We start from the raw sequence: 57,671 nt of genomic DNA, 5'->3' as shown, positions 1-57,671 counted from the left end.
GATCTTGCCGAGCATGAGCTCGTAGATGGTCGGCACGTCATGCGCGGGAACGCCGAGGCCGGCTGAGAGCGCACCCTGCGGATCGAAGTCAACCGCGAGCACGCGCCTCCCGTAGCGAGCGAGGGCCGCCCCGACGTTGATGGTCGTCGTGGTCTTGCCAACCCCGCCCTTCTGGTTGCACATCGCGATGATGCGCGCGGGGCCGTGCGACGAAAGCTTTGGCGGGGGTGCAAACAGCTGCTCCGGACGGCCTGTTGGTCCGAGCTTTGCCTGCGCCATGGGTGCCATTCCTTTCGTGGGTGTGATGACTCTATCCTACCGGGCCAAACCCTGGCTTTCCCTTGGCTCGCGGGTGAGCGAGCGCATAGTGCTCTTTGAGGGTCTCGGGGGTGACCCTCGTATAAATCTGGGTGGTCGTGACCGACGAGTGCCCGAGCAGTTCCTGCACCGTTCGCACGTCGGCTCCGCCCTGCAACAGGTGCGTCGCAAACGAGTGCCGCAGAGTGTGCGGCGAGATGTCAGCGTCGAGCTCGGCCCGCTTCGCCGCGGCCTGAATCGACAGCCAAATGCTTTGCCGCGAGAAGCGCGCGCCGCGGGCCCCAACGAAGAGCGCCGGAGTGCCCGTTCCACGTGCAACGAACGTGGGGCGTGCCCGCACGAGGTAGGCGGCGAGCGCCTTGCCTGCGTACGAGCCGTACGGCACGAGCCGCTGTTTGTTGCCCTTACCGGTCACCCGCAGGAAGCCGCCCTGCGCAAGGCCTTGGTCCGGGTCATGCCAGGCATCTGAGGCGCCCGGAGCACCCAGGAGGTCGTCGACGTCGAGGGCCACGATCTCGCTCACCCTCGCACCGCTCGCGTACATGAGCTCGCAGAGCGCTCGATCACGCAGCTGCGCGGGCTGCTCACCCTCGGTTGCCGCGAGCAGCCGTTCGACCTCGTCAATCGTGAGCGCGCTCGGCAGGCTGTCGCGCACCTTGGGGGTGCGCACGTTGCCACCCGCGTAGCGCTCGACAAGCCCCTCATCGAAGAGAAAGCGGTGTAGCGAGCGCACGGTCGAGAGGCGGCGCGTGACGGTCGCGGGCGTCGGCGGCTTTGCTGCGGATCCTTCCGCCGCTCCCCCGCCCGAAGCACCCGGCGTTTGCAGCCAAGAGACATAGCGGCCGAGCATCTCGGGGGTCACCTCATCGAGGTCGGTCACGCCGATCTCGCCGAGCCAGGTCCCGTAGCTAAGGAGGTCTTGCTCGTATGCCTTCAGGGTGTTGGCCGAGAGCCCGCGCTCGAGAGCGGCGTAGCGCAAGAAGCGCTCGCTGCCCCGCGCGAACTCTACGGCCATACCCTTATGCCGGCTTAGATCAGGCGGCTTGCCTCACGCCGGTCAATCGCAGCACCAATGAGCCCTGAGAAGAGCGGGTGCGGGCGGCTGGGGCGTGACTTGAGCTCGGGGTGAGCCTGCGTTGCCACGTAGTACGGGTGCACATCACTCGGCAGTTCGACGAACTCAACGAGGTTCTTCTCGGGGTTCACACCCGAGACCACGAGGCCCGCTTCGGTGAGCTGAGCGACGTAGTCGTTGTTGACCTCGTAGCGGTGACGGTGACGCTCTTGCACGAGCTTCTCGCCGTAGAGCTCAGCGATCTTCGATCCCTCTGTGAGCTCTGCTTCGTAGAGCCCGAGGCGCATCGTGCCGCCAAGGTCACCCTCGGCGATGATCTCAACCTGATCATCCATCGTGTGGATCACGGGAACGCTCGTTGCCTCGTCAAACTCGGTCGACGAAGCGCCCTCGAGACCAGCGACGTTGCGCGCGTACTCGATGACCATCGTCTGCAGGCCGAGGCAGATGCCGAGGGTTGGAATCCCGTTTTCACGGGCAAACTTGAGCGCGCCAAGCTTTCCGTCGATGCCGCGAATGCCAAACCCGCCCGGCACGCAGACCGCGTGAACCGATCCGAGGTTCTCGCGCGCGCCCTCTGGGGTCTCGCAGTCGTCTGCCTGCACCCAGGTGAAGTTCACCTTGGTCGAGTGCGGGAAACCGCCGGCCGAGAGCGCCGAGGTGAGCGAGAGGTAGGCGTCGGGCAGGTCGATGTACTTGCCGACAATCGCCACGGTCACCTCGCCCACTGGGTTGTGCACAGCGTCGAGCACTGGCTGCCAGCGGGTCCAGTTGACCTCGTCTGCCTTTTCGCTCAGCTGCAGCGCGCTCACGATCGTCTCGTCGAGGCCCTGGTCATTGAGCAGCGATGGCAGGTCGAAGATGCTGGGCACGTCGATCGCGTTGACCACGGCGTTTTCTTCGACGTCGCACATGAGCGCGATCTTGCGCAGGTTGTCATCGGTGACCGGGCGGTCTGAACGAAGCACGAGCGCGTCGGGCTGAATACCGATTGAACGCAGTGCCGCGACCGAGTGCTGGGTCGGCTTCGTCTTCTGCTCGCCCGAGGCGCCCATGAAGGGCACGAGCGAAACGTGCACGAAGAAGACGTTCTTGCGGCCGAGCTCGTGACGAACCTGGCGTGCTGACTCGAGGAATGGCTGCGACTCAATGTCGCCAACCGTGCCGCCGATCTCGGTGATGATGACGTCGGGCTGCGGCGTCTCTTCTGCCTGCAAGCGCATGCGGCGCTTGATCTCGTTGGTGATGTGCGGAATCACCTGGACGGTCTGGCCGAGGTACTCACCGGCACGCTCTTTCGCGATGACGGTCTGGTAAATCTGGCCGGTGGTGACGTTGGCAGCGCGGCTCAGGTTAATGTCGAGAAAACGCTCGTAGTGCCCGATATCGAGGTCGGTCTCGGCGCCGTCGTTGGTGACGAACACCTCGCCGTGCTCGAACGGGTTCATCGTTCCAGGGTCAACGTTCAAGTAAGGGTCGAGCTTCTGCATAACCACGTGCAGACCACGAGCGGTCAGGAGATTACCGAGGCTAGCCGCGGTGAGCCCTTTACCGAGAGAGGAGACGACGCCCCCCGTGACGAATATGTGCTTGGTTACTTTTTGCGCTTCTTCCACGGGCTTCGATTCTATCAGTGTTCGGGGAGGGATACTAGGAACGTTTGGAGGTTAGCGAAATTGTTGACGCGGAACCCACACTTGTTTGATGATCATGAGCACCATCGCGGTCACGGGAATCGCGATGAGCGCGCCCAGAAGACCGAGCAAGGTGCCGCCGGCAATCGCACCAATGACCACGAGCGACCCGGGCACCGAAACGACTCGGTTCATGATGCGCGGGGTCAAGAAGTATGACTCGATCTGCATGTAAATGAGGTAGTAAATACCGATCGAGAGCGCCGTAATGGGCGAGTTAAACAGCGACACGATGACCACCAGAATGGTCGCGAGCACCGAGCCGATGAGCGGGATCAGGGCAACGAAAAAGATCGCGACGGCGAGGAGCCCCGCGAAGGGAACCTTGAAGATGGTCATCGCGATAAACCCGAGCGAGGCGTTGATGAGCGCGAGGATCACCATGCCGTTCACATAGCCACCAATCGACTGGGTCACCTGCTCGGTGATGTCGATGACCTTCGCACGCGAAGAGCGCGGGGTCATCGAGTAGAGCCCCTTCTTCATCGTGCGCAGCGAGGCCAGGAAGTAAAGGCTCAGGATGAGCACGATGAGGGCCGCGGTGATGCCGTTCGCGAGGCCAACGCCGGCCTGCACGAGGCCGCCAGCAAACTGTGTCCAGGTGTCGGGCTTCATGGCGAAGTCTTGGGCGCTCGAGAGCAACCCGTCAAGGTCGAGGTAGTGCCCAAACTTGGCGTTGAGGTCGATAAACCAGTCTTGCTTGTTGATGTTCAAGATGTACTGTGGGCCGTTCTTCACCACGAGCGCGATTTGGTTTGAAATCATCGGCACGACGATCGCGAGAATGCCCGCGACGATCAGCAGGAAGCTCAAGAACACGATCGCGATACCCACTGGGCGTTTCACGTTTCGGCGCTCGAACATGCGCACGATCGGGTCGAGGCCGAGCGCGATAAACAGCGCCGCCACGACGTACACGATCACGCTCGAGATTTGGCCGATTGCCTGGCCGAAGACGATCGCGGTCAGGGCCCCGAGTGTGACCACAAAGCCCACTTTGAAGGGGTTGCGAATACCGAGGTATCGCTTGCTCTGCTGCTCTTCGACGCGGTCTTGCAGCGAGGGCTCAGCCTTCAGTGCGTCACGGTACATCTCCCTCGTGTCAGCGTCGAGCTGCTCGAGGTCAAGGTGTTCTCGGGTTGGGGTTTTTTCCTCCATGCCGAGAGCGTATCACCCCGATTACTCGTTACCGAGCGCCAGCAGTTCGGCAGCGTGGTCGAGCGCGCTCGATGAGTCGCTCATGCCAGAGAGCAGCCGAGCCATCTCGTGCAGTCGCGATTCCCCTTCAAGCGGCCTGCAGCTGCTCTCGGTGAAGCCACCGGCCGAGTCTTTCGTGACTCCCAGGTGGTGATGCGCAAACGCCGCGACCTGCGCAAGGTGCGTCACAACGATCACCTGCGAGGTTTCTGCGAGTCTGCGAAGCCTGCGCCCAATCTCGATCGCGGCTTGGCCGCCGACCCCTGCATCGACCTCGTCGAACACGAACGTGGGCACGGGATCAACCTCGGCGATCGTCACTTCAAGCGCAAGCATGATGCGCGAGAGCTCGCCACCCGACGCCCCCTTGTGAATTGGCCTAAAGTCGCTGCCCTGGTGCGGCGCGAGCATGAGCAGCGCTTCATCCCGGCCGAGCGGCGAGGGCGTTGCCGCTTCAAGTCCTACCTTAACCTCAGCATCGGGCAGGGCGAGCTGTCGAAGCTCCCGAGACACCCGTTCACCGAGGTCACTCGCGGCGGCTTGCCTCAGCGAGGTGAGCTCGGTCGCAAGCTGGTCTTCTTCGCTGCTTAGCCGCTCAAGCTCTTCGCCGAGTTGCTCGATCGTGAGGTCGTCGCTGCCGAGCTCTGCGAGGCGCTCCTCTGCCTCGTCTGCGTAGGCAATAATCTCGCTCATTGATGCGCCATACTTGCGCGCAAGGCCGTGCAGCACTTCGAGCCTCGCCGAGGCCCTCGCGAGCTCCTCTGGCCCTTCTTCGTCAAGACTGTTGCTCAGCGCTCCGAGCTCGCTCGCGGCCTCACCGATCTGCACCTGCACTGACGCGAGCATGGCGTGAATGCGGGCAATCTCAGGGTCGCTCTTTTCGACCTCGAGCGCCTGGAGAGCCTGCCCAAGCAGTGTTGCGAGATCCTGTGCAAAGGGGTCATCGCCCGATGCAGAGAGCGCGAAGCGGGCCGTATCGGCAGCCGTGCGCAAAGCTTCAACATTGCCGAGTCGCTCGATGCGGGCAAGTAGCTCTTCGTCTTCGCCCTCGCGCGGCTCGGCAGCACGAATCTCTTCGAGCTCACCGCGCAAGCGCTCAGCCTCACGCAGCCGCTCGCGCTGGTCGCCGAGCAAGGCTTCACGGCGCTGCTCGCATTCGGCACGCCGCTGGAACACCTTCGAGTGCTCCTCCCGCACGCGAAGCAGCGCCGCACCGCCAAAGCGATCAAGCATGTCGCGCTGAGCCGCGGCCGACTGCAGCCGCAACTGGTCAGACTGGCCGTGCAAGGCAAAAAGGTGAGGGGCAATTCGGGCAAGCGCGGCTGCGGGCGCGGCTGATCCGCCAACGGTTGCGCGGCTGCGTCCCTCGGCGCTCACCGTGCGACCCAAGATCAGCTCTCCATCGGTCACCTCACCGCCAACCTCGTCGACGAGCTCGTGCACCGCCGCGTTCTCGGTACGCACGATGCCCGTAATGCGAGAGCGCTCGGCGCCACGACGCACCATGGCGGCGTCACTTCGCGCACCCATGAGCTGCGTCAGCGCGGCAACCACCATCGTCTTACCTGCGCCGGTCTCGCCGGTGATCGCGGTAAAGCCTGGCTGCAGTGGCAGCACGCTGTGGGCGATAACGCCCAGGTCACGAATCTCTAGTTCTTCAATCACTCGCGATGCCTCCGCTGCCCCCGCCAGCCCTCGACGGGAAGATCGAATTTGCGCACGAGACGCTCGGTAAACACGCCCTGGTCGATGCGCGCGAGCCGCACGGGCTCCTGGGCCCTGCGCACCTCGACGATGCTGCCCTGCGGCAGCGAGTACGTACGGCGACCGTCGCACCACAGGTCAGCGCCACTCACGCTCGCATCGCTAATCTCGACCGTGAGCACCGAATCGGTGCCGACGACGAGCGGCCTGCTAAACAGCGCGTGAGCCGCGATGGGCACGAGCAGCATGGCCTGCACGCTCGGCCACACGACAGGGCCGCCCGCCGAAAAGGCGTAGGCGGTCGAACCGGTCGGCGTCGCGAGCACGACCCCGTCGCACCCAAACGATGAAAGGGGGCGGCCATCGACGCCAATAACGACCTCGATCATGCGGCTCTGTTTTTCAACCGTGGCCTCGTTGACCGCCCAGGTTTTGGCGATGGTCTGACGGCCGAGCGTCGCGGTCACCTCGAGCGTCACGCGCTCTTCGACCGTGTAGCTACGACTCAATACCTTCTCGACGGTGAAGTCGAGATCGTGCCTTTCCATCTCAGCGAGAAAACCCACGTGGCCAAGGTTGACCCCGACAATCGGGCAGCACATGCCGCGCAAGATCTCGGCGGCCCGCAAAATCGTACCGTCGCCGCCCAAGACAATCGCGATCTCGATGTCTTCGGGGCGCACGTCTTCATCGAGCACAGCAACGTTCAAGCCCTGCACGTAGGGCTCAAACTCGGTGAGGCTCTCGCGGGCCATAACCGTGACGACGCCCGCTTCACGCAACATCGCGTCGACCTGCAGCGTCGCATCAATCGCTTCTTGTTTGGCGATGTGTGAAACGAGCAGCATGTGTCGTGCCCCGTTCGGAGTGTTACTCACGAGCGCTCCCTTCACCTAGAACTACTTGAGCCATCATCTCATTGATCACCGACATTTGCGCAGCGGGTTGCGCTCTCAGATGAACGAGAAACTCCCTGTTGCCGTGCGATCCGACAATGGGCGACTCGGTGAGACCAACGACCGAAAGGCCCAACTCGAGCGCACTTTCCAGCACACGCTGCACCGCTGCGTGCTGGAGTTTCGGGTCGGTCACAACGCCATCGCCGATGCCTTCTCGCCCCACCTCAAACTGGGGCTTGATGAGCATCATAATGTCGGCCGACCGTGCTTGCACCGCCGTAAGCGCGGGCAAGACCTGCGTGAGAGAGATGAACGAGAGGTCACCAACGATCAGGTCAGGTGCTCTCTCATCGCCGGTTCCTTCGGCGAGCGTTTCTGCCGTGAGATACCGTGCGTTGCACCCCTCGAACAGGCGCACTCGCTCGTGACCAAGCAACGAAGGATCGAGCTGCCCGTGCCCCACGTCGATCGCGAGCACTGTGTCGATGCCCCGCTCAAGCAGCACCTGCGTGAAACCACCGGTTGAGGCGCCAACGTCGAGCGCAACGCGCCCCTCAACGGGAATGCTAAAGGTGTCGAGGGCACCAATCAGCTTATGTGCCCCTCGGCTCACGTAATGGTCAGTGCCAGTGACGGCCACGCGCTGCCCAGAGCGAACCTGCGCGCCGGTCTTCGTGACGGCTACACCGTTCACGCTCACCTGGCCAGCCGCAACCGCTTTCTGCGCCGCTGTTCGAGAACGCGCGAGGCCGAGCTCCTGCAACGCACGATCTACGCGCTGCGGCGCTCCCTGCCACGTTTCCTGTTGCTCACTCATTCGGTCTCAGAGTCGCTCAGCTGCACCGCCGTAAGCAGTTGCTCGTAGAGGTGCTCAAACGCTCGCGCACGGTCTTCGAGCGGCTGCGCTTCGATGAGTTCGACCTCACTCAGCAGTTCAGAGTCTCGAGATGGCATGTGAAAAGTCTACCGGTCGAGGCTTAATTTCCAGTGATCCTCGAGTAACACTTCGGGCACCTTGAGGCCGTAGATCGCGAGGCCTGAACGCCAAATCGCCCCGCACCCGGCCCTCAACAGGTTCAGCGCGTCGTCGCCCTCAGACACCACGCGCACGATGTGCCCGTCCATGGTCACCCGAGCCGATCCCACACGAACCGTCCCGTTCTTTTCGACCGTCGTTTCGGGGTATGGCTCAAAAAGCCCGTCAAGCGTTGCAAGGATGTAGGTCGGGCGAGCGCCCTGAGGAGTCGCGAGCAACTGCTTCGGGCGGTCAACGCCCGTGAGCACGTGCACCGACTCGATGCCGGCGGCCTCGGCGCCCTGAATGTCAGTGTCGAGCCGGTCACCAATCATGAGAGCGTTACGCGTGCCGAAGCGTTCGAACGAGGTCTCGAAAATCGGCGTCTCTGGCTTACCCGCAAACTCTGGCAGGCGCTGCACCGCGGTGTGAACCGCAGAGACGAGCGTGCCGTTGCCCGGCGCCAAGCCGCGCTCGAGCGGCAAAGTCCAGTCAGTATTGGTCGCGATCCACGGAATCTGCTCGCCGTTCGGGCCCTCTTGCAAAGCGAACGAAGCTTCTGCGAGGTCAGCCCAGCCAAGGTGCGGCGCAAACCCCTGCACCACTGCGTCGGGGGCATCGTCTGCCGAACGCGTGATGCGGTACCCCGCCCGCGTCAGCTCCTCTTCAATGCCATCGCCGCCGATAATCAAAATCGTCGCGGGGGCGGGCACGGTCTGCTGCAGAAGCAGCACAGCGGCCTGAGGCGAGGTTACGACATCATCGGGAGTGGCGCGTAGCCCAAAGTCTCGCAGCTGCTCAGCAACGGTGGCGACGGTTCTGGCCGCGTTGTTCGTCAAGTACCCTACGCGGGTCGTCTCTGCCGCACGGTTCAAGCTCTCAACCGCCCTAGGCACGACGGCAGCACCGCGATACACCACGCCGTCGAGATCGGTGAGAATCAGTTCACGCCCCTCAACGGGAGCGGCAACAAACGTTTTCTTACGCGCAAACAGTGACAAGGTCTACTCCGATACTGGGTCGTGCTTTTCTACCGCAACAGGCTCATTCTCGTCGGCTTCTTCTTCGATCTCGATAATCTCGATCGCGCTATTACCACGGTGGTCTTCAAGCGCGTGCTCCGCTGCGAAAGCGCGCTTCTTCCACTCGAGGGCTTCGTCGGCACGGCCAAGATCCTCAAGCACGACAGCGTATGCCGCGAAGAGCTCTGGGCTCCATGAAAACGCTTTGTTGGGGTTAAGCTGCGGTATCTCAAGCTCGAACAACGCCTGTTGTGTCTGCCCCAGATCGAGCCTCGCCCCACTCATCGCAATCGCAACCTGCACCTGAACATCGTTCGGCAGCTTCTGCACGTCAACCTCGTGGCCAACCTCGATCGCCTTCTCAGGCCGCTCGAGAGCACGCTCGGCGTCGATCATGAGCGCCAGTTGCATATCGCTGCCCGTCAGGCGGCGGTACGTGCGCAATTCGCGGATCGCAGTCGCGTAATCACCGGTGACATAGCTCGTGATTGCGTAGGTCTCGCGCGTCACAGGGATGCGCGAAGCACGGCGCATTGCCGAGATAGCGTGCTGATGTGCCCGCTCTGGATCGTCGTCAATAAAGTATGCGACTGAGGCCAGGTGCTTAGCGACGTACTCTGCGAGCTCTTTGTCGAGCGTTTTCAGCTCGTTGCGAGCCTGCGGGTGAAGGTCTTGGGGTGTAATCTCGCGAGGCACCTCAGGGTCCTGGTGCGCGGTGCGCACGGGCCTGAAATCGTTGCCGTCAGTCTCGGCGAAGCCTCGCTCACGGCCTGTTCCGCCACGGTACTTACGGTCGCGCGGCGCAAACGACCGTTCACGCTCATTGTTGTGCTCACGCTTGGGCCCGCGGTTGTCACCGTCACGACGAGGCTTGAAGTCACCATCACGACGTGGGGGCCGGCCCTCGCCATCACGGCGAGGCTTGAAGTCTCCATCGCGACGAGGCTTGAAGTCTCCATCGCGACGAGGCTTGAAGTCTCCATCGCGACGAGGCTTGAAGTCACCATCACGACGTGGGGGCCGCCCCTCACCGTCGCGACGTGGTTTGTAATCGCCATCACGGCGGGGTTTGAAGTCTCCATCGCGACGAGGCTTGAAGTCGCCATCACGACGTGGAGGCCGGCCTTCACCGTCACGACGGGGCTTGTAATCGCCATCACGGCGAGGCTTGAAGTCGCCATCACGACGAGGAGGCCGACCTTCACCGTCACGGCGAGGCTTGTAGTCTCCATCACGGCGGGGCTGTGAACGTCGTTCTGACGAGCTACGAGAAGCGTCACGACGTGGGTTTGCGCCACTGTCTCGGCGGCCTTCGTGGCCTCCGTCGCGTGGCTTCCGGTTCCGGTCGCCCTCGCGGTCGCGATTATCGTTTGCTTCGGTCATGAAGTTCCTCAACCCTATGAAAATTGTCCTGAAATGCAGAAAGAGGCTGTTTGAGTATGCAGTTCAGACCATCAGTGGTCATCTCTGTCATGATACTCAAACAACCTCTTTCTCTAAAAGAAGTCCGGCGGTGTCCTACTCTCCCACGAGGTCCCCCTCGCAGTACCATCGGCGCAGTCAGCCTTAGCTACCGGGTTCGGAATGTAACCGGGCGTTTCCCTGACGCTATCGCCGCCGTAACACTATTAACCTATCAACACACACCCAACCCAAAACAGGGCTAGTGAATGTGGGCCGCAGGTTGAGAACCACAAAGTGAACGCGAATTCATCGTTACGCAAAATCTTTTGAAACATTATGTTTCCCACCACAAACGGTGAGAAGAAATCAAGTCTTCGGTTTATTAGTACCAGTCAGCTCCACACATTACTATGCTTCCACATCTGGCCTATCAACCCAGTCGTCTACTGGGAACCTCACACCCTAAAGGGCACGGAAATCTCATCTTGAGGCCGGCTTCCCGCTTAGATGCTTTCAGCGGTTATCCATCCCGAACGTAGCTAATCAGCGATGCCCTTGGCAGAACAACTGACACACCAGAGGTTCGTCCAACCCGGTCCTCTCGTACTAGGGTCAGATCCTCTCAAATTTCCAACGCACGCAGCGGATAGGGACCGAACTGTCTCACGACGTTCTAAACCCAGCTCGCGTACCGCTTTAATGGGCGAACAGCCCAACCCTTGGGACCTACTCCAGCCCCAGGATGCGACGAGCCGACATCGAGGTGCCAAACCATGCCGTCGATATGGACTCTTGGGCAAGATCAGCCTGTTATCCCCGAGGTACCTTTTATCCGTTGAGCGACAGCGCTTCCACAAGCCACTGCCGGATCACTAGTCCCGACTTTCGTCCCTGCTCGACCTGTCAGTCTCACAGTCAAGCTCCCTTGTGCACTTACACTCGCCACCTGATTGCCAACCAGGTTGAGGGAACCTTTGGGCGCCTCCGTTACTTTTTAGGAGGCAACCGCCCCAGTTAAACTACCCACCAGGCACTGTCCGAAAACCCGATCAGGGTTCGTCGTTAGATGTTCAATATGACCAGAGTGGTATTTCAACAATGACTCCACGAATACTAGCGTATCCGCTTCACAGTCTCCCACCTATCCTACACAAGCCACACCGAACACCAATACCAAGCTATAGTAAAGGTCACGGGGTCTTTCCGTCCTGCTGCGCGTAACGAGCATCTTTACTCGTAATGCAATTTCGCCGAGTTCATGGTTGAGACAGCTGGGAAGTCGTTACGCCATTCGTGCAGGTCGGAACTTACCCGACAAGGAATTTCGCTACCTTAGGATGGTTATAGTTACCACCGCCGTTTACTGGGGCTTAAATTCAAAGCTTCGCAACCGAAGTTGCTAACCTCTCCTCTTAACCTTCCAGCACCGGGCAGGCGTCAGTCCGTATACATCCAATTGCTTGTTAGCACGGACCTGTGTTTTTAGTAAACAGTCGCTTCCCACTGGTCTCTGCGGCCACCACACCCTTTCCGGAGTAAATCCGTATAAGTGGATGGCCCCCCTTCTCCCGAAGTTACGGGGGCATTTTGCCGAGTTCCTTAACCACGATTCTCTCGATCTCCTTAGTATTCTCTACCTGACCACCTGTGTCGGTTTGGGGTACGGGCAGCTAGAACCTCACGTCGATGCTTTTCTCGGCAGCATAGGATCAGTGACTCGCTCCAAAAAGGAGCTCCCCATCGCATCTCAGCCTTAACGAATGGCGGATTTACCTACCACTCGGCCTACATGCTTAGCCCAGGACAACCATCGCCTGGGATCACCTACCTTCCTGCGTCACACCTGTTAATACGTTAACCACCCGAGTTCGGGTTCGAAGCATCCACAAAGCAAACACCCGAAGGTGAAAGCAAAGCTTCAGTTTTCTTAGCACTACTCGTTAGGTTCTTGTCGGTTCTTCGCCGGTACGGGAATATCAACCCGTTGTCCATCGACTACGCCTGTCGGCCTCGCCTTAGGTCCCGACTTACCCAGGGAAGATTAGCTTGACCCTGGAACCCTTGGTCTTCCGGAGGACGGGTTTCTCACCCGTCTTTCGCTACTCATGCCTGCATTCTCACTCGTGTAGCATCCACGGCTGGATCACTCCGCCGCTTCACTCGCCACACGACGCTCTCCTACCCATCCATACGGCTGGACCACGAAGGCCTACCTGTTATATGAATGACACAATTTCGGTGGTGTGCTTGAGCCCCGTTACATTGTCGGCGCGGAATCACTTGACCAGTGAGCTATTACGCACTCTTTCAAGGGTGGCTGCTTCTAAGCCAACCTCCTGGTTGTCTCAGCAACTCCACATCCTTTTCCACTTAGCACACGCTTTGGGACCTTAATTGGTGTTCTGGGTTGTTTCCCTCTCGACTATGAAGCTTATCCCCCACAGTCTCACTGCTGCGCTCTCACTTACCGGCATTCGGAGTTTAGCTGACGTCAGTAACCTTGTAGGGCCCATCGGCCATCCAGTAGCTCTACCTCCAGTAAGAAACACGCAACGCTGCACCTAAATGCATTTCGGAGAGAACCAGCTATCACGAAGTTTGATTGGCCTTTCACCCCTAACCACAGCTCATCCCCTCAGTTTTCAACCTAAGTGGGTTCGGTCCTCCACGTGTTCTTACACACGCTTCAACCTGGCCATGGATAGATCACTTCGCTTCGGGTCTAGGACATGCGACTGAATCGCCCTATTCAGACTCGCTTTCGCTACGGCTACCCCACACGGGTTAACCTCGCCACATGCCGCTAACTCGCAGGCTCATTCTTCAAAAGGCACGCAGTCACCCCACAAGGAGGCTCCTACGGATTGTAAGCAAACGGTTTCAGGTTCTATTTCACTCCCCTCCCGGGGTACTTTTCACCTTTCCCTCACGGTACTAGTCCGCTATCGGTCATCTGGGAGTATTTAGGCTTATCAGGTGGTCCTGACAGATTCACACGGGATTTCTCGGGCCCCGTGCTACTTGGGATACACACGACGCGGTCAAGCAATTTCGAGTACGGGACTCTCACCCTCTCCGATCAGGCGTTCCAACCTGTTCCTCTATCACTTGAACACTCACGCTGAAGGCTCAGTAGCGCCTTCCCATGCGTCCCACAACCCCTCTGATGCAACGCCTACCAGCTATCACACACCAAAGGTTTAGCCTCATCCGGGTTCGCTCGCCACTACTACCGGAATCACATGTTGTTTTCTCTTCCTGTGGGTACTGAGATGTTTCACTTCCCCACGTTCCCCCCACACACCCTATATATTCAGGTGCGGGTCACCAGGTACGCACGCGCCCTGGCGGGGTTTCCCCATTCGGAAATCCTCGGATCACAGCCCGTTTATCGGCTCCCCGAGGCTTATCGCAGATTACTACGTCCTTCTTCGGCTCCAGATGCCTAGGCATCCACCGTTCGCTCTTAGCAACTTGAAATCACATAAGTAAATTATTAATTAAAAATTATCCAAAAGAATCATTTGAAACCACCCACACAAACGTGTGAGCAGAGTCCAATGATACATAAACAACACACAACCCAAACAAAAGTTCAGATCATCTGTTGTCGATGCTCGCGTCCACTGTGTAGTTCTCAACATACGGTCGATACACACCCCCATGACAACACGTTCATGAAAGCATGCCCGAAAGACCAAACCAACACCCACAAAGAGTGCCGCCTAGGCCTTCAGGACCCAATAGTATGCACCACGACCTGCTTCAACACCCCACACCCTTTCCTACCAGGAACTAAATCCCAATGTACTCGCAGCATGAAACGCATCCACACATCATCATCAAATGTTCCACCCATGAGCACCCAGCAAGAAACATTCGTTCTTGAACCAGGCTTCTCTACATCACAAACGTGATGAGTGCTCCTTAGAAAGGAGGTGATCCAGCCGCACCTTCCGGTACGGCTACCTTGTTACGACTTAGTCCTAATCACCAGTCCCACCTTCGACGACTCCCTCCAAAAGGTTAGGCCATCGGCTTCGGGTGTTACCGACTTTCATGACTTGACGGGCGGTGTGTACAAGGCCCGGGAACGTATTCACCGCAGCGTTGCTGATCTGCGATTACTAGCGACTCCGACTTCATGGGGTCGAGTTGCAGACCCCAATCCGAACTGAGACCGGCTTTTTGGGATTCGCTCCACCTCGCGGTATCGCTGCCCATTGTACCGGCCATTGTAGCATGCGTGAAGCCCAAGACATAAGGGGCATGATGATTTGACGTCATCCCCACCTTCCTCCGTGTTGACCACGGCAGTATCCCATGAGTCCCCGGCATAACCCGCTGGCAACATAGGACGAGGGTTGCGCTCGTTGCCGGACTTAACCGAACATCTCACGACACGAGCTGACGACAACCATGCACCACCTGTAACCGAGTGTCCAAAGAGTCCTGTATCTCTACAGTGTTCTCGGTTATGTCAAGCCTTGGTAAGGTTCTTCGCGTTGCATCGAATTAATCCGCATGCTCCGCCGCTTGTGCGGGCCCCCGTCAATTCCTTTGAGTTTTAGCCTTGCGGCCGTACTCCCCAGGCGGGGAACTTAATGCGTTAGCTACGACACAGAAACCGTGGAATGGTCCCTACATCTAGTTCCCAACGTTTACGGCATGGACTACCAGGGTATCTAATCCTGTTCGCTCCCCATGCTTTCGCTCCTCAGCGTCAGTAGCGGCCCAGAGATCTGCCTTCGCCATCGGTGTTCCTCCTGATATCTGCGCATTCCACCGCTACACCAGGAATTCCAATCTCCCCTACCGCACTCTAGCCTGCCCGTACCCACTGCAGGCCCGAGGTTGAGCCTCGGGTTTTCACAGCAGACGCGACAAGCCGCCTACGAGCTCTTTACGCCCAATAATTCCGGACAACGCTTGCACCCTACGTATTACCGCGGCTGCTGGCACGTAGTTAGCCGGTGCTTTTTCTGTAGGTACCGTCACTTTCGCTTCTTCCCTACTAAAAGAGGTTTACAACCCGAAGGCCGTCATCCCTCACGCGGCGTTGCTGCATCAGGCTTTCGCCCATTGTGCAATATTCCCCACTGCTGCCTCCCGTAGGAGTCTGGGCCGTGTCTCAGTCCCAGTGTGGCCGGTCACCCTCTCAGGCCGGCTACCCGTCGTCGCCTTGGTGAGCCATTACCTCACCAACAAGCTGATAGGCCGCGAGTCCATCCAAAACCGATAAATCTTTCCAACAACGACCATGCGATCATTGCTCATATCCGGTATTAGACGCCATTTCTAGCGCTTATCCCGAAGTTAAGGGCAGGTTACTCACGTGTTACTCACCCGTTCGCCACTCTTCCACCCAGCAAGCTGGGCTTCATCGTTCGACTTGCATGTGTTAAGCACGCCGCCAGCGTTCGTCCTGAGCCAGGATCAAACTCTCCGTAAAAACTGAATGCATACACACACCCGGAATAAGGGCACATGCAGCGAGTTTGATCTGACTAAATAAAAACAAACCGTAGAACCAGAAAAACTGGCTCAAACTGGCCGAAATTATGTTAATCCAAAAAAGGAATCTCTCCAAAAACGGAGGATTACAAAAAATTGGCATTTGACAATTTAGTGCACACTATTGAGTTCTCAAGGACCAAACGTCCGTTCCCACTCCACCGACTTAACCGCCGGTCTCGCAGGGCAACCTGTCTAACTTAGCACGTCCCGTTCCAGCTTGCAAATCGAAGTGAAACGAATTTCAACCAGACCCGCAATTTCAATCTAAGCTCACACCCGGCATCCAAAGACACACTCGAAAGAAACCCGACCAGCAAGAGGCCGGGGCTCCACGTTCACTGTGGAAGTTAACAAAAGATAAATTTAGTCCCAACAACCCCACAACGCAAATCGACACAACACCAACGGCGCGCCCCCACTCAAACAGCCAAAACACAAAAACGCGAAAAGTGACAGTTAGCACCCCGGTTCCGAACCAAGCACCTCCGCAATGGTGCAAATGGGCCTTAAATACGCCTTTGTAATACCACCGCGTTCGACACCCCGGGCGCGTCAACGCTTCTCTCGCATTCGAAATCCGTTCTTGTCTCCCGAACCCGATGCAACATTTGCCTTCTCTTCGACTCACGTGCGGTTCATTCACGACTCGATAGATTTTCGAGGTCGGCGTGTTAACCCTGCACGGAGTGACGATGTTGACGCCCATCTCGAGCAGCTCCGACATTCAACTCGAATGAGATGTCCGAGCTCACGACCAATCAACCGGGCATGCGCTCATTCCATACCTTGTGTGGCTTCCCGATCGGTATCGCTCCGGTGACACCACGCTCGCTGCGCCAGACTTCACCGCTGGTCTCTCGGCACTCACTGGTCGTGAGCTCCTACAGCGCACGTTGGCATCACAGCTCTTCGCACTGCAGCGCTCAAACCCTAAGACCGGGCTGCAAGAGGCTGGCGGATCATTGTCCGGTCACCTCCCGCCGACGACATCGCCACTTGCAGCGACCGTCGTGATCGGCACATCAGCAACACGGCAGAGATGAACACGGTCATCGGAATCACACAGGTGATCCGAACTACTGCGCGTCGCTCGGTGATCGCCAGATGAATCCGATGACTTCGAGTGCGAGCTCGAGCTCGAGCTCCAACGTTCGAACCGGTCAGTCCGTGCTGGCCTTAGCCAGCTTCCCCAGACATCTGGATCCTCAGTGCTTCATACCGTCCGACCACACCGCGCTACCAACACCGCTACTCTTTGCGTCTTTGGGAACCAGCGAGTGATGGTGCATGGCGCCACGGTAAACGAAGACACGATGGTCGTGAGAGCAGCACCAACTACCAAGTACCAGAGCACCCAGCACCCAGCACCCAGCCACCAACACCTGCAAGCAAGCACTCGTGTCAGGAGACGGGATCTCAGTAGTGGCATCTACCAGGGTTCAACGTGCGCCCGGTGCTTCAGCAGAGGTGCTCTTGTTCGCCAAACCGAATACCAGGACAAATAAAAAAGGCTGCCCTGGTGCAGCGAGAGCACAAGCTTCTCGCTGCACCAGGGCAGCCAATATATCCATGCGGAGAATAGAAAAGGGGCTGGTCTCGATACTGAGACCAGCCCCTTTCCATTAAAAAGAAGTCCGGCGGTGTCCTACTCTCCCACGAGGTCCCCCTCGCAGTACCATCGGCGCAGTCAGCCTTAGCTACCGGGTTCGGAATGTAACCGGGCGTTTCCCTGACGCTATCGCCGCCGTAACACTATTAACCTATCAACACACACCCAACCCAAAACAGGGCTAGTGAATGTGGGCCGCAGGTTGAGAACCACAAAGTGAACGCGAATTCATCGTTACGCAAAATCTTTTGAAACATTATGTTTCCCACCACAAACGGTGAGAAGAAATCAAGTCTTCGGTTTATTAGTACCAGTCAGCTCCACACATTACTATGCTTCCACATCTGGCCTATCAACCCAGTCGTCTACTGGGAACCTCACACCCTAAAGGGCACGGAAATCTCATCTTGAGGCCGGCTTCCCGCTTAGATGCTTTCAGCGGTTATCCATCCCGAACGTAGCTAATCAGCGATGCCCTTGGCAGAACAACTGACACACCAGAGGTTCGTCCAACCCGGTCCTCTCGTACTAGGGTCAGATCCTCTCAAATTTCCAACGCACGCAGCGGATAGGGACCGAACTGTCTCACGACGTTCTAAACCCAGCTCGCGTACCGCTTTAATGGGCGAACAGCCCAACCCTTGGGACCTACTCCAGCCCCAGGATGCGACGAGCCGACATCGAGGTGCCAAACCATGCCGTCGATATGGACTCTTGGGCAAGATCAGCCTGTTATCCCCGAGGTACCTTTTATCCGTTGAGCGACAGCGCTTCCACAAGCCACTGCCGGATCACTAGTCCCGACTTTCGTCCCTGCTCGACCTGTCAGTCTCACAGTCAAGCTCCCTTGTGCACTTACACTCGCCACCTGATTGCCAACCAGGTTGAGGGAACCTTTGGGCGCCTCCGTTACTTTTTAGGAGGCAACCGCCCCAGTTAAACTACCCACCAGGCACTGTCCGAAAACCCGATCAGGGTTCGTCGTTAGATGTTCAATATGACCAGAGTGGTATTTCAACAATGACTCCACGAATACTAGCGTATCCGCTTCACAGTCTCCCACCTATCCTACACAAGCCACACCGAACACCAATACCAAGCTATAGTAAAGGTCACGGGGTCTTTCCGTCCTGCTGCGCGTAACGAGCATCTTTACTCGTAATGCAATTTCGCCGAGTTCATGGTTGAGACAGCTGGGAAGTCGTTACGCCATTCGTGCAGGTCGGAACTTACCCGACAAGGAATTTCGCTACCTTAGGATGGTTATAGTTACCACCGCCGTTTACTGGGGCTTAAATTCAAAGCTTCGCAACCGAAGTTGCTAACCTCTCCTCTTAACCTTCCAGCACCGGGCAGGCGTCAGTCCGTATACATCCAATTGCTTGTTAGCACGGACCTGTGTTTTTAGTAAACAGTCGCTTCCCACTGGTCTCTGCGGCCACCACACCCTTTCCGGAGTAAATCCGTATAAGTGGATGGCCCCCCTTCTCCCGAAGTTACGGGGGCATTTTGCCGAGTTCCTTAACCACGATTCTCTCGATCTCCTTAGTATTCTCTACCTGACCACCTGTGTCGGTTTGGGGTACGGGCAGCTAGAACCTCACGTCGATGCTTTTCTCGGCAGCATAGGATCAGTGACTCGCTCCAAAAAGGAGCTCCCCATCGCATCTCAGCCTTAACGAATGGCGGATTTACCTACCACTCGGCCTACATGCTTAGCCCAGGACAACCATCGCCTGGGATCACCTACCTTCCTGCGTCACACCTGTTAATACGTTAACCACCCGAGTTCGGGTTCGAAGCATCCACAAAGCAAACACCCGAAGGTGAAAGCAAAGCTTCAGTTTTCTTAGCACTACTCGTTAGGTTCTTGTCGGTTCTTCGCCGGTACGGGAATATCAACCCGTTGTCCATCGACTACGCCTGTCGGCCTCGCCTTAGGTCCCGACTTACCCAGGGAAGATTAGCTTGACCCTGGAACCCTTGGTCTTCCGGAGGACGGGTTTCTCACCCGTCTTTCGCTACTCATGCCTGCATTCTCACTCGTGTAGCATCCACGGCTGGATCACTCCGCCGCTTCACTCGCCACACGACGCTCTCCTACCCATCCATACGGCTGGACCACGAAGGCCTACCTGTTATATGAATGACACAATTTCGGTGGTGTGCTTGAGCCCCGTTACATTGTCGGCGCGGAATCACTTGACCAGTGAGCTATTACGCACTCTTTCAAGGGTGGCTGCTTCTAAGCCAACCTCCTGGTTGTCTCAGCAACTCCACATCCTTTTCCACTTAGCACACGCTTTGGGACCTTAATTGGTGTTCTGGGTTGTTTCCCTCTCGACTATGAAGCTTATCCCCCACAGTCTCACTGCTGCGCTCTCACTTACCGGCATTCGGAGTTTAGCTGACGTCAGTAACCTTGTAGGGCCCATCGGCCATCCAGTAGCTCTACCTCCAGTAAGAAACACGCAACGCTGCACCTAAATGCATTTCGGAGAGAACCAGCTATCACGAAGTTTGATTGGCCTTTCACCCCTAACCACAGCTCATCCCCTCAGTTTTCAACCTAAGTGGGTTCGGTCCTCCACGTGTTCTTACACACGCTTCAACCTGGCCATGGATAGATCACTTCGCTTCGGGTCTAGGACATGCGACTGAATCGCCCTATTCAGACTCGCTTTCGCTACGGCTACCCCACACGGGTTAACCTCGCCACATGCCGCTAACTCGCAGGCTCATTCTTCAAAAGGCACGCAGTCACCCCACAAGGAGGCTCCTACGGATTGTAAGCAAACGGTTTCAGGTTCTATTTCACTCCCCTCCCGGGGTACTTTTCACCTTTCCCTCACGGTACTAGTCCGCTATCGGTCATCTGGGAGTATTTAGGCTTATCAGGTGGTCCTGACAGATTCACACGGGATTTCTCGGGCCCCGTGCTACTTGGGATACACACGACGCGGTCAAGCAATTTCGAGTACGGGACTCTCACCCTCTCCGATCAGGCGTTCCAACCTGTTCCTCTATCACTTGAACACTCACGCTGAAGGCTCAGTAGCGCCTTCCCATGCGTCCCACAACCCCTCTGATGCAACGCCTACCAGCTATCACACACCAAAGGTTTAGCCTCATCCGGGTTCGCTCGCCACTACTACCGGAATCACATGTTGTTTTCTCTTCCTGTGGGTACTGAGATGTTTCACTTCCCCACGTTCCCCCCACACACCCTATATATTCAGGTGCGGGTCACCAGGTACGCACGCGCCCTGGCGGGGTTTCCCCATTCGGAAATCCTCGGATCACAGCCCGTTTATCGGCTCCCCGAGGCTTATCGCAGATTACTACGTCCTTCTTCGGCTCCAGATGCCTAGGCATCCACCGTTCGCTCTTAGCAACTTGAAATCACATAAGTAAATTATTAATTAAAAATTATCCAAAAGAATCATTTGAAACCACCCACACAAACGTGTGAGCAGAGTCCAATGATACATAAACAACACACAACCCAAACAAAAGTTCAGATCATCTGTTGTCGATGCTCGCGTCCACTGTGTAGTTCTCAACATACGGTCGATACACACCCCCATGACAACACGTTCATGAAAGCATGCCCGAAAGACCAAACCAACACCCACAAAGAGTGCCGCCTAGGCCTTCAGGACCCAATAGTATGCACCACGACCTGCTTCAACACCCCACACCCTTTCCTACCAGGAACTAAATCCCAATGTACTCGCAGCATGAAACGCATCCACACATCATCATCAAATGTTCCACCCATGAGCACCCAGCAAGAAACATTCGTTCTTGAACCAGGCTTCTCTACATCACAAACGTGATGAGTGCTCCTTAGAAAGGAGGTGATCCAGCCGCACCTTCCGGTACGGCTACCTTGTTACGACTTAGTCCTAATCACCAGTCCCACCTTCGACGACTCCCTCCAAAAGGTTAGGCCATCGGCTTCGGGTGTTACCGACTTTCATGACTTGACGGGCGGTGTGTACAAGGCCCGGGAACGTATTCACCGCAGCGTTGCTGATCTGCGATTACTAGCGACTCCGACTTCATGGGGTCGAGTTGCAGACCCCAATCCGAACTGAGACCGGCTTTTTGGGATTCGCTCCACCTCGCGGTATCGCTGCCCATTGTACCGGCCATTGTAGCATGCGTGAAGCCCAAGACATAAGGGGCATGATGATTTGACGTCATCCCCACCTTCCTCCGTGTTGACCACGGCAGTATCCCATGAGTCCCCGGCATAACCCGCTGGCAACATAGGACGAGGGTTGCGCTCGTTGCCGGACTTAACCGAACATCTCACGACACGAGCTGACGACAACCATGCACCACCTGTAACCGAGTGTCCAAAGAGTCCTGTATCTCTACAGTGTTCTCGGTTATGTCAAGCCTTGGTAAGGTTCTTCGCGTTGCATCGAATTAATCCGCATGCTCCGCCGCTTGTGCGGGCCCCCGTCAATTCCTTTGAGTTTTAGCCTTGCGGCCGTACTCCCCAGGCGGGGAACTTAATGCGTTAGCTACGACACAGAAACCGTGGAATGGTCCCTACATCTAGTTCCCAACGTTTACGGCATGGACTACCAGGGTATCTAATCCTGTTCGCTCCCCATGCTTTCGCTCCTCAGCGTCAGTAGCGGCCCAGAGATCTGCCTTCGCCATCGGTGTTCCTCCTGATATCTGCGCATTCCACCGCTACACCAGGAATTCCAATCTCCCCTACCGCACTCTAGCCTGCCCGTACCCACTGCAGGCCCGAGGTTGAGCCTCGGGTTTTCACAGCAGACGCGACAAGCCGCCTACGAGCTCTTTACGCCCAATAATTCCGGACAACGCTTGCACCCTACGTATTACCGCGGCTGCTGGCACGTAGTTAGCCGGTGCTTTTTCTGTAGGTACCGTCACTTTCGCTTCTTCCCTACTAAAAGAGGTTTACAACCCGAAGGCCGTCATCCCTCACGCGGCGTTGCTGCATCAGGCTTTCGCCCATTGTGCAATATTCCCCACTGCTGCCTCCCGTAGGAGTCTGGGCCGTGTCTCAGTCCCAGTGTGGCCGGTCACCCTCTCAGGCCGGCTACCCGTCGTCGCCTTGGTGAGCCATTACCTCACCAACAAGCTGATAGGCCGCGAGTCCATCCAAAACCGATAAATCTTTCCAACAACGACCATGCGATCATTGCTCATATCCGGTATTAGACGCCATTTCTAGCGCTTATCCCGAAGTTAAGGGCAGGTTACTCACGTGTTACTCACCCGTTCGCCACTCTTCCACCCAGCAAGCTGGGCTTCATCGTTCGACTTGCATGTGTTAAGCACGCCGCCAGCGTTCGTCCTGAGCCAGGATCAAACTCTCCGTAAAAACTGAATGCATACACACACCCGGAATAAGGGCACATGCAGCGAGTTTGATCTGACTAAATAAAAACAAACCGTAGAACCAGAAAAACTGGCTCAAACTGGCCGAAATTATGTTAATCCAAAAAAGGAATCTCTCCAAAAACGGAGGATTACAAAAAATTGGCATTTGACAATTTAGTGCACACTATTGAGTTCTCAAGGACCAAACGTCCGTTCCCACTCCACCGACTTAACCGCCGGTCTCGCAGGGCAACCTGTCTAACTTAGCACGTCCCGTTCCAGCTTGCAAATCGAAGTGAAACGAATTTCAACCAGACCCGCAATTTCAATCTAAGCTCACACCCGGCATCCAAAGACACACTCGAAAGAAACCCGACCAGCAAGAGGCCGGGGCTCCACGTTCACTGTGGAAGTTAACAAAAGATAAATTTAGTCCCAACAACCCCACAACGCAAATCGACACAACACCAACGGCGCGCCCACACTCAAACAGCCAAAACACAAAAACGCCACCGGAAACCATTCCGGTGGCGTTTTTGTGAAGCTTTAGCTTCGAGAGGAAGAAAACCCGCTCTCGGCACTCGTTGTTAGTCTGTGGCGACCTGCACTGCCGCGAGCGTGCGCTTACCGCGGCGCAAGACCACATAGGTGCCATGCAGCAGCTGCCCTTCGACCAGGACAGCATCTTGCTCCTGCACTTGTTCGTTGTTCACGTAGACGCCGCCCTGCGCAATCGCACGACGGGCCTCGCTCACGCTCTTCACCACACCAGCCTGCGTGAGCAGTTCAGCAATCTGGTCGCCGGGCTTGCCCTCTGCACGTGGCAGCTCTTCGAGGGCGCCACGAATCGTATCGATGTCGAGGCCGACAAGCTCGCCCTTACCGAAGAGTGCTTCAGCGGCATCGATCTGCGCCTGAGCAACCTCGGGGCTGTGTACGAGTGAGGTCACCTCAAAGGCAAGGCGGCGCTGAGCCGCACGCTTGAAGGGTTCTTCCTGAACCTGCCGCTCGTAATCTTCGATCTCAGCGCGAGTGAGGAACGTGAAGACCTTGAGGCGCTCCACTACGTCGTCATCGTGCGTGTTGATCCAGAACTGGTAAAACGCGTAGGGCGAGCACATGTCGGGGTTCAGCCAGATGGCATTACCCTCGCTCTTACCAAACTTCGTGCCGTCAGAGTTCGTGATGAGCGGGGTGCCGATCGCGTGCACCTGTGCACCCTCGACCTTGCGAATCAGCTCGGTGCCACTCGTGAGGTTGCCCCACTGGTCACTGCCGCCTGATTGCAGCATGCAGCCGTACTGGCGGTGCAGCTCGAGAAAGTCGAGCCCCTGCAAGATCTGGTAACTGAACTCGGTGTAGCTAATGCCCTCGTCTGAGTTCAGGCGCTTTGCAACGATGTCTTTCTTGATCATCGTGCCAACGCGAAAGTACTTTCCAATTTCACGGAGGAAATCAATGGCCGAAAGCGGCGCCGTCCAGTCAAGGTTGTTGACGAGACGAGCGGCGTTCTCGCCCTCGAAACTCAGGTATCGCGACACCTGCTCCTGGAGCGCGCTCACCCACTGCCCGACGGTCTCGGGAGAGTTCAGCGTGCGCTCGGAGGTGGGGCGTGGGTCGCCGATAAGGCCCGTCGATCCGCCGACGAGCCCAAGAGGTTTGTGCCCCTTGAGCTGCAAGCGGCGCATGAGCAGTAGCTGCACCAGGTGGCCCAGGTGCAGGCTCGCGGCCGTGGGGTCGAAACCGCAGTAATACGTGAACGACTCACCCTCGAGAAGCTCGGCGAGAGCCCCCTGATCAGTTGATACGTGGATCAGCCCGCGCCACTGCAGCTCGTCCCACAGGGTTTCGAAGCTGTCGTCGAGGCGCTGAGCTGCAAGGAGCTCGCTACGATTCATGATTTCAGACACGCGTATCATGATACCGCTTTTCGCGGGCAGACCCGTGATCAGCTGTTCAGACGCCTACTGGCGGAGGCATTTTGCGCCTCGGCGGGTTTCAGATGAGGAGGAGCACGAGGCAGGTGAGGGCGACGCACACGACACCGGTGGCCCCGAGCGCGACCACACTCGCCTCATGGCGAATGCGTGACACTAGCTCGCCGCGACGGCCGCGCTGTGCGGTAGGGGCAGGAATGACGAGTGGAAGCATGGCCGGCGCCGCTTGAGGGTGCGCATCGGGAGGCACCTCGGCAACGGGGGGTGCGGCAGGCTTGGACACCCGCGACACCGCCCGCGGCTTATAGAACGAGGGCGAGTCTTGAACGGTGCTTGGCGTAAAAGCGACCGTTCCGTTCTTTGCAGTGAGCACCTCTTCGGGCAAGCCCATGAGTCGGGGCTTCATTGCGACCGTCGCGGTCTCGCTATACGTGCCCGGCTCATTCGAACTCATCGTGGCGCGATCAGTCGAGCTTTGCTGCCATGTTGCGCCGTGGCGCACCCGCGTCGCGTCGTCTGGGGTCACGACCCGAAGCTGTGTCTCATCATCGACGTTCGTGGCAGCTTCAAGCCGGGCAGCTCGATTTGCCGGAACGCCAACGGGCGGCTCGGCACGGGTGACCTCGTGACCAAGTTTCTTCTGCACGCGCTGGAACCCCTCGATGAGCTCACGCACGGTTGGCAACCGGTGAGCCGGGTCATCGGCAACCGCGGCTGCGAGCAGGGTTTGCAGGATGACGGGTATGTGGGCTGAGCCCACGAGCTCCCACGCCATGACCCCGAGGCCGAAGACATCGCTCGCCTGCGTGGCCTCGTGGCCGCGCACCACCTCTGGGGCAAGCCTGCCTCCCGGCGCGCACCCCGGCATCGCGAAGCCTGCGAGCGCGTACTCACCCGCTTGGGTCTGCATGAGGTGTTCAGGCCCCATCGCTCCGTGCACCAGGCCCTCGTGATGAAGCCGTTCTACTCCTGAAGAGAGCCAGACCATCAGGCTCAAAACCCGCTCGATCGAAAGCCCCTCCTGCGCGGCCTCGGCAAAGAGCTTGCCCTCTTCGCAGTCGTCGAGCACGATGAACGGCGCACCATCGTCGGTGAACCCGCCGCTGTGCACGGTCACGAGAGCCGGGTGCTCCGTTGCCGAGACAAGCCCAAGAACGTAGCGATCGAAGGCCTCGAGAGGCACAACGAGCGGCTCTTCGCTCACCTTCATCGCGACGGTTTTACCCGTCTCAACGTCTTTCGCGCGCCACAAGCACGACTGCTCACCTGAAGAAATCTTCCTGAGCCCCGTGAACCCTGAGACGCGCGGCGTGTTCACGGCCGGTCTCGATATTCAAGCTGCGCATCGCCGCCAAGGATGATGCGATCACCGTGCTTCAGCTGCATTGCGAGCCCTGCCCGCAACAGCACCTCATCGTCGTCGGTGACGAGCAGGGTGCCGTTCGTCGATTCGAGGTCTTCGAGAACAACCCCTCCGTCAGCGGGCTGCACCCGAGCGTGAGTACGAGAGATGTTGCCGTTCGGGTCAAAGACCGCGACGAGTTCAGCACCGGAGTCGCTGTCATCACGCGGGTTGCGGCCCAACAGCGTGAGACCCGTGATGGGCAGCTCGTCTCCTCCTGGCAGCACGAGCCAGCCGTGGGGGCGCACCTGAGCAACAGGAGCAGTGTCGTGCGGCCCTGCTTCGGGCTGCTGGCTCCCGGTGACAAGCTGTGTCTCGTCAGGAAAGGCATCATTCTCGGTGCCCCCTGCTTCGTCGTCGTGCACGATATCGCCGAAGATCTCGGCAAAGAGGGTGTCAGAAACCTGCTCGGGGGTTTCTGACGTACTCGCAGCATCGCCAAGAATGCCCGTCACGCGCTCAAGCGGGGTTGTCTCGTGAGAGGGCTGTTGCGTCGTGGTCATGAGCGGCACCTCTTCTTCGGTGAGCTGCTCGCAGACCGCGAGTGCAAGACCCTGCACCCCGTGCGCGATGTGCTGCCGGTCGCCCTCGAAGCTTCGAAGCGGTAGCTCGGTTCTGTGCCACTCCTCGGGGCTCAGCATGGCGAAGCGTGAGACTCCCTCGACCGTGGTTTCACGCCAGGTTCGAACTCCCTCGCCTTTCTCAGTGAGGGCGTCGTGCCAGCTCGCCTCGGCGCGAAACGAGAAACCGCCGCGCACGTAGGCAGTCACACGGTCACCGTCGAAGCCGACCAGGCAGAACCCGGGGAGGGCCGCGATGCCTCGACTCACGAGCACATCAAGTACCTCGCCCACATTGGCACAGGCAGACAGGCGGTGCAGAGCCTCAGGCTCCACCGACCGGTCGAGCAGCATGCCAAATGACTCGGCAATGATGCCCCAGTGCTTCCCGCCGGTGCCGCTCCACTCGCTCATGCGCGCACCCAGACGCTCTGTTGCTGTACGGTTCTCACGTTCATCATGCTGAGTGCGCTGCCTTTCTTTTCTCGTTCTTTCATTCTGCCGCACCTGTGTGTGAGACAACTTGATTATGCACATCTTGGCCGGGGTCGCGTTGCTGAAGCTCGTGTTCAGCAATCTCGCGCGAAATGCCGGCCCTGATCGATCGCGTCGAGATGAGCGCACGCAATCGCTGCCACCTCGTTCGTTCGGCACGCATCTCGCCGCGAATCTCTCGAGCGTCGTTCCAGAAACGGTCGGCATCGTCGTGCGACCCGCGATTCCCTGAAAAGGCGGCTTCGTCAGCCCTCAATGCGAGCGATGCCGCCGCTTCTTCGTAGCCGCGCAGTTGCGCCGCATATTCGAGCCGTGTTTCAGTCACCGGCTTTGCTGCTCCGAGGTCGATGGCCTGGTCGACAACGCTCTGCCAACCACCGACCATCCGGTCTGAGGCGTGCTCTGACCGCTCGCGTCTCCGGTCGGTGTTGCGCTTCACGAGCCAGATCGCGACAAATGGCGTGGCGAGAATAATGATTGCGAGCAACGCGGTCGCGGCGTACCTGAGCGGCACGATAAGCGACTGCCACCACTTCGCCCCGCGCTCGTCGTCTGGCGTTGCTGCGCCAGCTTGCCCGGGTGATGAGGTTGGTGGCGGCACCGTTTCGCTGTGGGGTATCGGCGCCTCGGTCATGTGCTTCGGGTCACTCGTGAGCGTCGCGTCAGGCTTCGGTGCGATCTCGTGCTGCGGGGTGACATCGATCGGGGCCCACGAGCCGGTCGCGGCATCGCGCACCTCGATCCACGCGGTGATCTGTGCTCCCGTGCATTCCCCGAGTTCGCACGGGGGCACGGCCGATCCCTCTGGTTCGGTGAGGTGGGCACCAAGCACAACTCGGCTCTCGAAGCCCAGCGAGTCGGCCACGAGCATCGCGGCGACGGCAAACTGTTCGTCGTCGCCAACCGCGGCCACCAAGTCGGCGGCATCGGCGCCCGCACCGACCTCGGCTTCGCGCCGGTTCAGGTCGGTGAAGAGGCGGTCAATGCGGGTTACTCCGTGCCCGGCCCGGCTCGGCTCAAAGTGAGTGATGCCGTAGCGCTCCATCCAGGTCGCAGGCTGCTCAGCAAGCGTGATGGCGTGGCTCAGGTACCCCCGCTCGCGCATACGGCTCACGAGTTCGCTGAGACCGGCACCGTCAGACGAGACGCTCTGCGTTGATACCCAGGTGCGCAGCGACTCAGGCACGAGAGCCTCGTCGCTTGAGGGACCAGAGCGGGCCGGCTGAAAGTCACTGAGCGCGACCTGAGCACTCGGCTGAACCGTTTGCACCAAACGGTCGCCCTTCGCGAAGCCGCCCTGGGCGAGCTGCACCCCGGTGCCCGATGCCTCCTGGTAGAAGAAATTATCACTGAGGGCTGAGCACCGCTTTCCCTCAAAGTCCAGTGCAACCAGCTGACCGGCGAGTGGAACCCACGGCCCGACGTAGTTGTGAACGGTGATCGTGGCCTGCTCAGTTCGCCCCTCTCCGAGAGGCAGGGTCGCAGCAACCCGGCGAAATTGCTGCCCGCTGTCGCGTTCGCCGCTCACTCCGGTGCGCACCGTCACACCGTCATACCGGTCGAGGGTGGCAAGGCGCACCCGGTCAACCGTCTGCGGCGCCTCGACCGAGAAGAGGATCTCATCAATGGTTGCGTCGCTGCGGTAGTCACGGAACGTGCTCAGAGGGCTCGTTTCTACGGCGGTCTCGATCACGGGACTCACCACGCTTCGGGGAACATCACGGGTCATGCCAGCGGTCACCACCGGGGTTACGAGCACGCCAACGAGCCCCGCTACGCCAAGCACCACAGCCCCCGAAACCATACGCCTCAGTCGGCGGCTCCGCATTGAAGCTCCGGCTTTACGCAGTGAACGGCGTCGTTCGCTCGACGAGCGCCAAACAAGCCACACCAGCGCTACGAGAAAACTCGCGAGTCCGGTCACCAAGTGCAGCGTCGGCTGCGAAGCGCTCGAGCCAAGCACGAGACCGTAGAGCGGCATGAGCAGAGCCACGAGTGGCGCAAGGGCGGATCGTGGAGTGTCCCTTGCCGCGAGCACGAGCGCAACAAAAGTGCTCACGAGTACGGTGAAAAAGAGCGGGGCGAGCACCGTTTGGTATGTGCCAAGCGGCAGCTCGAGCGTGAGCACGTCTTTCCAACCGAGCACGGGGGCAGCGATGATTGAGCCAAGACTGCGCAATGCTTCAAGCGGCCTCGTGGTCACGGCGTCGAACGTCATGAGCGCTGGGGCTGCTGTCGCCGCGGCACCGACCACGTACGCGGCAAAGACAAGGAGCGCGCTGGGCAACCAACGAAGCCGGAAGCGAGTCACCAGCGTGGCCAGCGAGGCACCAGTGAGCGCAGCCACAGCACACACGGCCGCTACCTGCACCGTCTCGTAGAGATGCCACGCTGCCGCCGCACCGATCACCGCAATGAGGCACGTTGCAATGACCGGAACGCCCGGCAGCCCCCGACGCTGTGCGCGATCAGCCATGAGTGCTCCTCATGAGCAGGTGCGGCAGATCGTCAAGAATGCCGATCGAGAGCACCGGAGTATTCCCGATGCTCCAGAAGGCGGGCTCGGCGTGCTGGTCGCACACGACGGCCACAACGGTCACCTCGGGCGAAAAGGCGAGTGAGGCGCGTTGAATCTCGCGGGATGTCAGCGATGATCCGCACACCAAAAAAGCAAGCGAAGCGTGCGCCTGCTTACTCCCGACGAGCTGTGCGGTCTCGACGAGACCGTGCACGCGCGGCCCGAAGGTCACGCTCGAGAGCTGGTCAAGCAGCATGCGAGGCGAGCGGGCAGCGAGCGTCGTTGCGAGAGCATCAGGCATCACCGCGAACTCGGGCACCTCGCCCGGCACAACGCACTGCACGTCTCGCCCATCGTGAAGGCCGCGCAGGCCAAGGGATCCGGCAGCGCTTACTGCGAGCTCGAACTCGTCGGCATCGCGGTATTCACCCTCGCCCATCGCAAGCACGATTGAGATGCCCGAGCGGCGCGTCTCTTCGTACTGCCGCACCATGAGCTTGCCGGTTTTGGCGGTCGATTTCCAGTGCACATGACGCCTCGAATCACCGACCTGATAGTCGCGAATCGCATGGAACGAGAGATCGTCAGGAACGATCACGCGCGAGGCTTGCCCCTCGAGGTCGCGAATGAGGCCGCTCGACATCGACGGCAGCACGAGCGTGCGCGGGTGAATGAAGAGGGTCTCGGCATCTTGCCAGGTGCGTTCTCGGCGAAACATGCCGAGAACGTCAGCACGAACGGTGCGCGCGGGGCCGACCGAGACGATGCCCCGCTTTTCACCCGGAATGCGCATGGCCTCGGCATGGCTCGCCTCACCTCTCAGAAGCGGCACCTCAACCTCGAGAATGCCCTCTCCTACCGGCAGGTCAATAACGCCGGGAAGGGCGACGCGCTTGCCAATATTGGTCACGACGAGTGCGCCCTCTGCTGCCTCCCCCACGACAATGCGCGAGTGCTCAAGATCAAGCGCAACCCGGTATGCTTTCACGCCGTACAGGAACGGCATGGCCGCGACAATGAGCGTCGCAGCGACGATGCCTGCCACGACGAGCTCAGCCCAGCCAAAGACGATGCCCACAGTAAGACCGACCGTGGCAAAGCCGACGGCTAACCAGCCTTGAGCCCGCACCGAGGCACGCAGGGTGCGCGCTGTTCGCGCGGTTCCCCGCGAAATACGTCGCCACGCGAGCGCGCTCCGCACCGCCACCGAGGTGGAATGCTGCGCGGTCCCTTCCACCGTGGTGCGGGTGTGGCGACTGCCCCCGGTAAAGGTCACCCTTCGGCCCCCTGTGTGGGCGGTTTCGTGTCGAGCAGAATCTGGCCGATCACCGCCCCCGCGGTGACTCCCTCAAATTCTGCCTCTGGATCAAGGACCAGTCGGTGAGCGAGGGTGACCTCAGCGAGCCCCTTAACATCGTCGGGTGTCACAAAGTCACGCTCGTGCGCGAGCGCCCAGACCTTCGCGGCTCGAGTGAGGCCGAGCGCCGCCCTCACGCTCGCGCCAAGACGCACTTGAGTCGCGTTTCTCGTCGCCTCAACGATGCGCACGATGTAATCCATCACGAGGGGGTCGATGAACACGCCCTTCGCGAGTTCAATCATTTCGAGCACCCCCTGCAGCGTCATGACGGGGTGCAGCTCGGGCGCCTTCGATCCGCTCGCTTCGAGAATGCGTACGGTCGTCGCATGGTCAGGGTATCCGAGCGAGGTCTTGAGCAAAAAGCGGTCAAGCTGGGCCTCTGGCAGCCGATAGGTGCCCGCCTGCTCGACTGGGTTTTGGGTCGCGACAACGAGAAAGGGAGCGCCCGTTTGGCGGGTCACACCGTCAACCGTAACCTGCCGCTCTTCCATGGCTTCGAGCAGCGCCGACTGCGTTTTCGGGCTCGCACGGTTAATCTCGTCGGCAAGCACGACATTGGCGAAGATGGGCCCCGCGTGAAACTCGAACTCGGCCTTCCGCTGGTCGTACACCGTCATGCCGGTGACGTCGCCAGGCAGCAGGTCTGGCGTGAACTGAATGCGGGTGCTGACCCCCTGAACACTCTTGCCCATTGCCCGCGCGAGTGAGGTCTTACCGGTTCCAGGCATGTCTTCAAGCAGCAGGTGCCCCTCGGCAACCATCGCGGTGAACGCGAGCTCGATGACGTGGCGTTTGCCGAGTACCACCTGCTCGACGTTCGCGACGAGCTTGGTGAATGACTCTGCGAACCACGCTCGCTGTTCGGGACTCAGGGTACTCATTGGCCGTTCCTCTCGGTCATACCGTCTTGTTCGGGTGTTGCTGTTGTTTGCGGGCTCGCTTCTGGCGGCGGATCGACCGCGATCTGGCACCTCACCGACTCGACCGGGTCAAGCCCGAGGCCTGGGAAGCTCACGCGCACGAACGCGTTGCCTTGCTCTTCAATCGTCTCGATGCGCCACCCGCTCTGCAAACCGGAGACGGTGACGTAACCGCTGAGGTCGCTATTACGGCATACACCGTCGCCTCCCGCGACGTCGTCAAAGACCACGCGCGGGCTCACCGTGGCTCCCGTTGCCGTGAGCGGTGTCGGCGGTGAGCAGACGGATCCTCCGTCGGTGCAATTGCGCACCGAAATCGGGGCCTCGAGTCGGCCGCCGTACTCGGGCAGTACCTGCGCGAGCGTACTGCCCGTTCTGCTGCCTGACACGAACTGCAGCGTGTACCTGGGGGTCGCCTCAGCGGTCGTCGTCGCGTCAGGCCATACCCACGAGCCATCACTGTTTTGGGCCGGTGTTCTGCCGATCGTGTAGCTTGCCGCAGCCGGAGCCGGGATGTCGAGAGTGACCTCGTGGGTCGCTCGGTTCACACCAAAGTCACGTTGGCCCCAGAAGACGTGCTGGGCGCACACCTCGACGGTGTGCTTCTTGCCCGCGGCGACGCCGCTAAAGGTGTGACTTCTTTCACCCTCTGCCGTTGGGGTACAGGCCGCACCGTCGATGCTGTAGCCAAACTCAGTCTGCCGTGAGCCGTTATTGCGCACTTCAGTCACTCGAACAGTGACGGTGTTCTGAGCGCTATTACTCTCGACCTCTGAGATGAACTTCGGCGCGCCAACACCGTGCACCCCACGTAGCGGCAAGACCGTTCCCTGTGACGAACCACTACCGACTGAAGACGGCGGCACCGCAAACTTGGTTTCAGGGGTCACCGTGAGATCGGTCGGCCGGTTACTGCCGAGCGCATAGTCGACCGTGACCGAGCTGCCCTGCACCGGAACCGTGACCGGCTGGTCACCACCGCGAATCGTCACTGAAGCCGTCGAACGGTCGCTCACGGTAAGGCTCAGACGCACGCGCCCTCCGTCAGCTCCGTTCGGGATCGGCGCCCAGCCATCACCGACGGCCTCTGGCGCCCGAGGCGATCGATATGCCCACGCTCGTGTTTGAGCACTCCCCTGTGAAGTGCCCACACCGTTCACGCTCTTCACGGTGAACTCGTGTTGCTCGCCGTTCGTGAGCCCTGAGACGACGCAGTCGCGCCCGGCTTGGCAGGTCACCGTCTTGCCTGCGCCGGTTACCTCGTAGCTCGCGACCTCGGGAATCGATGCCCGATCAGACACCGGTCGCAGGGTCACGCTCGAGTCGGTATACCCGACCCATTCAAGCCGCGACGGCGCCTTTGGTAAGCCTTTCAAGTCAAAGATGAGCGTCCCTACCCGGTCACCGGTTGAGGTGCGCCCCTGGGCGTCCTTCACCGCAAAGTCAGCGCGGCACCCTGCGGCTCCGCCGGTGTCTTCACGCCAGGTGACCTTCACACTCGTCTTATTCGCGACGCTCATGGTCACACCGTCACACTGGGCCGGCTGCGAGACCTTTTCGAGCGTGAGCGGAGTGCCGGGCAACGGGTTCACTTCACCCGGGCTGCCAACGACGGGCACTGTGCACGAGGTCGATCCGCCGCTCTGCGAGCATTCTGCACTCACGGTGGCGCCCTTCGGCAGGGTCTGCGGCGAGCGCCCGACGGTGAGCGTCAGCCTCGCGTCGGTTTCGGCACCTGCAATAGAGACGATTACCGGCTCCTGACGACTCGGCTGGGCGTTGTCTTTAGCGCGAACCGTGAGGGTTGAACCGCTCTGCGTCACGGTAAACAGGTCTCCACGGTACGCGGTGGCGAGATCGACCCGCGGCTTATCGCCGTCGTGGTTCCACTCAACCATGTTGGTGAGCTCATACTGCTCGGTCGCCCCGGGGTTGACGGTGATCGTGGCAGCGCGAAGCTCGGGCATCGGGTCTGCTGCGAGCACCCGCAGGTTGAGCGAGAGCCGGGTGTACTCGTCTTTACCAGCGAGCTTCACATCAACGGTGCAGTTATCACGCCAGGGGTTGCCTTTACCCGCGTCGTAGCGCACCGTGAGGCCTCCGGCCGGGCGACATTGAGCGTTCGCCCTGGCGCCACTTGACGCAACCGAACTCTCGTCGAGCTCGAGTCGTTCGCCCGCCGGAACCGTAATGGCCTGGGCGAGGTCAATACTGAGCGACTCGTTCTCGTTCACATCGTTCTGGGCATACGAAGATCGCACACTCAGCAGGTGATCATCGCTTCCGGGAACGCGCAAGAACGCGTACGTTGTTACCGCTTCGCCGTCAAAGGTCGTACCCGTAACCTCGAAGGGCACGATCTGCGCTTTCTCGCGCACCGTCCCCGAAATTCGCGAACCCTTTGCTTCGAAACCATCAGTCGGCTGCCACAGCTGCATATCGAGGTCAGCTACCCTGCCCTCGTTCCACGTGACCTTCCCTTTCATCACATCGACACCCCGATCGAGGTCGGCGAGGTCTTCAGAGGTAAGCGTCGTGTCAAGCACCTGCGGGTATCCCGGCACTTGCTCGCGCACGACCTTGACGACGATCATTCCGGTCGCGGTATCGCCCCGCTCGTTCTCGACCGTGTAGAGGTACGAGAGCGGCCCCAGCGTCTCGCCCCCGCGAAGTGTGACGTGCCCATCGTCGGTGTCGATCTTTTCAATGCGTTCGAGAAGCTGTTCATACTCGGCGGTGTCAGGAGTCGCGTTCGGCACCACGTCCTTCAGCGAGAGCGCAGTACCGCTCGGATCGACGTCGTTGTCGAGCGGAGAGAGCACCACCTTGTTGTCTGGCCCGGCCTGCACCTGGGCATAGTCGCTGTAGGTCACGGGACTCGGGTCGCTCTCTTCGCCGAGCACACCGACGCGCACGGTGCCCACACCTGTAAGCCCCTCGGAGTCTTTCACCCGGTAGGTGAACTGGGTCTGCCCCGATGTGCCCGGCGTGCTCGAAAACACAATGCCGTCGCCGCCGGGAGCGAGCGAGGCTGTGCCGAGATCGGGCTGCGTCAGCACCCGGTCGAGCACCGGAACATCGCCGTTGCCCCCGGTTACCTGAGGAGTAAAGGGAATCGTCACTTGTTGCCCGGTGAGCACACGCCCCTCGAGCATGTGCGCGGTTGGCGGGGTGCTGCTCTCATCGCCAGTGACGGTAATGTGCACCTTCGCGGTCGAGGTCAGCGCTGGGAAACCGAGCAGGTGCACCCGGTATGAAAGCGTGTAATTGCCTGGCTCGTCAGGAGCCAGGTACCGAACCACCTCGGGGGTCGCAAAGGCGAGCCCCGCCTCCTGGTCGTTCACGAGCGCGCTCGGATCGAGCACCATGTGAGCACCCGCGGGGGCGGTGTCGTTCTCGAGTACCGGAATATCAACTTGCTGCCCCGCACGCACCGTCACCCGGTCGTCTGCGGCGATGGGTGCGATGCTCTCGGCTGACGGCAGGAGCACAAAGGTGATCTCGCCGCGGGCAGAGCGCCCTTCCTGCCCCGTTGCGTCAGAGGCGCGGTACGTTGCTCGTCCGAGCACCCCGGGCTCGCCATTCTCGGTATCGCCGGTAACCCGTAGGTGACGTTGCCCTACAGCGTTGACGGTGAGGGCCGAGCCAGCGGCCGGATCGACGTCGAGATCATCGAGCAAAATAACCGAGCCGAGCGGGTCAGAGACGGCCTCAACAACATCAACCGTGGCATCTTCACCGGGTCTCACGAAGGCGGTGAGCGGCACGGTCGTGATCGGCGCATCGGCGGGGTCGAGAACGGTGACCCGAACGAGCCCGCTGGCCTCACCGATCGCGTCAGAGACGGTGGCCTGCAACAGGTACGACCCAGCGGTTTCAGCTTCAAACGTGGCCTGTAGCCCCTGCCGGTTTTCGATCGACTGCCCGGTCGCCTCGGTGAGCGGTGTGATCGCGTCGATCTGCGCGGCCCCCGTGGCTCCTTGTACCTGGTCGCTGAGGTCAATCGTGATGGGCCGCCCGGTTCCTCCCGTCACAGCTGAAGCGGTAACGGTAAATTCTGGGTTCGGGCTCACCTGCACCACGAGCGCTTTGGTTGCGGTCGCGCCCCTCGTGTCTTCGACAACGACGTCGAGCGAGATCGAGCGCGCCTCAGTATCTGAGGGGTCCGGGTGCCGAAACGTCACGGTGCCATCGGGGGCCGTGACGACCTGGCCATACTCGCTCTCTTGTTTGATCCCGCTGAGAAACAGCGGGTCGCCCTCGGGGTCAACCCAGCCGTCGAGCACGTTCACCGTTTGCGTCTCACCCGGGGCCACGTCAATCGTGGGCCACTCGGCAAGACACCCCTCGGTACCGCACCATACGGGCGCCTCGTTCACCCCGTCATCGATCACCTTGAGCGTCACCGTCGCGGGCGCCGAGTTGAGCCCGTCTGCGGTCGTGCCGTCGGTCACCGCATAGGTAAACGAGGCCGTGCCCGTCGCGTCTGCCGCAACATCGAGCACAAGATGCTGCTCGTTGTTGGCGGCCGAAACAACCCCGAAGGCCGAGTCTGGCTGCGTCACCGAGCTTGGCACAATCGTCAGCACATCTTCGTTGGGATCATGGTCATTGAGGAGCACCGGCAACAACACGCTCTCGCCGGCGCGTACCCCGAAGCTATCGGGCTCGGCAACGGGAGGCTTCGGTTCGAGCACCCTCTCTGGCTTCATACTCTCGGTCACCTGGGGAGTCTGCTCATCGACTCGCCACTGCAACGATGAGGGCAGCAACGTTCCCTCGGGCACACTCCATACCCACCCAGACGACTGCTCGTTCAAAAGCACGTGTGACCCGTTGCTCATGAGCGAGAGGGAGGGGTCATCGGGCAGTTTCTCGCCCAAGAACTCAAGCTCTTGCAGCCCGTCGCCCGAGACATAGAGTGAGCCAGAGCCCTCAGACACCCATGCGGCATAGAGCGTCCCGTCAAGCGACAGTGGCCTCGCCGGAACACCCGAGGCTTCGGTGAGGCGAGAGACATTACCGCCTCCCACCTCGATGAGTGTGAGCCCCTCGCTGTCGGCAATCGCGATCTCGCGAGACGTGCCTTCTGCCGAGTATTGGAGCAGCGATCCGCTCTCAATATCGGTCGCAATTGGTTCGTTCTTGCCCTCTTGCCAGAGCTTGCCGGTCTCGTCATCAAGCACGATCCACTCGCCGCCAACGTGCGCGAGCTGGGCAGAGCTGTTGGGCGGCTCAGGGAGCTTCCACTCGCGAGCAACGCCGCCGTCACTGGCCCGGGCGGTCACCAGCATACCCGTCGTCTCGGCGACAAGCGCGACCTCACCACTCGGCGAAACCCCGAGCGCCGAAAAGGCCTCGCGCTCTGCCCCGCCGCTCTCGGCGTCGCCGCCAGCGGCGGGGCCACGCTGCAGCCTCACCGACATCGCCTGTTCGCCGAGGGTGCCAACGTAAACGTTGCCCGAAGCTGTGAGGTATGCGATCCACTCGCCAGCGGTCTCAACCGCGATCGTTTCGGCGGGCGCCTGCTCGAAATCATCGGTGTTCACATCGGTGAGATCTTTCGGTGCGGCCTGATCAAGGGTTGAGAGCCGCTGATTGCCCTCGGCAAAGAGCACCGCCCTGTCGCCATGCTGCACCAGCTGGCTCGGGTTCTCGACCTCTTTGACGGTGTCGAGCTCGCCGAGGTCGCTGTTGACCCTCGCGTAACGTTTGCCGTCGCCCGTTTGCAGCACCCACACCGAAGCGTTATCGGGTGGCACTTGCCTGGCGTCATAACCCGGCCAAAGCACCGCGAGCGTCGCAGCGACCGCCACGGCCGCCACACTCGCTACCCACGCTACCCAGGTGCGCCTGCGCACTTACAGACCCCCGAGCAGGCTCACAAGGCCTGAAACCACCACGGCCGTCACAATCACGGTGCCACCAACGAACAACGCGAGTTGGCGTGGCGAGTAGCTACGCCCAGCTTCCTCTTGCCCGGGAACTCCCATGTCACTCGCCCGCTCACGAAGCTGCCTGCGCGACCGTTTTGCGGGCCCAGAGACCCGCTGCGAGTCGTACTGCACTTGCGAGCGCGGTTGCCGCGGAACAAACTGCGGTTCTTCACCCGGGGTGCGTTCTGGTTGCCACGGGTCTTCGGCGATCTCGATCGGGGTCACCTGAAACCCCAGGCTCTGCTGCACCTCTTGCAGCTCGGTAACGAGTTGCAAGATGCTCTCGTGCCGATGCTCCGGCTGCTTTGCCATCGCGGTGCGCAAGATATTCTCGAGTTCTGGCGTGACATCTTGCCTGCCGGTCGGGGTGTACGAGGCCTTGGCGATGCGCTTTTTCAGAAGCTCACGCTGGTTCATACCCCTGCCTGGTTTTTCAAACGGGCTCACCCCGGCGAGCAGGGTGTAGAGCGTCGCCCCGAGGCTCCACACCTCAGAGGACACCGTGCCCGTGCTGCGCTCGGCGATAATTTCAGGCGCGCTCCAGGGCACCGACATCGCGATAACGTCTTCGCCTGACGCGCCCGGCCCAACCGCCGTCGCAATACCAAAATCTGAGAGCACGGGTAAACCGTAGCGTGTCACGAGAATGTTCGAAGGCTTAATATCCCGGTGCAAAAGGCCTGCCCGGTGCGCCGTCTCGATAGCGGATCCCATGGTTACCCCGAGCGAAAGCACCTCTTCAAGCCCGATCGTTTCTTGGCGATAGCGGCTTGTGAACGACGAAGGGCAGTACTCCATGACGAGGTATGGCCGCCCGTCGGCCGAAATGCTCGCCTCATAAATCGTCAGGATCGAGGGGTGCGCGCTCAACCGGGCCATCGCGTCGGCCTCTGCGGTAAACATGCGCAAGAGCGCCTCATCGATGATGTCGGTGAGCAGAACCTTCACTGCAACCGGGCGCCGCGGCATGTGTTGTTCGAAAAGGAACACATCGGCGAAGCCTCCGGTGCCGAGCGGCCTGACATATTGAAAGCCCGAGAGCACAGGCGGGGCCGCGGGAAGTCGACTCGCCATCTTGCCTCGCTTTCATCGGCTACGAATTCGCTGTAATTCTACCGATCATGCTGGGTCGTTCGCTGGGCAACCAGTGTCACGGGTGCGAAGCGCGAACGCACTCGGCGACATTACCGTCACCAAAGTCGACGGTGTCACCCGCCCGCAACACGGTGCTTGATCCGCCTCTCAAGAGCGCACTTTCGCTGCCCTCGGGCTGCACCACGGTGCCATTCTTCGACCCGAGATCGATGATCTCAACGCCATCTTCGAGACCGCGCAGAACGGCGTGATTTGCCGATACCTCGCGCTGTGGCGAGAGCAGGGTCTCGAGCTTTTCGCCGTGATCGACGATCGGGGTTGGCCTGCGCCCGATCACCACTCGATCACCGATGCCGACGACCTTGCCGCTCGAAAAGCGCAGCATCCACTGCGGCACGGTTCGGCGCACAACCGTCTGCTCTTCGGGGCTCGTCTCGGTCATCGCACGCAGCGCAGGCGCATTACGAAACAGCGCGGTTCGGTCGGTCTCACTCGTATTCGTGAGCGAAAACTGCTCGAGCGGCTCATGCCCCCAGACGAGCTCACTCGTTTGCACCACACCGCGGTTGAGCGGGAGTGATGGGGTGTCTCGGGGCGCCTCATCAAGCCGCAGCGTCGCACAGCTCACGCGTTCGGCGCTCGCCTCGCTCCAGGTGGTCACTCCATCGCCCGAGTAGGTATCACCGTCGAGCTCGATCGTCGCACGCCCGCGAAGGGCAGTCGATACGGCGCCCGGGGTCCCGGGAACAAACTCCAGCAGAGCGAAATCACGCAGCTGCCCAATGCCACGCCCTGCAAGCGCTGAAAGCACGCTCTCGAATGAGGCATCGTACTCACGAACACTGGTCCAGAGCTCTGACGCTTCATCGAGCGGAACATCAGCGAGCAGGATCAGACGCTCAGTCACGAGCGCAGAGCCTTGCCCATGCACGGCATACGTCAGCACAAGACCTCCATCTGTAGTCTGAATGATTCGCAGTCTACCGCGACTCTCTGACCGACTGGAATCCCTGATTTCAGTGATTATTTCGTCATACGAAACTCGCCGATTCGTTCGGCGAGCCTTGCAAGCTGCTCGTCTACCCGCACCCGAGCGGTGCCGCCCATGCCGACTCGAGAGTTCACTGAGCCCTCGATTGTGAGCACTTCGCGTACCCCGGCGTTCAAGTACGGTGAGACGCCCGCGAGCGCCTCATCATCGGGCTCGTGCAGCTCGAGACCGCGCTCTTCGCAGTACCGAACGAGCTCGCCCGAGATCTCATGAGCATCGCGGAAAATCACGCCCTGCTTCACGAGCCACTCGGCGACGTCGGTCGCGAGCGAGAAGCCCTGCGGCGCAAGCTCGGCCATACGCTCAGTGTCAAAGGTCATCGTCGCGACCATGCCAGCGAAGGCCGGCAGCACCATTTCGAGCTGGTGAACCGAGTCAAACACCGGCTCTTTATCTTCCTGAAGATCTCGGTTATACGCGAGCGGCATGGCCTTCAGCGTCGCGAGCAGCCCCGTCAGGTTGCCGATGAGCCGGCCCGACTTGCCGCGCGCGAGCTCGGCGATGTCGGGGTTTTTCTTCTGCGGCATGATCGATGAGCCGGTCGAGTAGCCATCGTGCAGGCGCACAAAGCCGAACTCCTTCGTGTTCCAGAGAATGATTTCTTCTGAGAAACGTGAGAGGTCGATACCGATCTGTGCGGCGATAAAGGCAAACTCAGCGACGACGTCGCGAGCCGCGGTGCCGTCGATCGAGTTTTCTAGCGGATCGCCGAGCCCCAATTCCCTCGCAACAAGTCGCGGGTCTAGTCCCAGCGAAGACCCAGCAAGCGCTCCCCCGCCATAGGGCGAGAAGCGCGCGCGGGCCTCCCAATCACGCAGCCGTTCAAGGTCGCGAACGAGTGGCCACGCGTGAGCCGCGAGCTGGTGCGCGAGCAGTACCGGCTGAGCATGCTGCAGGTGCGTGCGCCCCGGCAAAATCGCCTCGGGGTGAGTAAGTGCCTGATCGAGCAGCGCCTCGATGACGTGAATAATACCCTCGCGGATCACCGCCGAGTGATCGAGCAGGTACAGCCGCACGAGCGTCGCAATTTGGTCGTTGCGGCTGCGTCCGGCTCTCAGCTTGCCGCCGAGATGACCGCCTGCGATGTCGATGAGCCCGCGTTCGAGCGCCGAGTGTACGTCTTCGTCATCATCGGCAGCAACGAAGCGACCGTCGGCGACTCGAGCGAGCAACTCGTCAAGCGCTGCGTGCATTTCAGTGAGTTCTTCTGCCGAGAGATAACCGGCGTCGGCCAGTGCCGTCGCGTGGGCTTTTGAACCGGCAATGTCATATGGCGCCAGGATCCAGTCAAATTGAGTCGATTTGCTAATGACCTGCAATTCGGGCGACGGGCCCGACGCAAATCGACCACCCCAGAGGGCTCCAGCTTCGCCTGCGCGGTTGTTCTGCTCGGTCATTTTTTCGATTCCTCCAAGAGCCAGGTCATGAGTGCTTTTTGCGCGTGAACGCGATTCTCGGCTTCCTGCCACACCACGCTCTGCGGGCCATCGATGACCTCCGGGGCCACCTCGTACTCACGGTAGGCGGGCAGGCAGTGCATAAAGATTGCTGCCTCATCGGCGTGCGCCATGAGCTCGGGGGTCACGCGGTATGCCCCGAAGAGCTCGATGCGGGCTTTCGCCTCATCTTCCTGCCCCATCGACACCCAGGTGTCGGTAATGACAACGTCGCTCCCAGCGGTCGCCGCGATCGGGTCGGTCGTGACCGTCACGCTGCCGCCGGTCTCGGCAGCAATGCGCTCAGCATCGGCCACGATGTCGGCACGGGGGTGGTAGCCCTCGGGCCCGGCAACGCGAATATGCATGCCTGCTGTCGCAAAGCCGAGCAGGTACGAGTGACCCATGTTGTTCGCGGCGTCGCCCACGTAGGTCGCGGTGAGGCCAGCAAGCTCGCCCTTCGCCTCGCGAATCGTTTGCAGATCAGCAAGAATCTGGCACGGGTGAAAATCGTCGGTGAGTGAGTTGATCACGGGAACGGTCGCGTTCGCGGCCATCTCTTCAACCCCCGAGTGCGCAAACGTACGCCACACGACGGCCGAGACCATGCGTGAGAGCACCTTCGCCGAGTCGGCGATGCTCTCTTTCACGCCGAGCTGCGCTTCGCCGGGGTTCACGATGATCGGGTTGCCACCGAGCTCTGCGACTCCGGCGGCAAAGCTGAACCGTGTACGCGTCGAGGTCTTGTCAAAGATCACTGCAACCGACTGCGGGCCCTCAAGAGGCTTTCGCGAGTAGGGGGCAGCTTTCAGCACTAACGCAAGGTCAAGTACCTCACGCTGCTCGCTGGGGCTCAGGTCGTCGTCGCGAAGAAAATGGCGAATCATTCCCCCAGTCTACAGCGCGGGCTGCTGCTGGGTAATGCAGTGCACACCCCCGCCGCGGGCAAAGAACGGGCGCGCGTCGATACTCACGACGTCACGGCCGTATGCCGCACCGAGAATGTCGCGCGCCCGGTCGTCGGCGTAGGGATCACCGAAGCCACACGCGATCACTCCGCCGTTGACGGCGAGGTGGTTAATGTAGCTCCAGTCGACAAGCTCGCCTCCAGAGCGCACCGTCTCAGGGCCAGGCACCTCGATGATCTCGAACGCATGCCCCTCGGCGTCGTGCGCGGCCGCCAAGGCCTCACGGATGAGCGGGACCACTGCGAAGTCTGGGTGATGCTCATTCGCTTGCGTGTGCATGAGCACCGTGCCGGGGGCGGCAATGGTCGCGATGATATCGATGTGCCCGTTCGTGCCGAACTCTTCGTAGTCAGCGGCGAGCCCCCGAGGAACCCACACGAAGTTGCTCGCTCCGATCGTGCGCTCCAGCTCGGCCTCCACCTGCGCCTTCGTCGCTCCAGGGTTGCGGCGTGTATCGAGCTGGACCGTCTCAGTGAGCAGGACCGTGCCCTGGCCATCAACGTGAATGCCGCCGCCCTCGTTGACCATGCTTGAGGTGATGAGCTCGGCGCCGGCGTACTCGGCAATGATGCGCCCGTGCTGCGACGATTTCTCCCACTCGGCCCAGTCGTTCGCGCCCCAGCCGTTGAAGGTCCATGAGACGGCGCCCAACCGGCCTGCGTCGACGACAAAGCTCGGCCCGTGGTCACGCACCCAAAACTCATCGACCGGTGCCACAAGGTGATCGACGTCGCTGCCGAGCATGTTCTTGGCACGCTGAATCTCGGTCGGATCGACAAGCACCGTCACCGGCTCGAACTCGGCGACCTTGAGCGCTACCTCAGACCACGCCCTGTAGCACTCTTCTTTTTCAGCGTCAGTCTCGCCGAGAGTCGGGCCCGCCGCTGGGAACGCAAGGTAGGTGCGCTCGTGACGTGCGGTTTCTGACGGCATGATCCAGCTCATGGTTCGGTCCTAACAGTGTGGTCGTGGGTTCGAATGGTCTTGTGGCACTCTAGCAACACCCGGGCAGCCGAATCGCAGAGCCCCGGGGTCTGATGCTCAGCTCTTCGAGCTACTCGGGCTGCTCGCCGAGGTCACGTGCCCCAACGTGCATGATCGCGAGCACTTCGGGGGCTTCGTGCCCGGGCCAGGTAGCTGTGAGCACTGCCGCCTCTTCGGGGCCGCTGCCCGCCCGCGTGGCCACCCGTTTGACCGCGAGCGCAGCGAATGGCGTTTGCGCGTAGCTGATGCCGTCTTCGCTCGTGACCTGCCCACCTGACAGGTCTGGCACGATCGCGCCGGGCTCGCCTGAGCCACGCACGTGAGTCGTGACCGGGCGCGGTTCACTGCCCCCGCCCTAGAGCGCGGTTTGCTCGCTCGCTTCGGTGCCGCCCTGCGCAATCGCGACGGCGAGCACGTGACGGTACACCGGGTCGCCCATCGCGTCATACACCCAACGGGTGCCGTGCACGCCATGCTCGGTCGTGCTCATGAGAAACGCTTCGCCCTCGGCAAGCGGTGCGCCCCGGTAGGTGACGGGCACGTGGTACACCGTCTCGTCGCCCGCCGTCACGAGGTGGCCTTCGACGCCCACCTCACCCTCGGGGTCATCGAAACGGTAAGCGCCAACCGCTCGCAGCTGAGATGCGTCGCCCTCAAACCAGGGCTGCTTTGGCAACCAGGCGGCGAGAATTTCGAGTTTGGTGGGAGACATCCATGTCTCATAAATGAGTGCCATGTCCTGATCATACGAGAGGCCACTGACACTCGGCAAGAAGCGGCCGTGGCTTGACGAAAAGCAGGGTGTTCTGCCGAAAACACCCTGCTTTTCGTCAAGTAGACCGCAAAACTACCTGCACGACCCCCTCGCCACACCCGAGGTGCTGACGCCCGAAGGCCCAGGCCCAGGCCCCTGCCCCGGGCTCCCAGCCAAGGCGGCACAACGCAAAGAGACCGGCACCCCAACAGGGCAACCGGTCTCTCGGCCCGCGAGATGGCGGGCGTTACGTGTTACGGGGCGCGATCCGCCCCACAACGAACGCTACTTCTGGTTCTTCTGGCGCGAAACCGAACGCGCACGGGCGTTCGAGTCGAGCTCGACCTTACGAATGCGCACGACCTCTGGGGTCACCTCGACGCACTCGTCAGAGTTCGCAAACTCGAGGCTCTCTTCGAGCGTGAGGTCGCGGGGCGGCGTGAGCGCCTCAAACGTGTCTGAGCTCGCAGCACGCATGTTCGTGAGCTTCTTCTCTTTGGTGATGTTCACGTCCATGTCTTCTGAACGTGAGTTCTCGCCAATGACCATACCCTCGTACACCTCTTGCGTGGGCTGCACGAAGAACGACATGCGCTCCTGCAGGTTGATCATCGCAAACGGGGTGACAACACCGTTACGGTCTGCAACGATCGAGCCGTGGGCACGCGTGTTGATCGCGCCGGCCCACTCGCCGTAGCCCTGCGAAATCGCGTTGGCGATACCGTTACCGCGCGTGGTCGTCATGAACTCCGAGCGGAAACCAATGAGGCCACGAGCCGGAACGATGAACTCAAGGCGCACCCAGCCGGTGCCGTTGTTGACCATGTTTTCGAGGCGGCCCTTGCGCACGGCCAGCAGCTGCGTGATCGCGCCGAGGTGCTCTTCGGGGGTATCGATCGTGAGGTGCTCGTATGGCTCCTGCGTCTTGCCGTCAACCTCGCGGGTCACAACCTGCGGCTTGCCAACAGTGAGCTCGAAGCCCTCGCGACGCATGTTCTCGACGAGGATCGACAGGGCGAGCTCGCCGCGGCCCTGCACCTCCCACGCGTCGGGACGGTCGGTGTTGAGCACCTTGAGCGAGACGTTACCGATGAGCTCGCGGTCGAGGCGATCCTTGATCATACGGGCGGTGAGCTTGTGGCCCTTGACCTTGCCGACGAGCGGCGAGGTGTTCGCACCGATGGTCATCGAGATGGCCGGGTCGTCGATCTCAATCGACGGGAGTGGGCGCACGTCTTCAGCGTCGGCAATCGTCTCGCCAATCGTGATGTCTTCGATACCGGCGATAGCCACAATGTCACCGGGGCCTGCAACATCTGCCGGGAAACGGGTGAGCGCTTTGGTGAGCATCATTTCGGTGATGCGAACCTGCTGCACGCTGCCGTCCTGCTTGACCCACGCGACGGTCTCGCCCTTGTGGATCTCACCGTGGTGCACGCGAAGCAACGCAATACGCCCGAGGAACGGTGACGAGTCGAGGTTCGTCACGTGCGCCTGAAGCGGGAACTCATCGTCGTACTGCGGAGCCGGAACGCGCTCGAGAATCGTCTGGAAGAGCGCCTCAAGATCTTCATGATCAGGCAAAGTGCCATTTTCGGGGCGCTTGTGGCTCGCGGCGCCAGCACGGCCCGAGAGGTACACGGTCGGCACGTCGAGCACGGCGTCGATGTCGATGTCTGGGTTGTCTTCGCTGAGGTCTGATGCGAGACCGAGCAGCAAGTCCTGCGCCTCACCCTCGACCTCTTCGATGCGAGCGTCGGCACGGTCAGTCTTGTTGACTGCGAGGATCACGGGCAGCTTTGCCTCGAGAGCCTTGCGTAGCACGAAGCGGGTCTGTGGCAGCGGGCCTTCGGCCGAGTCAACGAGCAGCACAACGCCGTCAACCATCGAGAGCGCGCGCTCAACCTCGCCACCGAAGTCGGCGTGGCCCGGGGTATCAACGACGTTAATCGTGATCGGGCCGTTCTGGGCGTGCTCGCCCTCGTACGAGATGGCGGTGTTCTTCGCGAGAATGGTGATGCCCTTCTCGCGTTCAAGGTCGCCAGAGTCCATCACACGATCGTCGACCTGCTCGTGTGCGTCGAAAGAGTTAGTTTGCGTCAGCATTGCATTGACAAGAGTGGTCTTGCCGTGGTCAACGTGCGCAACGATTGCTACGTTGCGAAGATCTTCGCGGGTGGCGAGCGCCATGTGTGGTTCCTTACAGGATGGTAATGATCGTGGCCGACAGATGGCCGACGAGCTATCTTATCGGAATTGGCTGAAAATCGGGGGCTTTCCGCTATTTTCGTTGCGGATCGCGCCCGCGCGGGCCGCCCGCACCGGTCTACGAGGCGCCCTGCGCCGAACGCGAAGCGCCCCCTCGCCGGCCGGCACGGGGCACGGCTGCAAGGGGGCGCTTGGCGTTCGAGCGGCTAGCGGTCAGTCAAGCCGAGCTCAATGTTCGCGCCGGGAATGGCCGCGAGCAGGTTCTTTGTGTAGTCTTCGCGCGCATTGTCGAACACCTCGGTGGTCGTCGACTGCTCGATGATCTCGCCCTGACGCATCACACACACGCGGTCTGCGATGAGGCGCACGACTGCGAGGTCGTGGGTGATGAACAGGTATGTCAACCCCAGGTCACGCTGCAGTTCGGCGAGCAGGTCGAGAATCTGTGCCTGCACGAGAACGTCAAGAGCCGAGACCGCCTCGTCGAGCACGAGAATGTCGGGCTTCAACGCGAGGCCACGAGCAACCGCAACCCGCTGGCGCTGGCCGCCCGAGAGCTCGTTCGGGTAGCGGGTCGCGAGTTCACGCGGAAGCGACACCTGGTCGAGCAGCTCGAGCACACGGCGCTTGCGGCTCGCTGGGTCGCCAACCTTGTGCACGTTGAGCGGCTCCATGATCGTGTTGCCGATGTTGTGCAGCGGATCGAGCGAGCCATACGGGTCCTGGAAGACCGGCTGCAGCTTGCGACGCAGGTCGAACAGTTCTGAACCGTTGAGCTTTGAGGTGTCTTGCCCGTCGATCGTGATCGTTCCGGCCGTGGGCTTCTCGAGCTGCAGCACCATCTTGGCGATGGTCGACTTACCCGAGCCCGACTCTCCTACGAGAGCCATGGTCTCGCCACGGTGAATGACGAAGTTGGCATCGCTCACGGCATGCAGGTCTTCGGTACCGAAGTTGCCCTTGCGCAGCTTGTACACCTTGCTGAGCCCCTCGACCTTGACTACCTCTTCGCCGTAGTTGATGCGGCGTTCGTCGCCTAGTTCAGCGAGCTGCGTCACATCGACCACGTCAGTGGTCTGGGTGACCGGGTCGGCCGAAACCTCGATACGGCGCGAGGCGATGCTCGGAGCCGCAGCGACGAGGCGCTTCGTGTACGGGTGCTGCGGGCGCTGCAGAATCTCACGGCTTGGCCCTGACTCGACAATGTTGCCCTGGTACATCACGATGAGTTTCTCGGCACGCTCAGCGGCGAGGCCAAGGTCGTGCGTAATGAACACGAGCGCAGTGCCTGCCTCGTCGGTGAGGGTTTGCAGGTGGTCGAGCACAACCTTCTGCACCGTCACGTCGAGCGCCGACGTCGGCTCATCAGCGATAAGCAGATCAGGCTCGGCAGAAAGCCCAATGCCGATGAGGGCACGCTGCTTCATACCGCCAGAGAACTGGTGCGGGTACTGCTTCATGCGGCGCTCAGCATCGGCAAGGCCGGCCTGTTTGAGCACCTCTACAGCGCGCTCCTTCACGGCTTTGCGCCCCTTGGCGACGCCGTTGGCTCGAATGGCTTCTTCGATCTGGAATCCAATAGACCAGACCGGGTTCAAGTTCGACATCGGGTCCTGCGGAACGAGACCAATCTCGCGGCCCCTCAGGCTCTCCATGTCACGGCGGCCGACGCCAACGAGCTCGCGATCGCGCCACTTTACCGAGCCGCCGGTGATTTTACCGGTGCCAGGAAGGAGGTTAATAACGGCGTGCATCGTGGTCGATTTGCCCGACCCCGACTCGCCAACGATTGCGACCGTTTCGCCAGGAAACACGTCGAAGTTGACGCCGTGAACGACCTCTTTTTCGACCTTGTCAGTGGTGAACGCGACGCGGAGGTCACGAACAGAGAGCAGTGGCTGCATCATAGGTGTGGTGCGTTCCTCGGTCATCGTCTCGCCCTCGCCTTCGGATCAAGTGCGTCGCGAACAACCTCACCGAGCAGCACGAAGCCAAGCACGGTCACGGTCAGCGCGAGCGAGGGGTAAATCAGCGGCATCGGGTCAGTACGAAGTGACAGCTGAGCGGAGCTAATGTCGTTGCCCCAGCTAATGAAGTCGCCGGGAGGGAGACCGACACCCAAGAACGAGAGCGTTGCCTCTGCAACAATCGCGCTTGAGAGTGACAGCGTGGTGACGACGATCGCCGGAGCGATGGCGTTCGGCAAAACGTGGCGCCAGAGCGTCTCTATCCGAGTCAGACCGACTGATTCAGCGGCCATGACGAAGTCAGCATTCTTCACTCGAAGAATTTCACTTCGCACGATTCTCGCGGTAATCGGCCATGAGAACCCGCCGATCGCCAAGGCGATCACGAACGGGTTGCGGTGCTGCGAGAGCACGCTCATGACGACGACAGCAGCGAGGATGTAAGGAATCGAGAAGAAGATGTCGCCGAGACGTGAAAGCACGGTGTCAACCTTGCCGCCGAAGAAGCCTGCGACGGCGCCCATGATCGTGCCGACAACGAAGGTGATGAGAATCACGATCAGGCCAACGCTCACCGATGTCGAGGTGCCGTGAATGATGCGCGTGTATACGTCGCAACCCTGCTTGTTGAAACCCAGTGGGTGGCCCGCGTTAGGAGCCGCGTTCGAGTTCGCGAGCACGCAGTCGCGGGGGTTGAGCTGAGTGAAGAGTGTCGGGAAGAGTGACACGATCAGCACCAGCAGAATCACCGCGGCCGAAATCCAGAACATGGGGCGTGAGCGCATATCGCGCCACGCATCTCGCCACAGACTCGACTTGCGTGATGAAACCTTGACCGCATCGACTGAGGCGATGGGGGTTTCTTCGATTGGAGCAACAAAGTGCTCAATCGGAGGGCGTTCGGGCTGTGCGTTTGGGTTATGCATACCTGATCCTCGGGTCGAGCAGGGCGTACAGCAGGTCAACAACAAGGTTGACGCCAAGGTAAATCAACACCATGACAGTCACGAATGACACGACCGTTGAGTTTTCGCCCTTGAGAATAGCTTGGAAGAGCACGTTACCGACACCGGGAACGTTGAAGATGCCCTCGGTCACCGTCGCACCAACCATGAGCGTGCCGAAGTCGGTCGCGGTGTTCGTGATGGTCGGGATGAGCGAGTTGCGCAGAACGTGCACGGGAACAACGCGGTTACGCGAGAGGCCCTTTGCGTACGCGGTGCGCACAAAGTCCTGGTTCAAAGTGTCGATGACCGAAGAGCGCGTGAGACGCATGCTCGTCGCGTAGAGGCTCACCCCAAGCACAATTGCGGGGAGAAGGAGCTCTTGAATCGGGGCACCGCCGCTGACCGTCGGTTTAAACCAGCCAAGCTGAATACCAAGACCGTACTGGGCGATGAAGGCGATCACGAAGATCGGGATGCTCATGAAGAGCAGGGCGATGATCAGGTTGATGTTGTCAAAGAACTTGCCCTTGCGGAGCCCTGAGAAGAGGCCCACGATAATCGCGATGACGAGTTCGATCGCGATTGCCATGAGCGAGAGCTTGATGGTAACCGGGAAGGTACGGCCAAGAATTTGTGAGACGGGCTCGCCTGAGAAGCTAATACCAAAGTCGCCAACAAAAATGCCCTTCAAGTAGAGCAGATATTGCACGAAGAAAGGCTTATCAAGATTGTATTGCTCTCTGAGCCGTTCAATGACCGCTTCGCTCGGTACCTTTTCACCGAACATGGCCGCGACCGGATCGCCCGGCATCGCAAAGACCATAAAGTAGATCAGAAACGTTGTGCCCAGTAGAACAGGGATGACCTGCAGCACTCGGAAGATGATGTATCTCAGCATTGTGAGATCTCCCTATTGTTTTCTTGCATGAAGCGTATTCTCTCGCAAAATCGTTCAGGCTCTCAAGCCCTGTGTCTGAAACCGTTAAAGCGTCATTGCGTGAACGGGTTACACGCAGACAAATAAGAGGCCCTGGACTGTAAGCCCAGGGCCTCTTGTCGCTGTGCTATTTCTTGGTGATCTCGTTGAAGATCGGCACTGAGTTCCAGCCGAACGTCACGTTGTCAACCGACTCGCTCCAGCCACCAGTGGTGCCCTGGTACCAGAGAGGAATCGATGGGAGATCTTCAAGAAGGATTTCCTGAGCCTCGTGGAACTTCTTCACGGTCTCGTCGTGATCGGTTGCCTCGACGCCTTCCTTGAGGAGCTTGTCGAACTCGGGGTTCGCGTAGAAACCGTGGTTCGAGCTTGAACCGGTTGCGTAGAGCGGGTACAGGTAGTTGTATGCACCCGGGTAGTCACCCTGCCAGCCAGCACGGAAGGGGCCACCAACGGTGTCCTGCTCACGGTCATCGAGGAACGCAGGGAAGGTTGGGTAGAGCTTCGGAGCCGACTCGACGCCAAGGTTCTGGTTCCACTGGTTCGCAACTGCCTCGATCCACACCTGGTGCGGGCCGTCTGAGTTCGTTGCAACTTCGATGCTGCCCTCGAAGGGGCTAATCTCGTCTGCCTCGGCCCAGAGCTTCTTGGCCTCGTCAGCGTTGAACTTGAGCTTCTCTGCGCCCTTGAGCTTGTCGGTGTAACCATCGACAACGGGTGACGTGAAGTCGGTCGCAGCGATGTTCGTGCCGTTGAAGATCACGTCAATGAGCTCGTCACGATCGATAGCCATCGAGAGAGCCGCGCGACGCAGCTTGCCCTCTTCGCCCTCGAAGTGCTCGAGGTTCTCTGAGATGGTCAGCGTGGTGAGCAGTGCGCCACCCTGGAAGACCGCACGGTCGCCAAGTGTGTCCTGGAACACGTCGAATGCCGTATCAGGGATCTGGTCAAGCACGTCAAGGTTGCCTGCCTCAAGGTCGGTGTACGCAGCATCGAGTGATGCGTAAACCTTCATGTGCAGACCGTCGTTTGCTACCTCGCGGGGGCCAACGTAGGTGTCGTTCTTCACGAGGTTGAGCTCAACGTCGTGCTTCCAAGCGTTGTCGCCATCGAGCTTGTAGAGGCCGTTACCGATGGGGTTCTGACCGAATGCTTCCATATCTTCGAAAGCAACGTCAGGCAGCGGGTAGTACGCCGAGTAGCCGAGACGGTCTGCGAAGTCAGGGGTTGCATCGATGGTGAAGGTGTGGTCGTCAACGACGACGAGGCCTTCCATCGCTTCCTTGTCGTCTGCCTCGCTGAAGCCAGCGATGTCAGCGAAGAAGGTCTGGTTACCGAGAGCGTTTGCGGGGTTTGCCGCGTAGTTCCAGGCATCAACGAAGTTCTTTGCGAGAACAGGGGTGCCGTCAGAGAACACCGCGTCGTCGCGAAGCTTCACTTCCCACAGCCCATCGTCGTTGAGCTCGATTGACTCGGCTACACCCATCTGGGTCTGGCCGTCGGCATCGTAGTACACGAGGCCTTCCCACAGAGCGTCAACAACCTTGCCGCCACCAACCTCGGTGGTATCAGCAGGAATCAAACCTTTTTGTGGCTCGGTGATGTTCACCGAGATAATGCCGCCGCCCGTAGCGGTGCCTTCGCCTTTGTCACCATTGTCGCTCGATGAGCAACTGGTGAGAACGAGTGCACCCGCGGCAGCCATGGCGATTACACCAAAGCCGATACGTGATCGTTTCACTATCTTTCTCCTTATGTAAACGTCGCACGCCGAAAGGGAGCCATAACGACCCGATGCTTGGCGTATGAACACTCAAATCATATCTGTTCGTTCTGTGCTTCTTCCTGTACCCGCAATAACGCAGTCATAACGATTGCACACAACAAAAGGGCGCTCAGTGTTGTCGGAACTCCACTGAACGCCCTGAAAAACGTCTCAAATACTGATATTTGAGCGGTTTTGGTTCATCTTACGAGAGCGGCTTCGCCGACTCTTCCATGTGTCGCACGAGGCCGAGCAACTCGGTGTACAAGGCCTCATTTTCGGTGCACATCTGCTGGGGCGAGTACGCCTTGAACGACCCATCGTCCATGCGCTCGAGGCCCCACTGCCCGCGCTGCGCTGCACAAGAGTCTGGCAACGAGTCAATCAGCGACGAATACTGCAGTACAAGATACCGGTTGCCGTCTTCAAGCTTGTATCGCCACTCCATGCCGAACTTGTTCGGCACCTCAGTGTTCATGTGCCAGCCCTCGTGCTCGACATCGAGCGAGAACGTCGTGCCAACCGAAACATCAGCGGTGTCGATCGCATCGTCAGGACGATTCGGGTCAACCTCAGGCTCTTCTGGCTCCTCAGGCTTTGGGTCAGGCTTTGGCTGCGGATCGGGCTTCACCGGTTCAGGCTTGACCGGTTCGGTCACCTCTGGCTTGTCGGTGTTGTCATCGCCCCCCTGAGCACCCGCGAGATTCATGACGATCAAAGAAACGAGAATCGCAATAACAGCGAGCGCACCCGTCACAATCCACGGGATGAGGTGGGGGCTACGTTCGCGCTCTTCCACCTCTTCAAAGTTGAAGATATTTTCATCGTTCACGAGGCTTAGCCTACCTGCGAAGCTGCGAGTTTCCTTGCAATATGCCGCATTCTGGCTTCAAAACTTCACTGTCAGACCCATGTGACATGATCTTTTCGTGCCCATAGACTTCACCGCAATCGACTTTGAAACCGCCAACTCTTCGAGTGCCTCCGCCTGCCAGGTCGGCCTCGTACGCGTGCGCGGTGGCGCCGTCGTTGAGCGCGAAGACTGGCTGATCAAGCCACCAGAACAGCACGCAACCTTCGAGCCCTTCAACGTGCACCTACACGGCGTCAGTGAGGCGATGACCCGCGGCGCCGAGCGCTGGGAAGAGCAGCTCCCCCGCCTGCTCGACTTCGTCGGCAGCGACGTCGTCGTGGCGCATAACGCAGGCTTCGACATGGGCGTCATTCGCGCCTCCTGCTCGGTGACGGTGCAACCCACGCCCAAGTTCAAGTATCTGTGCAGCGTGCAGGTCTCACGCAAAACCTACGACATCCCCTCACACTCGCTGCCCTTCGCCGCGGCCGAGGCCGGCTTCACCGAGTTCCAGCACCACAACGCCCTCGCCGACGCTGAGGCATGCGCCGCCATCATCGTCGATGCTGCAGCGCGAGCCGAAGCACCTGACGTGACCACGCTGGCAAAGACGCTCGGGCTCAAGCTCGCGACGTTGAAGGCGATCCCGCTGAAGCTGTAGCGATGTGGCGAAAGGGGCGATCCGCCGCTCATTTCACGCGATTCTCACGCCCCGCCACAGCCGCGTCGCCTAGAATAGAGCGCGTGGCTCTAACTATCGGTATCGTCGGCCTTCCTAACGTCGGCAAATCAACTCTGTTCAACGCGCTGACCCGCAACCAGGTTCTCGCGGCTAACTACCCGTTCGCAACGATCGAACCCAACGTCGGTGTCGTGAACCTGCCAGACGAGCGGCTCAACAAGCTCGCCGAGATCTTCGGCTCAGAGCGCATTCTGCCCGCCCCTGTGAGCTTCGTCGACATCGCCGGCATCGTGCGCGGTGCGAGCGAGGGCGAGGGCCTCGGCAACCAGTTTCTCGCGAACATTCGTGAGGCCGACGCGATCGCGCAGGTTGTGCGCGGCTTCAGCGACCCCGACGTGATTCACGTCGACGGCTCAGTGAACCCAGCGAGCGACATGGAGACGATCAACACAGAACTCATTCTCGCCGACCTGCAGACCCTCGAGAAGGCTCTCGTACGCTACGAGAAAGAACTCAAGTCGAAGAAAATCGACCCTGCCGTCGTCGACACAGCCAAGGCCGCAGTCGCCGCGCTCAACGACGGCAAGCTGCTCTCGCTCGCCGGCATCGACCTCGAGCCCATTCGCGAGCTCGGGCTACTCACCGGCAAGCCTTTCCTCTACGTCTTCAACGTTGACGAAGACATTCTGCAAGACCAGGGGCGCCTCGACGAACTGGCCGCACTGGTCGCGCCCGCTAAAGCAATCTTTCTCGACGCGAAGCTCGAGAGCGAGCTCATTGAGCTCGACCCCGACGAAGCACGCGAACTGCTCGAGAGCGTCGGCCAGGCCGAGAGCGGCCTCGACCAGCTCGCCCGCATCGGCTTCTCGACGCTCGGCCTCCAAACCTACCTGACCGCTGGCCCCAAAGAGGCACGCGCCTGGACCATTCCGGTCGGCGCCACTGCCCCGCAGGCCGCCGGCGTCATTCACGGCGACTTCGAAAAGGGCTTCATCAAGGGCGAGATCATCTCGTTCGAAGACCTCGTCGAGACCGGCTCGGTCGCCGAGGCCCGCGCCAAGGGCAAGGCCCGCATGGAGGGCAAGGAATACATCATGCAGGATGGCGACGTGTGCGAGTGGCGCTTTAACGTCTAGGCCTTTTGGTTTGCTGAGCGGCTCGGTGCGATTTCACGCCGGGCCGCTTTTTGTGTCGGGTGGCGGGCCGCGGGCGCTGTTTCGGCGCCGGGTGGGCGTTGCTTTCGCGCCGCGTGACACTCCCTGTCGCGGGATGGCACTCCCCTGCGCTCGGTGACACCCTGCGCACGCCGTGTGGTCAAAAAGTGTCGAAAAACCTCATGAAAATCGACATTTTTTGACCACGCGGTGAGGGCGAGCGGCCGGAGACGTGCGCCGCGCGCCACAGCAAGGCGCAGGAGTGCGCGCGCCCGCTCGCATGGGCCACCAGCCGTCCCATCGAGCCACAATCGCAACACACCCGGCCCACGTTCTTCGGTAGAGTGCCGATCAGAGAGGCTTTCCGTTCCTGAGAGGGGTAGCCAAACATGACTTTGCACCGAACGAAGCAAGCGCAGAGCACGAAACGCACACACAGCACGAAACGCAGACACGGCACGAAGCAGGCCCGCCGAGCGAGGCCGCGGCACCAACCCGAACGTGGCACGCGCCAGTTGCTCCTCGCCCCGGCGGTCGCACTCATTGGCGCGCTCGCGCTCGCAGGATGCAGCACCGCAGAAGAAGCGCCAGAGCCGACCATCCAAAAGCCAGAGACCGTGAAGCCCGCCGAGACACAGGGGGCAACGGGCGCCGCCGACGAAGACAGAGAGTCGAAGTTTGTGCTGCCCGGCATGTGCGAAGACCTGAACCCCAAGGCTGCCGAAGATTCGCAGAAGGCCATCACTGATCTCAACATGGTCGTTGAGGTAGAGCCGGTTAGCCTCGCCGTGTTCAACCAGTTCTCTGGCCCACGGGCCGAAAAAGCATTCCAGTCAGCCATCGAGGTCACCGGCTGCCAGTACCCGCTCTACCTGCACGGGCAAAGCGTCTGGCAGTGGGTCGCTGAAATTCCCGAGCCAGAAAGCACTGAGTTCATCAGAGCTCTCGAGGAAGACTACGACGAGACTGAGCTCGAGGGCACCCGAGTGTTTTCGCACACGATGACGCACACCTCAAATGAGGGCGGACCGTTCGAAAGCCAGATCGTTCACACCGCCTACGTTCCCTTTGGCGACGGCCTCTGGCTCGCGAGCATGTACATGGGCAACGAGCCGCTCGATTACGTCGCCGAGGCAATCGTTGCGGTAAAGCAGTTCAACGAGCTCGACTAGCGCAACCGTGCACAGCGGCAGCGTTACCGTTTGCCTCGCACCCGCTGTCCCGTCGAATGTACGGTGCCGAAACGCGCCGCGAGAGTCAGGGCACGGATCAGGGCGCAGATCAAGAGCCCAAATCAATGGTGCGGATCACCGCCGATGGCGCCCCCGAACGCGAGTCTCTGGGGCAGCGTTCTCATCGGGCCCGGTGCCAGCAGGTTCGGCTCCATCGGTAGTTTCGGCACCGGTGGTAGCGGCGCCAGTGGCGCCAGCGCCAGCGCCCGCGGGCACCGCCACGCGGCCCGTGCGCCAGACGTAGGCGCCGGCGATGATGATGCTGGCGCCGGCCGCGATGATCCACCAGGGAAAGCCGGGGAGTTCGGGCGTCGACATCGACGACTTGGCCTCGCCAGGCGGGGTCGGGGTGATGCGTTCTGCGGTGACAAGAATGCGGTGGCTGTTGATGCCGAGGGGTGTGCAGGTGACGAGCGTGAGCAGGTCTTCGCCATCGACCGGCAGGATCGCCTCGGTCTTTTCGGGGCTGATGACCTGCGTGTCGATGACACGGTACGAGTAGACGCTGTCGAGCACCGTGACCGAGATGATGTCGCCCTTCTTGCCGCGGTCGAGCTCGTTGAAGAGCGTCGCGGTGGGCAGCCCGCGGTGAGCGGTGAGCACCGATCGGTTGCCCTCGCCCCCGACGGGAAGCGAGGTGCCTTCGAGGTGGCCGACGCCCTTCAGGAGCGTTTCGTCTTCGGTTCCGTGGTAGATCGGGAGGTCGATGTCGAGGGCGTTGTACTTGAGCCGGCCCATGAAACCAGAGCCGGTGGGATCGAGCATGCTCTCGTACTCGAGGTGGGCCTTCTCGCTCTGAGTGCCGGCGTCGCTTGCGTCGCTGTCGGCGCCGCCAGCCGCACCCGCCCCGCCGACCGGAATGTTGCCGCCGGCCTCGAGCATCGCGCCGCTCATGAGCGCATCGTTGTACTCGCGCGCCCGCTCAACCTCGGCCGCGGTGAAGTCGGGGTCGTTGTTCGGCGGCTGGTCGAGCTGTTTGAGCGCGATCTCGGTCACGCGAGACTGCTCTTTTTGTGAAAACCATGAGGCAATGTGAGGGTACAAGAACACCCCAACCCCGACGATCACCACGACGCAAGCGACGAAGTTGAGCCAGGGCATCTGCCACCGCCGCGCGCGGGCCGGGATGGGTAGGGCTGCGCGATCCGCATCGTGCGATGTGGTCTCGGCCGGGTCGTGCGCGGGGTGCTCTTGCATGTTCGTTTCCTCGAAAGAAAACCCCGGGGCTCGTCGATAAGGGGAATTGGATCGCGAGCCCCGAGGCTTTCAGCTAAAGGGCTGCTGCCTTACGGCGCTTAGCAACCGTGATTGTTGCGAGACCTGCCGCGATGATGAGCAGGCCACCGATGGTGAGCGCGAGCGTTCCGCCTGCACCCGTCAGGGGCAGGTTCGGGCCCGCGTTGCGGGCGTTTTCGACGTCGAGGTCAAACACCTGCGCTTCACCTGGTTTGATCGTCACCTTGTTCTCGAAGGGTACCGCGGTGTGGCCAGCGGGAACCTTGGTCTCGTACACGCAGTAGACGCGCTCGGGGTCGCTGAGCGGGCCGTCTTCGCTGTTTGCTACCCAGAGGCCGAGTACGCTTGCGGGCGAAACGTTGTTCCACTGCACGGCGCCGTCTTTGTCTGAGACGCCGGTTGCGAGTGCACCGTCGGCAGGAGCGGTCGCAGCGCAAACGCCCTGTG

36 protein-coding genes and 6 rRNA genes (2 of these 42 running past the window's edge) are annotated in these 57,671 nt (G+C 60.4%); 4 read left to right on the top strand and 38 right to left on the bottom strand.

Annotation, left to right across the window (positions count from 1 at the left end; all coding sequences use genetic code 11):
• The 10 genes in view from JSO19_RS09345 to JSO19_RS09300 are tightly spaced (at most 51 nt apart) and all read right to left on the bottom strand, a layout consistent with a single transcriptional unit that may run on beyond the window.
• Window positions 1-279, bottom strand: partial view of a ParA family protein gene (locus JSO19_RS09345; RefSeq protein WP_270911299.1) — the beginning only. It extends 570 nt beyond the left edge of the window; only the first 279 of its 849 coding nucleotides appear in the window; its start codon is at window positions 277-279; the stop codon falls past the left edge of the window.
• A gap of 31 nt (window positions 280-310) precedes the next feature.
• The gene (locus JSO19_RS09340; protein WP_270911297.1) at window positions 311-1,333 is read right to left on the bottom strand and encodes a site-specific tyrosine recombinase XerD; all 1,023 of its coding nucleotides are present in this window, start codon (window positions 1,331-1,333) and stop codon (window positions 311-313) included.
• Between the two features lie 14 nt (window positions 1,334-1,347).
• Window positions 1,348-3,009, bottom strand: a complete 1,662-nt coding sequence (locus tag JSO19_RS09335; RefSeq protein WP_270911295.1) for a CTP synthase — start codon at window positions 3,007-3,009, stop codon at window positions 1,348-1,350.
• A 51-nt stretch (window positions 3,010-3,060) separates the two neighbouring features.
• Window positions 3,061-4,245 carry an AI-2E family transporter gene (locus JSO19_RS09330; RefSeq protein WP_270911293.1) on the bottom strand — a complete coding sequence of 395 codons (1,185 nt, stop codon included), beginning with the start codon at window positions 4,243-4,245 and terminating at the stop codon, window positions 3,061-3,063.
• Window positions 4,246-4,266: 21 nt separating this feature from the next.
• A complete protein-coding gene (recN, locus tag JSO19_RS09325; protein WP_270911291.1) occupies window positions 4,267-5,949 on the bottom strand; it encodes a DNA repair protein RecN in 1,683 nt (560 codons plus the stop codon).
• Window positions 5,946-6,866, bottom strand: coding sequence for an NAD kinase (locus tag JSO19_RS09320; protein ID WP_333735209.1), 921 nt, complete (start codon window positions 6,864-6,866; stop codon window positions 5,946-5,948). Before JSO19_RS09320 ends, recN begins: the two co-directional genes overlap by 4 nt.
• A complete protein-coding gene (locus tag JSO19_RS09315) occupies window positions 6,859-7,704 on the bottom strand; it encodes a TlyA family RNA methyltransferase (RefSeq protein WP_270911290.1) in 846 nt (281 codons plus the stop codon). Before JSO19_RS09315 ends, JSO19_RS09320 begins: the two co-directional genes overlap by 8 nt.
• Window positions 7,701-7,841: a hypothetical protein gene (locus tag JSO19_RS09310; RefSeq protein WP_217134900.1), complete on the bottom strand. Its 141-nt coding sequence runs from the start codon at window positions 7,839-7,841 to the stop codon at window positions 7,701-7,703. The genes JSO19_RS09315 and JSO19_RS09310 overlap by 4 nt, the downstream gene beginning before the upstream one ends.
• A 9-nt stretch (window positions 7,842-7,850) precedes the next feature.
• Entirely contained in the window at window positions 7,851-8,903 is a 1,053-nt protein-coding gene (locus tag JSO19_RS09305; protein ID WP_270911288.1) for an HAD-IIA family hydrolase, read from the bottom strand.
• 3 nt (window positions 8,904-8,906) lie between these two features.
• Window positions 8,907-9,647 (bottom strand): hypothetical protein, encoded by a 741-nt coding sequence (locus JSO19_RS09300; protein ID WP_270911286.1) that lies wholly within the window; start codon window positions 9,645-9,647, stop codon window positions 8,907-8,909.
• Between JSO19_RS09300 and JSO19_RS09295 the strand changes: the two genes are divergently transcribed.
• Window positions 9,633-10,172, top strand: a complete 540-nt coding sequence (locus tag JSO19_RS09295) for a hypothetical protein (RefSeq protein ID WP_270911285.1) — start codon at window positions 9,633-9,635, stop codon at window positions 10,170-10,172. The two genes, JSO19_RS09300 and JSO19_RS09295, sit on opposite strands and share 15 nt — an antisense overlap.
• A 257-nt stretch (window positions 10,173-10,429) precedes the next feature.
• Here JSO19_RS09295 and rrf (JSO19_RS09290) read toward each other — a convergent pair.
• From rrf (JSO19_RS09290) to JSO19_RS09165, 26 genes are all read right to left on the bottom strand, one after another.
• A 5S ribosomal RNA gene (gene rrf, locus JSO19_RS09290) occupies window positions 10,430-10,546 on the bottom strand.
• A 144-nt stretch (window positions 10,547-10,690) separates the two neighbouring features.
• A 23S ribosomal RNA gene (locus JSO19_RS09285) occupies window positions 10,691-13,808 on the bottom strand.
• Window positions 13,809-14,259: 451 nt separating this feature from the next.
• Window positions 14,260-15,780, bottom strand: a 16S ribosomal RNA gene (locus JSO19_RS09280).
• Between the two features lie 1,697 nt (window positions 15,781-17,477).
• Window positions 17,478-17,594, bottom strand: a 5S ribosomal RNA gene (gene rrf / locus JSO19_RS09275).
• 144 nt (window positions 17,595-17,738) lie between these two features.
• Window positions 17,739-20,856: ribosomal RNA gene (locus JSO19_RS09270) — 23S ribosomal RNA — on the bottom strand.
• A gap of 451 nt (window positions 20,857-21,307) precedes the next feature.
• Window positions 21,308-22,828, bottom strand: a 16S ribosomal RNA gene (locus JSO19_RS09265).
• Together the 16S, 23S and 5S rRNA genes form the textbook arrangement of a ribosomal RNA operon.
• A 586-nt stretch (window positions 22,829-23,414) precedes the next feature.
• Window positions 23,415-24,725, bottom strand: a complete 1,311-nt coding sequence (gene tyrS / locus JSO19_RS09260) for a tyrosine--tRNA ligase (RefSeq protein WP_270912128.1) — start codon at window positions 24,723-24,725, stop codon at window positions 23,415-23,417.
• Window positions 24,726-24,825: 100 nt separating this feature from the next.
• Window positions 24,826-26,082: a serine/threonine protein kinase gene (locus JSO19_RS09255; protein WP_270911283.1), complete on the bottom strand. Its 1,257-nt coding sequence runs from the start codon at window positions 26,080-26,082 to the stop codon at window positions 24,826-24,828.
• Window positions 26,079-27,140 (bottom strand): FHA domain-containing protein, encoded by a 1,062-nt coding sequence (locus tag JSO19_RS09250; RefSeq protein WP_270911282.1) that lies wholly within the window; start codon window positions 27,138-27,140, stop codon window positions 26,079-26,081. Before JSO19_RS09250 ends, JSO19_RS09255 begins: the two co-directional genes overlap by 4 nt.
• A 79-nt stretch (window positions 27,141-27,219) precedes the next feature.
• The gene (locus JSO19_RS09245; RefSeq protein ID WP_270911281.1) at window positions 27,220-29,697 is read right to left on the bottom strand and encodes a transglutaminaseTgpA domain-containing protein; all 2,478 of its coding nucleotides are present in this window, start codon (window positions 29,695-29,697) and stop codon (window positions 27,220-27,222) included.
• Window positions 29,690-30,946, bottom strand: a complete 1,257-nt coding sequence (locus tag JSO19_RS09240; protein WP_270911279.1) for a DUF58 domain-containing protein — start codon at window positions 30,944-30,946, stop codon at window positions 29,690-29,692. Before JSO19_RS09240 ends, JSO19_RS09245 begins: the two co-directional genes overlap by 8 nt.
• A gap of 65 nt (window positions 30,947-31,011) precedes the next feature.
• Window positions 31,012-31,980: an AAA family ATPase gene (locus JSO19_RS09235; RefSeq protein WP_270911278.1), complete on the bottom strand. Its 969-nt coding sequence runs from the start codon at window positions 31,978-31,980 to the stop codon at window positions 31,012-31,014.
• Complete coding sequence (locus JSO19_RS09230) at window positions 31,977-37,880, bottom strand: Ig-like domain-containing protein (RefSeq protein WP_270911277.1); 5,904 nt, start codon at window positions 37,878-37,880, stop codon at window positions 31,977-31,979. The genes JSO19_RS09235 and JSO19_RS09230 overlap by 4 nt, the downstream gene beginning before the upstream one ends.
• Window positions 37,881-39,029 carry a serine/threonine-protein kinase gene (locus tag JSO19_RS09225; RefSeq protein ID WP_270911276.1) on the bottom strand — a complete coding sequence of 383 codons (1,149 nt, stop codon included), beginning with the start codon at window positions 39,027-39,029 and terminating at the stop codon, window positions 37,881-37,883. It lies immediately after the preceding gene.
• A gap of 76 nt (window positions 39,030-39,105) precedes the next feature.
• Window positions 39,106-39,957 carry an FHA domain-containing protein gene (locus tag JSO19_RS09220; RefSeq protein ID WP_270911274.1) on the bottom strand — a complete coding sequence of 284 codons (852 nt, stop codon included), beginning with the start codon at window positions 39,955-39,957 and terminating at the stop codon, window positions 39,106-39,108.
• Between the two features lie 116 nt (window positions 39,958-40,073).
• Window positions 40,074-41,498, bottom strand: coding sequence for an argininosuccinate lyase (gene argH / locus JSO19_RS09215; RefSeq protein WP_270911273.1), 1,425 nt, complete (start codon window positions 41,496-41,498; stop codon window positions 40,074-40,076).
• On the bottom strand, window positions 41,495-42,424 hold the full coding sequence (gene argF, locus JSO19_RS09210; RefSeq protein ID WP_270911272.1) for an ornithine carbamoyltransferase: 930 nt from the start codon (window positions 42,422-42,424) through the stop codon (window positions 41,495-41,497). The genes argH and argF overlap by 4 nt, the downstream gene beginning before the upstream one ends.
• A 9-nt stretch (window positions 42,425-42,433) precedes the next feature.
• Window positions 42,434-43,450: an agmatine deiminase family protein gene (locus JSO19_RS09205; protein WP_270911270.1), complete on the bottom strand. Its 1,017-nt coding sequence runs from the start codon at window positions 43,448-43,450 to the stop codon at window positions 42,434-42,436.
• 109 nt (window positions 43,451-43,559) lie between these two features.
• The gene (locus tag JSO19_RS09200; RefSeq protein ID WP_270911269.1) at window positions 43,560-43,778 is read right to left on the bottom strand and encodes a hypothetical protein; all 219 of its coding nucleotides are present in this window, start codon (window positions 43,776-43,778) and stop codon (window positions 43,560-43,562) included.
• A gap of 66 nt (window positions 43,779-43,844) precedes the next feature.
• Complete coding sequence (locus JSO19_RS09195; protein ID WP_270911268.1) at window positions 43,845-44,225, bottom strand: CG0192-related protein; 381 nt, start codon at window positions 44,223-44,225, stop codon at window positions 43,845-43,847.
• A gap of 303 nt (window positions 44,226-44,528) precedes the next feature.
• Window positions 44,529-46,433 (bottom strand): translational GTPase TypA, encoded by a 1,905-nt coding sequence (gene typA / locus JSO19_RS09190; protein WP_270911267.1) that lies wholly within the window; start codon window positions 46,431-46,433, stop codon window positions 44,529-44,531.
• Between the two features lie 224 nt (window positions 46,434-46,657).
• Window positions 46,658-48,382: a dipeptide ABC transporter ATP-binding protein gene (locus JSO19_RS09185; RefSeq protein ID WP_270911265.1), complete on the bottom strand. Its 1,725-nt coding sequence runs from the start codon at window positions 48,380-48,382 to the stop codon at window positions 46,658-46,660.
• The gene (locus tag JSO19_RS09180) at window positions 48,379-49,344 is read right to left on the bottom strand and encodes an ABC transporter permease (RefSeq protein ID WP_270911263.1); all 966 of its coding nucleotides are present in this window, start codon (window positions 49,342-49,344) and stop codon (window positions 48,379-48,381) included. Before JSO19_RS09180 ends, JSO19_RS09185 begins: the two co-directional genes overlap by 4 nt.
• A complete protein-coding gene (locus JSO19_RS09175) occupies window positions 49,337-50,263 on the bottom strand; it encodes an ABC transporter permease (RefSeq protein ID WP_270911262.1) in 927 nt (308 codons plus the stop codon). The genes JSO19_RS09180 and JSO19_RS09175 overlap by 8 nt, the downstream gene beginning before the upstream one ends.
• A gap of 166 nt (window positions 50,264-50,429) precedes the next feature.
• The gene (locus JSO19_RS09170) at window positions 50,430-52,043 is read right to left on the bottom strand and encodes a peptide ABC transporter substrate-binding protein (protein WP_270911261.1); all 1,614 of its coding nucleotides are present in this window, start codon (window positions 52,041-52,043) and stop codon (window positions 50,430-50,432) included.
• A 229-nt stretch (window positions 52,044-52,272) separates the two neighbouring features.
• The gene (locus tag JSO19_RS09165) at window positions 52,273-52,899 is read right to left on the bottom strand and encodes a hypothetical protein (RefSeq protein ID WP_270911259.1); all 627 of its coding nucleotides are present in this window, start codon (window positions 52,897-52,899) and stop codon (window positions 52,273-52,275) included.
• 97 nt (window positions 52,900-52,996) lie between these two features.
• Between JSO19_RS09165 and JSO19_RS09160 the strand changes: the two genes are divergently transcribed.
• The 3 genes from JSO19_RS09160 (at window position 52,997) to JSO19_RS09150 (ending at window position 55,928) form a co-directional block, all read left to right on the top strand.
• A complete protein-coding gene (locus tag JSO19_RS09160) occupies window positions 52,997-53,581 on the top strand; it encodes an exonuclease domain-containing protein (protein ID WP_270911257.1) in 585 nt (194 codons plus the stop codon).
• 83 nt (window positions 53,582-53,664) lie between these two features.
• Entirely contained in the window at window positions 53,665-54,738 is a 1,074-nt protein-coding gene (gene ychF, locus JSO19_RS09155; RefSeq protein WP_270911255.1) for a redox-regulated ATPase YchF, read from the top strand.
• 407 nt (window positions 54,739-55,145) lie between these two features.
• Window positions 55,146-55,928 (top strand): hypothetical protein, encoded by a 783-nt coding sequence (locus JSO19_RS09150; protein WP_270911253.1) that lies wholly within the window; start codon window positions 55,146-55,148, stop codon window positions 55,926-55,928.
• A gap of 135 nt (window positions 55,929-56,063) precedes the next feature.
• On the opposite strand, the gene JSO19_RS09145 is transcribed toward JSO19_RS09150, so the two are convergent.
• Together JSO19_RS09145 and JSO19_RS09140 are read right to left on the bottom strand one after the other, a co-directional pair.
• Window positions 56,064-57,185 (bottom strand): class C sortase, encoded by a 1,122-nt coding sequence (locus tag JSO19_RS09145; RefSeq protein WP_270911252.1) that lies wholly within the window; start codon window positions 57,183-57,185, stop codon window positions 56,064-56,066.
• A 73-nt stretch (window positions 57,186-57,258) separates the two neighbouring features.
• On the bottom strand, window positions 57,259-57,671 hold the 3' portion of the coding sequence (locus JSO19_RS09140) for a SpaH/EbpB family LPXTG-anchored major pilin (RefSeq protein WP_270911250.1). It continues 1,060 nt past the right edge of the window; the window shows 413 of its 1,473 coding nt (coding positions 1,061-1,473); its start codon lies beyond the right edge, outside the window; it ends in the stop codon at window positions 57,259-57,261.

The sequence above is a fragment of the Leucobacter sp. UCMA 4100 genome, assembly GCF_027853335.1.
Classification (GTDB): domain Bacteria; phylum Actinomycetota; class Actinomycetes; order Actinomycetales; family Microbacteriaceae; genus Leucobacter_A.
This window is presented reverse-complemented; position numbering and strand designations above follow the sequence as displayed.

What these genes read in the sequence shown, in the direction of transcription:
- JSO19_RS09310 (WP_217134900.1), bottom strand. Translation starts at nt 7,841, where the DNA reads ATGCCATCTCGAGACTCTGAACTGCTGAGTGAGGTCGAACTCATCGAA.
- JSO19_RS09330 (WP_270911293.1), bottom strand. Translation starts at nt 4,245, where the DNA reads ATGGAGGAAAAAACCCCAACCCGAGAACACCTTGACCTCGAGCAGCTC.
- JSO19_RS09205 (WP_270911270.1), bottom strand. Translation starts at nt 43,450, where the DNA reads ATGAGCTGGATCATGCCGTCAGAAACCGCACGTCACGAGCGCACCTAC.
- JSO19_RS09315 (WP_270911290.1), bottom strand. Translation starts at nt 7,704, where the DNA reads ATGAGTGAGCAACAGGAAACGTGGCAGGGAGCGCCGCAGCGCGTAGAT.
- JSO19_RS09180 (WP_270911263.1), bottom strand. Translation starts at nt 49,344, where the DNA reads ATGCATAACCCAAACGCACAGCCCGAACGCCCTCCGATTGAGCACTTT.
- JSO19_RS09225 (WP_270911276.1), bottom strand. Translation starts at nt 39,029, where the DNA reads ATGGCGAGTCGACTTCCCGCGGCCCCGCCTGTGCTCTCGGGCTTTCAA.
- JSO19_RS09245 (WP_270911281.1), bottom strand. Translation starts at nt 29,697, where the DNA reads ATGGCTGATCGCGCACAGCGTCGGGGGCTGCCGGGCGTTCCGGTCATT.
- typA (WP_270911267.1), bottom strand. Translation starts at nt 46,433, where the DNA reads ATGGCGCTCGCCACCCGCGAAGATCTTCGCAACGTAGCAATCGTTGCG.
- argH (WP_270911273.1), bottom strand. Translation starts at nt 41,498, where the DNA reads ATGACCGAGCAGAACAACCGCGCAGGCGAAGCTGGAGCCCTCTGGGGT.
- JSO19_RS09175 (WP_270911262.1), bottom strand. Translation starts at nt 50,263, where the DNA reads ATGCTGAGATACATCATCTTCCGAGTGCTGCAGGTCATCCCTGTTCTA.
- tyrS (WP_270912128.1), bottom strand. Translation starts at nt 24,725, where the DNA reads ATGAATCGTAGCGAGCTCCTTGCAGCTCAGCGCCTCGACGACAGCTTC.
- JSO19_RS09250 (WP_270911282.1), bottom strand. Translation starts at nt 27,140, where the DNA reads ATGAGCGAGTGGAGCGGCACCGGCGGGAAGCACTGGGGCATCATTGCC.
- JSO19_RS09195 (WP_270911268.1), bottom strand. Translation starts at nt 44,225, where the DNA reads ATGGCACTCATTTATGAGACATGGATGTCTCCCACCAAACTCGAAATT.
- JSO19_RS09235 (WP_270911278.1), bottom strand. Translation starts at nt 31,980, where the DNA reads ATGAGTACCCTGAGTCCCGAACAGCGAGCGTGGTTCGCAGAGTCATTC.
- JSO19_RS09145 (WP_270911252.1), bottom strand. Translation starts at nt 57,185, where the DNA reads ATGCAAGAGCACCCCGCGCACGACCCGGCCGAGACCACATCGCACGAT.
- JSO19_RS09340 (WP_270911297.1), bottom strand. Translation starts at nt 1,333, where the DNA reads ATGGCCGTAGAGTTCGCGCGGGGCAGCGAGCGCTTCTTGCGCTACGCC.
- argF (WP_270911272.1), bottom strand. Translation starts at nt 42,424, where the DNA reads ATGATTCGCCATTTTCTTCGCGACGACGACCTGAGCCCCAGCGAGCAG.
- JSO19_RS09150 (WP_270911253.1), top strand. Translation starts at nt 55,146, where the DNA reads ATGACTTTGCACCGAACGAAGCAAGCGCAGAGCACGAAACGCACACAC.
- JSO19_RS09185 (WP_270911265.1), bottom strand. Translation starts at nt 48,382, where the DNA reads ATGACCGAGGAACGCACCACACCTATGATGCAGCCACTGCTCTCTGTT.